51 protein-coding genes (1 of these 51 running past the window's edge) are annotated in these 57,671 nt (G+C 65.0%); 19 read left to right on the forward strand and 32 right to left on the reverse strand.

All coding sequences use genetic code 11. The annotated features are described in order from the left end of the window. Positions 1-52: 52 nt before the first annotated feature. The 7 genes from HT136_RS21695 to HT136_RS21725 all read right to left on the reverse strand — a co-directional run bounded on the left by HT136_RS21695 (position 53) and on the right by HT136_RS21725 (position 8,440). Complete coding sequence (locus HT136_RS21695; RefSeq protein ID WP_214201955.1) at positions 53-1,120, reverse strand: LLM class flavin-dependent oxidoreductase; 1,068 nt, start codon at positions 1,118-1,120, stop codon at positions 53-55. A 2-nt stretch (positions 1,121-1,122) separates the two neighbouring features. Further along, positions 1,123-2,589: an MFS transporter gene (locus tag HT136_RS21700; RefSeq protein WP_343222279.1), complete on the reverse strand. Its 1,467-nt coding sequence runs from the start codon at positions 2,587-2,589 to the stop codon at positions 1,123-1,125. A gap of 225 nt (positions 2,590-2,814) precedes the next feature. Continuing rightward, positions 2,815-4,023, reverse strand: coding sequence for an FAD-dependent oxidoreductase (locus HT136_RS21705; RefSeq protein ID WP_214201956.1), 1,209 nt, complete (start codon positions 4,021-4,023; stop codon positions 2,815-2,817). Positions 4,024-4,135: 112 nt separating this feature from the next. Beyond that, positions 4,136-5,134 (reverse strand): alpha/beta fold hydrolase, encoded by a 999-nt coding sequence (locus HT136_RS21710; protein ID WP_214201957.1) that lies wholly within the window; start codon positions 5,132-5,134, stop codon positions 4,136-4,138. Beyond that, positions 5,131-6,360 carry an LLM class flavin-dependent oxidoreductase gene (locus HT136_RS21715; RefSeq protein ID WP_214201958.1) on the reverse strand — a complete coding sequence of 410 codons (1,230 nt, stop codon included), beginning with the start codon at positions 6,358-6,360 and terminating at the stop codon, positions 5,131-5,133. The genes HT136_RS21710 and HT136_RS21715 overlap by 4 nt, the downstream gene beginning before the upstream one ends. Beyond that, positions 6,357-7,205 carry an LLM class flavin-dependent oxidoreductase gene (locus tag HT136_RS21720; RefSeq protein ID WP_214201959.1) on the reverse strand — a complete coding sequence of 283 codons (849 nt, stop codon included), beginning with the start codon at positions 7,203-7,205 and terminating at the stop codon, positions 6,357-6,359. Before HT136_RS21720 ends, HT136_RS21715 begins: the two co-directional genes overlap by 4 nt. Continuing rightward, positions 7,202-8,440, reverse strand: a complete 1,239-nt coding sequence (locus HT136_RS21725; RefSeq protein WP_246544104.1) for a M24 family metallopeptidase — start codon at positions 8,438-8,440, stop codon at positions 7,202-7,204. Before HT136_RS21725 ends, HT136_RS21720 begins: the two co-directional genes overlap by 4 nt. Positions 8,441-8,620: 180 nt before the next feature. Here HT136_RS21725 and HT136_RS21730 point away from each other — a divergent pair, with 180 nt between their 5' ends. From HT136_RS21730 to HT136_RS21765, 8 genes are all read left to right on the forward strand, one after another. Next, positions 8,621-9,517: an alpha/beta hydrolase gene (locus tag HT136_RS21730; RefSeq protein WP_246544106.1), complete on the forward strand. Its 897-nt coding sequence runs from the start codon at positions 8,621-8,623 to the stop codon at positions 9,515-9,517. Continuing rightward, positions 9,514-10,920: an MFS transporter gene (locus HT136_RS21735; RefSeq protein WP_214201961.1), complete on the forward strand. Its 1,407-nt coding sequence runs from the start codon at positions 9,514-9,516 to the stop codon at positions 10,918-10,920. Before HT136_RS21730 ends, HT136_RS21735 begins: the two co-directional genes overlap by 4 nt. A 155-nt stretch (positions 10,921-11,075) precedes the next feature. Next, a complete protein-coding gene (locus HT136_RS21740; RefSeq protein WP_214201962.1) occupies positions 11,076-11,924 on the forward strand; it encodes an alpha/beta fold hydrolase in 849 nt (282 codons plus the stop codon). Continuing rightward, positions 11,878-12,894, forward strand: a complete 1,017-nt coding sequence (locus tag HT136_RS21745; protein ID WP_214201963.1) for a phosphotransferase enzyme family protein — start codon at positions 11,878-11,880, stop codon at positions 12,892-12,894. The genes HT136_RS21740 and HT136_RS21745 overlap by 47 nt, the downstream gene beginning before the upstream one ends. A gap of 2 nt (positions 12,895-12,896) precedes the next feature. Then, positions 12,897-14,300, forward strand: a complete 1,404-nt coding sequence (locus HT136_RS21750; protein WP_343222280.1) for an MFS transporter — start codon at positions 12,897-12,899, stop codon at positions 14,298-14,300. 78 nt (positions 14,301-14,378) lie between these two features. Beyond that, positions 14,379-15,383, forward strand: coding sequence for an alpha/beta fold hydrolase (locus tag HT136_RS21755; RefSeq protein WP_214201964.1), 1,005 nt, complete (start codon positions 14,379-14,381; stop codon positions 15,381-15,383). 6 nt (positions 15,384-15,389) lie between these two features. Next, positions 15,390-16,364, forward strand: a complete 975-nt coding sequence (locus HT136_RS21760) for an alpha/beta fold hydrolase (protein ID WP_214201965.1) — start codon at positions 15,390-15,392, stop codon at positions 16,362-16,364. A gap of 103 nt (positions 16,365-16,467) precedes the next feature. Next, positions 16,468-17,421, forward strand: coding sequence for an amidohydrolase family protein (locus HT136_RS21765; protein WP_214201966.1), 954 nt, complete (start codon positions 16,468-16,470; stop codon positions 17,419-17,421). Between the two features lie 21 nt (positions 17,422-17,442). Here HT136_RS21765 and HT136_RS21770 read toward each other — a convergent pair whose 3' ends face one another. The 13 genes from HT136_RS21770 to HT136_RS21830 form a co-directional block, all read right to left on the reverse strand. Next, a complete protein-coding gene (locus HT136_RS21770) occupies positions 17,443-18,627 on the reverse strand; it encodes a class I SAM-dependent methyltransferase (protein WP_214201967.1) in 1,185 nt (394 codons plus the stop codon). A gap of 40 nt (positions 18,628-18,667) precedes the next feature. Beyond that, positions 18,668-19,027 carry a hypothetical protein gene (locus HT136_RS21775; RefSeq protein WP_214201968.1) on the reverse strand — a complete coding sequence of 120 codons (360 nt, stop codon included), beginning with the start codon at positions 19,025-19,027 and terminating at the stop codon, positions 18,668-18,670. A gap of 5 nt (positions 19,028-19,032) precedes the next feature. After that, on the reverse strand, positions 19,033-19,599 hold the full coding sequence (locus tag HT136_RS21780) for an ureidoglycolate lyase (RefSeq protein ID WP_214201969.1): 567 nt from the start codon (positions 19,597-19,599) through the stop codon (positions 19,033-19,035). Positions 19,600-19,783: 184 nt separating this feature from the next. Next, positions 19,784-20,689, reverse strand: coding sequence for an alpha/beta hydrolase (locus tag HT136_RS21785; protein WP_214201970.1), 906 nt, complete (start codon positions 20,687-20,689; stop codon positions 19,784-19,786). A gap of 4 nt (positions 20,690-20,693) precedes the next feature. Then, complete coding sequence (locus tag HT136_RS21790; protein WP_246544108.1) at positions 20,694-21,080, reverse strand: c-type cytochrome; 387 nt, start codon at positions 21,078-21,080, stop codon at positions 20,694-20,696. A 179-nt stretch (positions 21,081-21,259) separates the two neighbouring features. Continuing rightward, entirely contained in the window at positions 21,260-22,387 is a 1,128-nt protein-coding gene (locus HT136_RS21795; RefSeq protein ID WP_214201971.1) for a DUF3089 domain-containing protein, read from the reverse strand. A gap of 37 nt (positions 22,388-22,424) precedes the next feature. Continuing rightward, positions 22,425-23,909 (reverse strand): flavin monoamine oxidase family protein, encoded by a 1,485-nt coding sequence (locus tag HT136_RS21800; RefSeq protein ID WP_214201972.1) that lies wholly within the window; start codon positions 23,907-23,909, stop codon positions 22,425-22,427. A 108-nt stretch (positions 23,910-24,017) separates the two neighbouring features. Continuing rightward, a complete protein-coding gene (locus tag HT136_RS21805) occupies positions 24,018-24,848 on the reverse strand; it encodes an alpha/beta fold hydrolase (protein WP_214201973.1) in 831 nt (276 codons plus the stop codon). Positions 24,849-24,856: 8 nt separating this feature from the next. Continuing rightward, positions 24,857-26,284, reverse strand: a complete 1,428-nt coding sequence (locus tag HT136_RS21810) for an MFS transporter (protein WP_214201974.1) — start codon at positions 26,282-26,284, stop codon at positions 24,857-24,859. Positions 26,285-26,435: 151 nt separating this feature from the next. After that, complete coding sequence (locus HT136_RS21815; RefSeq protein ID WP_214201975.1) at positions 26,436-27,152, reverse strand: SDR family oxidoreductase; 717 nt, start codon at positions 27,150-27,152, stop codon at positions 26,436-26,438. 31 nt (positions 27,153-27,183) lie between these two features. Continuing rightward, positions 27,184-28,203: a DUF1838 family protein gene (locus tag HT136_RS21820; protein WP_214201976.1), complete on the reverse strand. Its 1,020-nt coding sequence runs from the start codon at positions 28,201-28,203 to the stop codon at positions 27,184-27,186. 36 nt (positions 28,204-28,239) lie between these two features. Next, positions 28,240-29,256, reverse strand: coding sequence for an alpha/beta hydrolase (locus tag HT136_RS21825; RefSeq protein WP_214201977.1), 1,017 nt, complete (start codon positions 29,254-29,256; stop codon positions 28,240-28,242). A 19-nt stretch (positions 29,257-29,275) separates the two neighbouring features. Next, positions 29,276-30,517 carry an alpha/beta hydrolase-fold protein gene (locus HT136_RS21830; protein WP_214201978.1) on the reverse strand — a complete coding sequence of 414 codons (1,242 nt, stop codon included), beginning with the start codon at positions 30,515-30,517 and terminating at the stop codon, positions 29,276-29,278. Positions 30,518-30,868: 351 nt separating this feature from the next. On the opposite strand from HT136_RS21830, the gene HT136_RS21835 reads away from it, so the two are divergent. Both HT136_RS21835 and HT136_RS21840 read left to right on the forward strand, forming a co-directional pair. Continuing rightward, positions 30,869-32,131, forward strand: a complete 1,263-nt coding sequence (locus tag HT136_RS21835) for a serine hydrolase domain-containing protein (protein WP_214201979.1) — start codon at positions 30,869-30,871, stop codon at positions 32,129-32,131. A gap of 71 nt (positions 32,132-32,202) precedes the next feature. Further along, positions 32,203-33,126 (forward strand): DUF1838 family protein, encoded by a 924-nt coding sequence (locus HT136_RS21840; RefSeq protein WP_214201980.1) that lies wholly within the window; start codon positions 32,203-32,205, stop codon positions 33,124-33,126. Between the two features lie 75 nt (positions 33,127-33,201). Here the strand turns inward: HT136_RS21840 and HT136_RS21845 are convergent, their stop codons facing one another. Then, entirely contained in the window at positions 33,202-33,915 is a 714-nt protein-coding gene (locus HT136_RS21845; protein WP_214201981.1) for a DUF1838 family protein, read from the reverse strand. Between the two features lie 385 nt (positions 33,916-34,300). Between HT136_RS21845 and HT136_RS21850 the strand changes: the two genes are divergently transcribed. Then, on the forward strand, positions 34,301-36,049 hold the full coding sequence (locus HT136_RS21850) for an acyl-CoA dehydrogenase C-terminal domain-containing protein (protein ID WP_214201982.1): 1,749 nt from the start codon (positions 34,301-34,303) through the stop codon (positions 36,047-36,049). A gap of 56 nt (positions 36,050-36,105) precedes the next feature. Further along, positions 36,106-36,900 (forward strand): nucleoside triphosphate pyrophosphohydrolase, encoded by a 795-nt coding sequence (mazG, locus tag HT136_RS21855; protein ID WP_214201983.1) that lies wholly within the window; start codon positions 36,106-36,108, stop codon positions 36,898-36,900. On the opposite strand, the gene hflX is transcribed toward mazG, so the two are convergent. The 7 genes from hflX to dusB all read right to left on the reverse strand — a co-directional run bounded on the left by hflX (position 36,877) and on the right by dusB (position 46,313). Then, positions 36,877-38,226 carry a GTPase HflX gene (hflX, locus tag HT136_RS21860; protein ID WP_214201984.1) on the reverse strand — a complete coding sequence of 450 codons (1,350 nt, stop codon included), beginning with the start codon at positions 38,224-38,226 and terminating at the stop codon, positions 36,877-36,879. The genes mazG and hflX overlap by 24 nt on opposite strands. Before the next feature lie 7 nt (positions 38,227-38,233). Beyond that, a complete protein-coding gene (gene hfq / locus HT136_RS21865) occupies positions 38,234-38,809 on the reverse strand; it encodes an RNA chaperone Hfq (protein WP_214201985.1) in 576 nt (191 codons plus the stop codon). A gap of 133 nt (positions 38,810-38,942) precedes the next feature. Then, a complete protein-coding gene (ntrX, locus tag HT136_RS21870; protein ID WP_214201986.1) occupies positions 38,943-40,340 on the reverse strand; it encodes a nitrogen assimilation response regulator NtrX in 1,398 nt (465 codons plus the stop codon). 79 nt (positions 40,341-40,419) lie between these two features. Continuing rightward, on the reverse strand, positions 40,420-42,636 hold the full coding sequence (locus HT136_RS21875; RefSeq protein ID WP_214201987.1) for a sensor histidine kinase: 2,217 nt from the start codon (positions 42,634-42,636) through the stop codon (positions 40,420-40,422). Between the two features lie 109 nt (positions 42,637-42,745). Then, complete coding sequence (locus tag HT136_RS21880) at positions 42,746-44,164, reverse strand: sigma-54-dependent transcriptional regulator (RefSeq protein WP_214202033.1); 1,419 nt, start codon at positions 44,162-44,164, stop codon at positions 42,746-42,748. Beyond that, positions 44,164-45,288 carry a two-component system sensor histidine kinase NtrB gene (locus HT136_RS21885; RefSeq protein ID WP_214201988.1) on the reverse strand — a complete coding sequence of 375 codons (1,125 nt, stop codon included), beginning with the start codon at positions 45,286-45,288 and terminating at the stop codon, positions 44,164-44,166. The genes HT136_RS21880 and HT136_RS21885 overlap by 1 nt, the downstream gene beginning before the upstream one ends. Beyond that, positions 45,285-46,313: a tRNA dihydrouridine synthase DusB gene (gene dusB / locus HT136_RS21890; protein ID WP_246544110.1), complete on the reverse strand. Its 1,029-nt coding sequence runs from the start codon at positions 46,311-46,313 to the stop codon at positions 45,285-45,287. Before dusB ends, HT136_RS21885 begins: the two co-directional genes overlap by 4 nt. 82 nt (positions 46,314-46,395) lie before the next feature. Here dusB and HT136_RS21895 point away from each other — a divergent pair, with 82 nt between their 5' ends. From HT136_RS21895 to HT136_RS21905, 3 genes are read left to right on the forward strand one after another with little or no spacing between them, the layout of a single operon-like run. Continuing rightward, complete coding sequence (locus HT136_RS21895) at positions 46,396-47,595, forward strand: bifunctional 2-C-methyl-D-erythritol 4-phosphate cytidylyltransferase/2-C-methyl-D-erythritol 2,4-cyclodiphosphate synthase (protein WP_214201989.1); 1,200 nt, start codon at positions 46,396-46,398, stop codon at positions 47,593-47,595. A gap of 14 nt (positions 47,596-47,609) precedes the next feature. Then, positions 47,610-48,191: a hypothetical protein gene (locus HT136_RS21900; protein WP_214201990.1), complete on the forward strand. Its 582-nt coding sequence runs from the start codon at positions 47,610-47,612 to the stop codon at positions 48,189-48,191. A 1-nt stretch (position 48,192) separates the two neighbouring features. Further along, positions 48,193-48,693, forward strand: coding sequence for a CinA family protein (locus tag HT136_RS21905; RefSeq protein WP_214201991.1), 501 nt, complete (start codon positions 48,193-48,195; stop codon positions 48,691-48,693). A gap of 132 nt (positions 48,694-48,825) precedes the next feature. Here HT136_RS21905 and HT136_RS21910 read toward each other — a convergent pair whose 3' ends face one another. Next, positions 48,826-49,272: a type II toxin-antitoxin system RatA family toxin gene (locus HT136_RS21910; protein ID WP_214201992.1), complete on the reverse strand. Its 447-nt coding sequence runs from the start codon at positions 49,270-49,272 to the stop codon at positions 48,826-48,828. An 80-nt stretch (positions 49,273-49,352) separates the two neighbouring features. Further along, complete coding sequence (gene lipA / locus HT136_RS21915) at positions 49,353-50,279, reverse strand: lipoyl synthase (protein ID WP_214201993.1); 927 nt, start codon at positions 50,277-50,279, stop codon at positions 49,353-49,355. A 157-nt stretch (positions 50,280-50,436) separates the two neighbouring features. Here lipA and HT136_RS21920 point away from each other — a divergent pair, with 157 nt between their 5' ends. Continuing rightward, positions 50,437-51,090, forward strand: coding sequence for a carbonic anhydrase (locus HT136_RS21920; protein ID WP_214201994.1), 654 nt, complete (start codon positions 50,437-50,439; stop codon positions 51,088-51,090). Between the two features lie 154 nt (positions 51,091-51,244). On the opposite strand, the gene HT136_RS21925 is transcribed toward HT136_RS21920, so the two are convergent. Further along, a complete protein-coding gene (locus HT136_RS21925) occupies positions 51,245-52,564 on the reverse strand; it encodes a hypothetical protein (protein ID WP_214201995.1) in 1,320 nt (439 codons plus the stop codon). Between the two features lie 372 nt (positions 52,565-52,936). Here HT136_RS21925 and gyrA point away from each other — a divergent pair, with 372 nt between their 5' ends. Both gyrA and HT136_RS21935 read left to right on the forward strand, forming a co-directional pair. Further along, positions 52,937-55,741: a DNA gyrase subunit A gene (gene gyrA / locus HT136_RS21930; RefSeq protein ID WP_214201996.1), complete on the forward strand. Its 2,805-nt coding sequence runs from the start codon at positions 52,937-52,939 to the stop codon at positions 55,739-55,741. Continuing rightward, positions 55,738-56,103, forward strand: a complete 366-nt coding sequence (locus tag HT136_RS21935; RefSeq protein ID WP_214201997.1) for a DUF952 domain-containing protein — start codon at positions 55,738-55,740, stop codon at positions 56,101-56,103. The genes gyrA and HT136_RS21935 overlap by 4 nt, the downstream gene beginning before the upstream one ends. A gap of 27 nt (positions 56,104-56,130) precedes the next feature. Here HT136_RS21935 and HT136_RS21940 read toward each other — a convergent pair whose 3' ends face one another. Next, positions 56,131-56,820, reverse strand: coding sequence for a hypothetical protein (locus tag HT136_RS21940; protein ID WP_214201998.1), 690 nt, complete (start codon positions 56,818-56,820; stop codon positions 56,131-56,133). A 168-nt stretch (positions 56,821-56,988) separates the two neighbouring features. Here HT136_RS21940 and trmFO point away from each other — a divergent pair, with 168 nt between their 5' ends. Beyond that, positions 56,989-57,671, forward strand: partial view of a methylenetetrahydrofolate--tRNA-(uracil(54)-C(5))-methyltransferase (FADH(2)-oxidizing) TrmFO gene (gene trmFO / locus HT136_RS21945; RefSeq protein WP_214201999.1) — the 5' portion only. Its footprint extends 682 nt past the window's final position; the window shows 683 of its 1,365 coding nt (coding positions 1-683); it begins with the start codon at positions 56,989-56,991; its stop codon lies off the right edge, out of view.

The raw sequence follows: 57,671 nt of genomic DNA on the forward strand, positions 1-57,671 counted from the left end.
AACCCCGGCGGAGATCCTCCGCCGGGGTTTTTCGTATCTGCGATCGAAGAGCTTACAATGCGTTGCCGCGCCGCCTCAATTCGGGCCCGATCTCGGTGCCGATCCGCTGCGCGTCGCCCAGCCAGTCGAAGCCGGTAAGCAGGAAGTTGTCGATCCCCGCCGCGCGGTAGCGCAGCAACGCCTCGACCAGCGTTTCGGGCGAACCCACGAGGCACATGACCTGAAGCCGACCCTGCGTGGCCTGGGTGAGGCCGGTCCACAGGCAGGGATCGTCCGAGGCGGCATCGGCCTGCGCGGCCTCGCGCGTCAACTGTTCGGCGGCCTTGCCAAGGTCGCGGCCAAGCATGCCATGCGCGGCCTGGCGCGCCTCGACGCCTTCGAGAATGGTGTTGGCGCGCGCCCAGGCTGCCTCGTCGGTGTCCGCGACGATCACGCGCATCGACATCGAGCAGCGCGGGTTGCGTCCGTGCTTCGCGGCCTCGGCGCGGACGCGGGCGACGTTCGCGCCTACGTGCGCGACACTTCCAGGCCCAAACGCGTAGACGTCGGCCAGCTCGCTGCCGTACTTCACGGCGAGGTCGGAGTTGCCCGCCCAGAACACCGGGACGCTGCCGTTGACCGGGTGCACCTCGCTCCCCGCCTCGTCGAAGCGGTACCAGTCACCCGAATGGTTGCAGGGAGATTCTCCCGCCCAGATCCGGCGCAAGATTCGCACGTATTCGTTCGAGCGGTGGTAGCGCTCGTCCTTGGTCAGGTAGTCGCCGTCGCAGCGCGTTTCGATGTCGGAGAACGCGGTGATGATGTGCACGCCCGCGCGCCCGCCCGAGACCTGGTCGAGCGTCGCGAAGGCGCGCGCGGCCATGGTCGGTGCGATGAAGCCGGGACGATGCGCGACCATCAGTTTCAAGCGGGTAGTCGCAGCGGCCACCCAGGTCGCGGTGACAAGACTGTCGGCCGAACGGGCGTTCTGCCCGATCAGCACCCGGTCGTAGCCGGCGGCTTCATAGGCCCTTGCGGCCTCGGCGAGGAAGCCGGGCTCGTAGTGTGCGGGCTCCACGCTTGCTTCCGAACCGCGATACGGAGCAACCAGCCCGACAAGTTCGATCTCATGTTTGGACACGTTCAACTCTCTCCATCTTGCCGGTCGGCCTCGAGACGCTCGAGTACCGCCGGGTCCAACTTGTAGAAAAACATGGCGACGATGGCGGCCAGCATCGAGATGGCGGGGATCGCGGATTCGCACAGCATGATCGCCAGGCGCGCGCTGTCGCTCTGCACCGCCGCTTGCCCGCTCGACGACGAGACATAGCCCATCACACTCAGGAAACCGCCCATAGCGGCAAGCGCAGCCGCCGAGGAAAGCTTGTCGAACAGCGTGGTGAAGCCGGCAAAGGAACCCTCGCGGCGCTCGCCACTGGTGATGAAGTCGTAGCGCACCGCATCGGACAGCAGCGAATAGGCGCACAGAATCATGCCGCCACCGGCAAAGCCGCTAAGCAACCCGCGCGCGCTGACCAGGGTCATGCTTTCGCCGGTTCCGGCCAGGAGCCATGACAGCTGGATAATCGCAAAAAGTGCGAGCGCGGACATGTAGCTCTCGCGCTTGCCGATACGGTTGGACAGCCAGACCCAGGGCGTCATGCCCACCAGCATGGCGGCCGTCGCCATCGCGAAATAGGTCCCCAGCGCGCTGTCGGGAAGTTGCAGGACCGTGCGCGTGAAATAGGCCAGCGCCGCCGAACCGATCGCGGTCCCGAACAGCAGGAAGACATGCGCGATCGCAAGGATCCGAAACGGCACGTTGCGCCAGGCGAGAACGATCTGGCGCCCGAGACTGCGCAACGGATGAGCGCGCTCGGCAAGGTCGCTCGCCCGCGGCTTCGTACGCGGCGCATCGCGCAGCAGCCAGACCGCCACGAGGGTCGCCCCGAAGACGACGACGCTGACCGCGAGCGCGACGACGAGGTGGCCCTGGCGCGAGGGGCCAAGCGCGCCCAGGATCCAGGCTGGAACGGTAGAGCCGAGCAAGGTTCCCACGGCGTTGCCATACGTGCGCCAGGCCATGAGGCGCGTGCGCTCCTTGGGGTCGGTCGAACTTTCGACCAGCATCGCAAAGCCCGGGATGGTGAGCAGCGTGTAGCCGGTCGCGTGGATCATCAGGGCGACGAGCACGAAGGCCTGCGCCAGCAGCACCGAATGCAGGTCGGGCGCGCCGAACAGGAGCATGAGGCCGAGCGGCATCGCCAGACCGCCGGCGAAAAGAAACGGCAGGCGCCGCCCCCAACGGCTCTGTGCCCGGTCGCTCCAGGCGCCCACCGCCGGGTCGGCGAATCCGTCGTAGATCTTCATGATCGCGAACATGAGTCCCGCCGCACCCGCCGATATGGCGAGGCTGTCGGTCATGAAACGCAGGCCAAGCACCGTCACGACGTTCTGCCCGGCGGCATGCGCCAACGGGATCATCGCCGAACCGAACCGGATCTTCCAGGTGGCTCCGGCCGGGACCTGGCCCGGAACCCCGGAGCGCGCCGCCGTGCCCTGCCCTAGCGGCAGGACCTCGTCCGCGCTCATCTGCGTTTCACTTGTCACAAGCTTCTCCTCGCCCGTCTTGCAAATGCGGGTTCGAGCGGAATGTGCAGTGGTCACGGATCGAACGGCCGTTGAAGGCGCGACTGTCCGCAGGGCGATCACGAAATGAGGGATCGTGACCTGTTGGAGACGCCCCCGATCCGGCCCAAACACGAAACGGGCCAGCGAAGCCACCTCGGCAACGCTGGCCCGCACGAATTTCCGGGGCCGGAATCGGGGTGCAGATCAGACGATCTGTGCGGCCTGCTGAAGGCTCTGGAACATTGCCTGGCGCAGCATGTAGGCCCGGCGTTTCTCGTCGTTATCGCGGATTTCCTGGAGGTTGCGGCGACGTTCCTCGTGGCCGTCCTCCTTGGCACCGTTGATCAGAGACATGTTCGCCTTGGTCTGCGTCTGCGTGAAGGTGTGGGTCACCTCGCGGCGCTGGCGATCGAAGAGCGAGAGGTTCACATCGGCCGCCGCCTTACCCTTCAGGACCGGTTCGAGCTTTTCGAACAAGTTGAAGGCGTCGTGGATACCCGAGTTCATCCCGAAGCCGCCGAGCGGATTGTTGAGGTGCGCGGCATCACCGATCAGCATGACGCGGCCCTCGCGGAACGACTTCGCCACGCGCTGGTGGACGCGGTAGAGCGTGCGGTGCTCGGTTTCGACGTCGGCGCCGCGGCCGATCAGGCGCTCGAAGATCGCGTTCTTGTTCTCATCGGAACGCAACTGCTCCTCGTCGACGAGGCCGTTGACGGGGACCAGCACGCGCCACACCGAAGGCACGCGCAGCAGGACCAGCCATTCCTTCGGATCGCTAACGTAGTTCACGTAAGCAAGGTTGGGCAGGTAGTCGGCCAGTTCCACCTTGGTCGAGAGCGTGAAGAAGCGCTCGGGATAGGTGAAGCCGTCGAATTCGATGCCCAGCCACTTGCGCACTACCGAATTGGCGCCATCGGCTCCGATCAGGTAATCGGCCCGGATGCGATCGATGCCGGTCAGCGTCTCGACCGAGATATCGACGCCGGTGTCGTCCTGGCCGACATGCAGGATGCGGCTGTTGAAGCGCACGTCGGCGTTCGTGTAGGCGTCGAGCCCATCAGCCAGGGCGCGCGAGAGGTGATACTGCTCGCACTGGATGCGGAAGGGATAGCGCGTGACGTCCGAGATTTCCGCGAGGTCGAACTCGATCGGTTCACCCGAGGCGCGGTCACGCCAGTGGAACAGCGGCGCTTTGAGGCCGCGTTCGAGCAGCATTGGGGTGATGCCGATTTCGTCGAGCATCTCGAGCGTCGGGGGATGGAAGGTGGAAGCGCGCAAGTCCTGCGCGCAGTCGGATCCGGCCTCGATCAGGACGACGGAAACGCCGGCCTTGGCCAGAAGGGTCGCCATGACGGTGCCGACAGGGCCGGCACCCGCGATGGCGACTTCGCAACGCTCAACAGCAGACATTTTTCGTGAAATCTCCAGGTAATCTTGGCAGCGTACCTATGGCGCTATTGCGCGCCATACTGGACCAGTGCGCGGTGTATCCGGTGCTCGGTCATTGCCGCGCACCGGCGCTTCAGGGGGTCTGCGGCTCCCCGGCGGCAGCAGGTTCAACCGTTTGCAGCCAGGCCTTCAGATCGCGCGTGAATTTCTGCGGCTTCTCCCACATCGGGAAGTGTCCGAGGTCGGGATACATGATCAGCTTCACGCGGGTGTTGGTGAAGCGCTTGACCGAGGCCTGCGCGCCTTGCGAGATCACGTCGTCGTAGTTGCACCACTGCAAGAGCACCGGCACCTTCACGCTCTCCGCCACCGATCCTACGTCGCTGGTCTTGAAGAGCTTGACGTTGGCCTGGATGTACTGGGCCTGGCGGTCGAGAGCGCCTGGCAAGTTGTCCATGTCGTAGATCTGGTCGACCATCCGCTCGGTCGGATCGAAACCTGGCGGCGTCGTGTCTTCCAGCATCAGGCGCCAGAAGGTGTGCGAACGCCAGTTGGGAAGCACCGCGTTGTGGAAGTTCAGCAGCCACTTGAGGCGCCAGTCGACCTTTCGTGTCTGGCTCGGTCGCTCGAGCGGAAGCATCGAGAAGGCCATTGCCGTCGCGTGGCCGGGATAGGCCCGGTTGTATTCCAGCGCGACGTTGGCGCCGTTCGACGTTGCGACGACCGCGAACTTGTCATAGCCGAGCTTGGTAAGAAGCTTGTCCATGAGCTCGGCCGAACGCGGGGTCGAATAGACCCCGCTCGGGTCCGGCCCGGTCAGGCCATAGGGCGACCAGTCGAAGCGAACGACGCGGTACTTGTCGGTCAGCAGCGGGACGACATCGTCCCATTCGTGCAAGTTGACGATCGAGCCGTGGAGCAGAACGATGGCGGGCGCCCCCTTGGGACCCTCCTCGCGCACGTGCATGCGAACGCCGTCAACCTCGACGAAGTGCGAGGGGCCATCGGCCCACTTTTTCTCCAGCTCGGCCCGGTCGGTGGCACCGGCGCCCAGGCGCAGCGCCACGACGCCGCCGGCGCAAGCCAGAGCGAGGACACCAACGGTGCCCAGGATCACGCGGCCCAGCTTCATGCATCAGCCCTTGCGAACGCGGGCAGGCCCAGCGTCTCGCGCAAGGAATTACCGGGGTATTCGGTGCGGTATCGCCCCTTCTTCTGAAGGATCGGAACCACTTCTCCTACGAAGTCCTCAAGCCCTCCGGGCATGTAGCTCGGCTGCAGGGTGAAGCCGTCGCAGGCCCCCGCATCGCGCCAGGAAATCATCATGTCGGCCATCTGTTCGGGCGTCCCGATGAAGACGTTGTGCCCGCGCGGGTGCAGCATGAAGTTCATCGCGTAGTCGCGCAGGCTCGTGCCCTTTTCAGCGGCGGAGGCCACCATGCGTTCGACGTCGGACTTGGGAAGAAGCGTATTGGCGATGATCGCGGCAACCGGCAGCGGTGCCTCGGGATCGAACGGGGTCAGATCGCAGCACAGGGATTCGGAAAGGTACTCGATCGCGAGAGCCACGTCCGCGAGGTCCATGATGGCCTTGTGGTTGGCCTTGGCCTCTTCCTCGCTGCCGCCCAGCACACAGGACAGGCCGGGCATGATGCGCGTGCCGTCGGGATTGCGCCCAAGGCCCGCGATCCGGCTGCGCAGGTCGTTGCGGAAGTCGATGCCCGCCTCGATCGAGGCCGCCGGGCAGAAGATCGCCTCGGCCGTGCGCGCGGCGAAGTCGCGGCCCGCAGGCGACTGTCCGGCCTGGACCAGCACGGGGCGACCCTGCGGCAGCCGGGGGCCAGCCCGATCCATCGCCGCCCACAGTTCACAGGCCTTGTCCACCACTTCGGCGGCGTGGCTGTACCGGGTGTCCTTGGGCGGAAGTTCAGCCTCGCCGAAGTTGGGCGCGGTATCGGGATGCGCCGAGGTAACGATGTTCCAACCCGAACGTCCGCCGGTGATGCGCTCCATCGCCGCAAAGCGCTCGGCCAGCATCTCGGGCGTGTTGTAGGTCGTCGAGATCGTCGCGACGAGGCCGACATGCTCGGTCACAGCCGACATCGCGGTGAGCAGCGAGACCGGGTCGAGCGTGGGCATCGCCATGCGCTCGGGGGTGCGTCCCCCGGCACCACGCGACTGGAGCTGGTCACCAAAGACGATGGCGTCGAAACGACCCTTCTCGACCAGCTTGGCGACCGAGCGGTAATAATCCATCGAAAACACGCCTTCGGGGCGCGCACGCGGATGCTTCCATCCGGTGGGGTAGAAGCCGATGCCCTGCAGGAAGGCCCAGAGGTGGATTTGCTTGGTCATCATGCGATCTCCGGAATCTTCGCGCCGTCGGGCTGGTTGGAAGCCGTCGCGGGCAAGGGCAGGCCGAGACGCTCGCGCAGGTTCCCCGCGCCGCCGGGGTTCGCGGCGACGAGCGCTGCAAAGCGCTGCGCAAGCGCGGGAAGCTCGGCCAGAGGATCGGTGAGGCTGAGGTGAACGCCGTCGATCACACCTTCCGCGAAGTGCTGCGCGATTTCCTCGAGCGGCGTCTCGAACGTGATCTTGAGCAGGGTCTTGGTGGCACCGGCGGCCTTTTGGGGGCTCGCCACCAGCGCGATGTCGGCATCCGTGATCGCCAGCGGCGCGGCTTCGTAGGTCACCAGCAGCGGCTGCCCGACGAGCGGGCGCATCGCGTTGACGGGCCCTGCCACCTTGAAGAAAGGTCCTTCGTAGTTCGACGCCTTGACCTTGGCGGCATCGAGATAGCGGCCACCAGTCTTGTCGAGGATCAGCGTGTCGCTGCCCCAGCCGTCCCACAGCGCGCGGGCGGCACCGATCATGTCTTCGGCCATCCCCTCGCTGGCCCCTTCGGGCACGACAGACCAGGCGGTGCGCCCGGAGCAGAGGAAATCGACCGCGGAAAGTGCGCGGGCGACGTGGAAGGGGTGTGCGTTCGAGGCCGGCACGCAGGCGACCAGGCCGACGCGCTTCGTCAACGGTGCGGCCCAGGCGACGAGAACTTGCGCATCGAACGGACGCGCACCGGCCTCGCCGAAGTGGAGCAGGTCAAGCCCCGCCGCTTCGGCCGCATCGAGCCAGGCGGCGGCGGTTGCGGGCACCGCCAGTTGCGGATCCGCAATCGCGGCGGAGAGGATAAAGGGTCTGGTCATACGACAATCACCGGTTCGTGAAGAGGATGGATGGGTTCGCAACCGTCAGCGGTAATCAGCACGAGGTCTTCGCAATGCGCCGATCCACCGATGCCGGTGTCGAGAGTGGGGCAGTCGACCGACAGGATCATGCCGGGCTGCAGAACGATGTCGGGCTTGCGCCAGAAGCCGCCGTGGACTTCACCCGGCTCGTCGGTATGGGCGAGGCCCACGCTGTGCGGGCCAAAGCCGATGAGCGCGGAGAACCCGGCAGCGCGCACGGCCTTTTCGCCGGTCGCGACAATCTCGGAAAAGCGCATTCCGGGCCTCAGCGTCTCGCGTACCGCCTGCCACCCGAAGGCGGCCGCCTTGGCCGCCTGCTCGGCCTCGCGTGTCGGCTCGCCAACGAACACGGTGCGTGCGAAATCTCCGTGGTAGCCGCGGAACTGGCTGACCCCGTCGATCATCAGCGTCTGGCCATCGACGATGCGTGCGCTCGAAAGATCGGACGAGACGCGATCGACGTTGAGGAAGACCGCGCCGTTCCCGCGCTTGGCGGTTTCGATCTGGAACAGCGCCATGAGTTCGTGGTGCACCGCGCCGGCACGGACCGCATGGCCCACGGCGTTGAGTGCATCGACGTTCGCGCGCGCGGCGCGCGCCATCAGCGCCTGCTCGAGCGGAGACTTGATGATGCGGATCTCACGCAGGATGTTGTCCGCCTGGACCAGCGTTCCGGGGTGATCATGGCGCGCGGCGACTTCGGCGACAACGCCGTGGTCGAAGCCGACCCGGCCTTTCCAGAGGCCCATGGAACGCATCGCTGCGACGATTGCCGCACCCGCATCCCCGGTCGCGACCGAGGCACCGGCCTGCCGCGCGGACGTGGCTGCACGATGTGCTTCAACAGGCGTCTGGAGTTCGGGATCGCGCAAGGGGAGCACAGGGGCGTCGGCCACCGGCGAAACGCTCTCGTCTCCCTCGTCGCCCAGCGCGGTGTAGAGCCAGCACGCCACATCGTCGCGCGCGCGTCCGTCGGCCCAGGTGTAGTGGTGCAGGAACCGACTGGTGACGAGCCCCCACTGCCCCGGCCGTTCCCGCGCGATCAGCGCAAAGGTGCCAGGCGGCTGCGCCATGCGCGTACGGCCGATCTGCGGCCAATGCCCGAGGGCATGGAACACGTTCACCGGCTCGCCGAGCACCAGGCCTTCGAGATCATGACGCTCCATGATCTCGATCGCCCGAGCCAGGTCCATCGGACCGCTCCTTTCAAGCCACGCGAACAGCTCGCCATCACTGTATTGAGGTAGCACCATGGGTCCAGTCATGACGCCAGTGCCCCTGGAATGTGTCCCGTTCGGACAATCTTGTCCACCTGACGGTCATTCACCCGCTCGCATGGGTTGGGTGCGAACCACCCACGGTAGGCTCGCGTCATGACACGGATGCCCCCTGCCCCCGCCCATGCTTCCGCCCCGGCCCCGCACGACGAGATCGAGCGCGCCTTCGTCCGCCTCGAGGAAGGTCAGTTGCACTTGCGCCGCCTGCCCGCCGCGCGCGAGGGCGAAGTGCCGGTGCTCCTGCTGCACGCCTCGCCGGCGTCTTCCTGGTTCATGCAGGACCTGATGTTCGCGCTGCGGGCGGCCGGATGCCTGGGCGAAATCATCGCGCCTGACACGCTGGGCAACGGCGATTCGGTGCCGCCCACGCCCGAAGAACCCGACATCGCCTATTTCGCCGGATCGATGGATCGCCTCTGCGCCGCGCTCGGCTACGACCGGGTCGATGCCTACGGCACCCATACCGGCGCGCGCATCGCCTGCGAACTGGCGGCCGGCTTTCCGCATCGCGTGCGCAAGCTCGTCCTCGATGGCATAACCGAATACGACGAGGAACTGCGCGATGCGGTGATCGCCAACTATGCCCCGGTGGTCGAGCCCGACGAGTATGGCCGCCACCTGATCTGGGCCTTCAATTTCTGCCGCGACCAGGCGCTGTTCTTCCCGCACTTCATGAAGTCGCCCGAGCGGCGCCTCGCAGTCGGCATGCCGCCGCCGCAGATCCTGCATCGCATCACGCTCGACGTCCTCAAGACGCTCGACACCTACCCCAAGCCCTATATCGCCGCGTTCCGGTACAAGACCTTCGAACGCATGGGCCGGATCACGGCCCCTACCCTCTTGCTCAAGCCCGAGACCGAACTCGCTCTCCTGAACGAATCGGTCGCCCGCGCGCTCGAGCTGCTCGACAATGCCCGTGAGGCATCGACGGCGGGATCAGCCGCCGCAAAGGCCGAGGTCATCGGCCAGTTCCTTGGAGAAGCGGATACATGACAGCCTCAGCACCTGCACAGCAGGGCGAGACCGGCCACCAGCGTCTGACCGTCAAATTGTGCCTCGGCTTCAGCGTCGGCACGGTTGGCGTCTCGATCATGCTCAACGCCGTCTCGACCTATTTTCCCCTGATGATGTCGACGGTGCTGGGCCAGTCCCCGCAGATCGCGGGCTATCTGCTCATGATCTCGAAGCTCGCCGACGCGGTGATCGACGTCGGCGTGGGTTCGCTTTCGGATCGCGCACGCACCCGCTGGGGCCGCCGCAAGCCGTTCATGATGGCCGGCGCCTTGCTTTCGCTCGCCGCCTTCCTGATGCTGTTCGCGCCGCCTGTGATGACGCAGACCTGGCTGGTGATCTGGATGAGCGCAGGGCTGCTGATCTACTCGCTCGCCTACTCGCTGTTCAACGTGCCCTACATGGCGCTTCCCGCCGAGCTTACCCAGGGCTTCCACGAGCGCACGCGCCTGATTGGTTTTCGCACGGTGTTTGTTTCGATCGGCCAGCTGCTCGCGCTTGCCGGGACCGGATGGCTGATCGAACACGGCGGCGGCGGTCGCTCGGGCTTCGCCACGATGGGGCTCGTCATGGCGCTCATCATCGGCGGCGCGATGACCGCGACCGCGCTCTCGGTCCCCTCGCAGCGTGAGCTGGCGCCCTCGGGCGGCACACACCTGCCGGGCTGGGCGCAGATCCGCGCGATCGCGCGCAACCGTCCGTTCATGATGCTGATCGGCGCGAAGGTCTTCCAGTTCCTCTCGTTCGCTTCGGTCGCCTCGACCATGGCGCTCTACATGCTCAACGTGCTCGGCGTGGGCTACAATGGACTGATCGTCTTCGCGGTGACGCAGAACGTCATCACCGCACTGGTGATGCCACTGTGGGTCTGGACCGGCAAGACATACGGCAAGCGCCAGACTTACCTCATCGGCGTGGTCATCTTCTGCGCGACAACGCTAAGCTGGCTCTTCGCCGACCATTCGATCACGAACCTGGGCATTATCGTGCGCGGCATCGTGGGCGGGGCCGGTTCGGGCGCGATCATCCTGATGGCGATCTCGATGCTGGGGGACACCCAGTCCTACGACCGCGTGATCACCGGCGAGGCGCGCGAAGGCCTGCTGGCCAGCGCCATCGCGGTGATCGAGAAGGTGAGCTATGCACTGGGCGTTGCGGTCCTGGGCATCTTCCTCGAGGCCTTGCACTACATCCCCACCACCGGCGGACAGATCGTCGAGCAGCCCGCGAGCGCCGTGCTGGCACTCAAGCTCGGCTTCGCGGTAATCCCCGCGGTGATGTTCGCAATCAACGGACTGTTCCTGTGGGCCTACGACCTCGACGAGGACAAGCTGGCCACCGCGCGGCTCGCGACGCCCGAAGGCGTGGGCGCAACGCTGGTGTAGGACCTTCGCGAATTGACCTTGCGACAGCATGGAAGGGGTGTGGACAGCGGTTCGCACCCCTTCTTTTTGAAGCTCGGTGCGAACGCGTCTCACCGCTGGTCGGACATATCGCGCGCGACTGGCAACGCGCACGCGCAATCGCGCAGAGTGCGTCCATGCACAAGTCCTCCAGAGTACGTCGTGGATACACCTCCTGTCGTTTCGGGCATCTCCATTACCGTGCCTGCGGTGCGCCGCAGCCCGGCCGCGCCCCGGTCGTACTCCTCCACCAGAACCCGTCCTCCTCGTACGAATACGAGGCGCTGATCGAGGCCCTGGGCGAGGACCGCCTTGTCTACGCCTTCGACACACCCGGTTACGGGATGTCGGATGCACCTCCGGCGCCGCCGGGAATGGCAGGGTACGCGCAGGCCTTTTCCGACGGGCTCGATGCCCTGGAAAAGACCGGCGAACTGACCGGGTCGGTCGACCTCTACGGATTCCACACCGGAACCCTGCTCGCCTGCGAACTCGCGATGGCCCGGCCCGACCGGGTACGCTCGCTGGCGCTGACGGGAATTCCGATGTTCGATGCGGACACGCTGGCTGAAAAGCTGGCTTATGCGGAGAACTTCCCGACGCCGGATGCGGAAGGCAAGGTCGTGATCGACCTGCTCTCCAACCTCTGGAACTACGTCGTGGGAAGCCGGGATCCGAGGCTGCCGCTCGAAAAAGCCGTATTCAATTTTGCCGACAAGGCGAAGGTCCTCGACCGTTTCACCTGGGCGTACAAGGGCGTGTGGTCCTACGATTACGCCCGGCTCGAAATGGTGGACCAGCCCGCCTTTCTCCTGCAGCCTGCCGAACAGATCCAGGCGGTATCCCTGGACGCCGCCAAACGCATGCAGCGCTGCACCGTGAAGGAAATGCCCGATCTCGACCGGGACATTTTCGACATAGCACCGGAACGAATAGCCAATGAACTCCGTATCTACTTCGATCAACTCGGACCTGCCGACCGCTGAAGTCTCGCACTCGGTACTCCATCCCGAATTCATCGCCCGCGAAGTCGCGCGCCGCTACGCCGTTGATGGCGAGGTTAGCTGCTTCCTGCTCTATCGCGGCATGAACGACGTCTACCTCGTGCAGGATGCCTCCACGAAGTACGCCCTGCGCGTCTGGCGCAAGACCTACCGCGACGTCGACGACGTTGCCTACGAACTGAACTTCCTCGACTATTTGCGCGAAGCGGGTTTCCCGGCCTCGGTCGCGGTGCCCCAGCATGACGGCGCTCTCTACTTCAAGGTGAACTCGCCCGAAGGCGAGCGCGCGCTCGCGCTCTACGACTGGGCCCCGGGCGTGAAGTTCGGCGATCGCCTGTCCGAGGAAACCGCGTTCCGCATCGGCGCGGCGATGGCGCAGATGCACCTGCATGGCGATGCATGGGCCGGCAAGGACCACGTGTTCTCGACCGAGACCGCCAAGGACTACAACATCTGCATGCCCGCGCTGATCGACTTCGTCTACGACCGACCCGAGGACCTGCACGACTATCCGATCATCGCGGCCAACCTCGACAAGCGCTTCGACGAACTCGCGGCACAGGGCGACGTTCCGCTCGGCGTGTGCCACCGCGATTTCCACCCGAGCAACGTCCACGTCGACGAGGACGGCAAGATCACCCTCCTCGACTTCGACGCGGCGGGTGAGGACTTCCTCATGCAGGACGTGCAGAACTTCGTGTGGGGCAACCTCTTCTACGGCTTCGATCCCCGCATCGGCGAGGCCTTCGAGGAAGGCTACGAGAGCGTGCGTCCCTTCACCCAGGCGGAGAAGGACAACAAGGAACTGTTCCTGATGGCCAAGTGCCTGCGCCTTGTCGCCGGGATGGCCGACAGCTCCAAGTCGGTCGGACGCGGTACGCTGCGCTTCCGCAACCTCGACTGGCTGGGCGACTACATCAAGCCGCGCGCCCGCGCCTGCGGACTGCTCTGATCGTGGCCACGCCCCCCCTTGCTTCCAACCCCGGTGCCGCTGATGCGGCACCGGGCATCACCCCGCCCGGCGCCCGCCCTTCGCCCGCCCGTGGGTGGGTCATGGTCGGCATGCTGTTCCTGGCTGGCATCCTGTCGGTGATCGACCGCGCCGCGCTCAACATCCTGGTCGACCCGGTGCGCGCAGACCTTGGCATCAGCGACGAACAGATCGGCCTTCTCCAGGGGCTGGCCTTCGGGCTCTTCTACGCCTTCATGGGCCTTCCGATGGGCCTGCTTGCCGACCGTATCTCGCGGCGCAACCTGATCGCGGGTGGCATCGCCCTGTGGAGCCTCGCGACGATCGGCAGCGGCCTTGCCCAGAGTTTCGGCTGGCTATTCGCCGCCCGCCTGCTGGTCGGGCTTGGCGAGGCGGCGCTGGGACCTGCGGCGATCTCGCTCATCGCCGACCTCTTCGCGCCCGAGCGGCGCGGCCGCCCGATCTCGGTCTACATGATGGGACAGGGGCTCGCCAACGGCATCGCCATCTCGGTGACCGGCATCCTCATTGCGGCGGCGGGCACGGGAGCCTTCGCGCACCTGCCGCTGATCGCACAGCTCGCGCCTTGGCGTTCGGTCTTCGTCATCTTCGGCTCGCTCGGCCTCGTCGCGGCCGCAGCGCTTCTTCTGCTGACCCGCGAGCCTGCCCGGCAGGACGCCTCCACGGGTGGCCGCGCACGGGCACCAGGCGCCGCCGAAGCGGCCTATCTCTGGCGTAACCGGGCGATCCTCGTTCCGCTCTACCTTGCCTTCGCGCTCGTCTTCACCGTCGGTTACGGCTCTATGTCGTGGGCACCCACGATGCTGATCCGCAGCTACGGCGCCGAACCGGGGTTCCTCGCCAGCTTCCTGGGGCCGGTCTCGATGGCCTTTTCCGCGATCGGCCCGCTGATCGGAGGCACGCTGCTCGACCGCTCGATGCGTTCGGGCAAGACGATGGCCCGCTTCGCCATCCTCTCGATCGCGCCGCTCTTCGCGCTACCCTCGATCTTCGCGGTGCTCTCGCACGACCTGCACCTGGCCTCGGTCCTCGTCGCCTCGTCGAATGCGGTCTTCTCGGTGATCGGCACAGTCATGTTCGCGACGCTCCAGTCGGTCGTGCCGCCGCGCATGCGGGGTAGCTCGATCTCGCTCACGCTCGTGCTCAATACGATCCTGGGCGCCTCGCTCGGCCCCCTTCTGGTCGCGATGTTCACCCAGCGCGTGCTGCACGACGAGACCATGGTGGGCTGGTCCATCGCCTGGGTCTGCCTGCCCTTCCTGCTGGTAGCGGCGAGCCTCTACGCCCTTGCCTGGCGCGCGATGCGCCGTGCGCGCGCTTCAGGCACCAGCGAATGCGCCACCTTGCTCGACAACGAAATCGAATGAACAAGCTGGAGGAGCGGGCCGAGAGAGCCTCGCTCCTTCCGGCCCAGACACCAACTTCATCCGGGGGAATTTGCGCTGATGATCGGTTTTCTCAAGTGGGCGGGGGCTGCCGTCGTGGCCGTGTTCGTCCTCTTCGCCCTTGCCTTACTGACGATGCGACTTGGCTGGTGGAATCCCTCCTACGAGGCGGTCAAGACGGCGCAGGCCACCGGACCCTCTACCTTCGAGACTTACGGCAGCGCCACCATCCATATCCGTGACGAGGGACCACGCGATGGCCCGGTCGTGATCATGCTGCACAGTTCGATGACGAACTTGCGCGAATGGGACGTGTGGACCGACAAGCTCAAGGACAAGTACCGCGTCATCCGCTTCGACTGGCCGCCCTATGGTCTTTCGAAGGATGCCCAACCCTCGATCGGCATGCCCGGCATCGTCACTCTGCTCGAGACCATCGTGAAGGCGAAGAAGCTCAGCCGCTTCACGCTCGTGGGCACTTCCAGCGGTTCGACGATCTGCACGCTTTTCGCGGCCAAGCATCCCGAGCAGGTGTCGGCGCTCGCGCTTTCCACCCTTCCGCTCAAGGCCCCGCCGCCCTCCGACTTCAGTCCGCTGCTGATGTCGATGGTCTGGCTCCACGAGAACCTGGTGCCCAACTACTACCCCCGGTTCTACTACAAGGTCTCGCTCTCCGAGCTCTACGGCCGTCCCGAGCGCCTCAAGGACGAGACAATCGACTGGTACTACCAGACCAACAACATCCCCGGTGGCTTCGCCAACGTGCGCGCCTATTACGAAGCCAACAAGAAGGCGGTCTGGGCCAAGGGAGCGGGCGACGAGGCCGCGCAGATCACCGCTCCGATCCTGCTCCAGTGGGGCGATGCCGACCCGGTCCTGCCCAAGTACCTCGCGGCCGATGCGGTCAAGGAATTCTCCAGCACGCACGTCGACGTGATCCACTACCCCGACGTCAGCCATTACCCGATGTTGGAGCTGCCCGAGAAGACCGGCGACGACCTGCGCCACTGGCTCGACAAGACCGCGGCGCCTGCTGCAACCACGCCCGCACCGACGAAAGGCTGAGCCGTGATGAAGCGAGCCTTTCATGCCCTGCTGCTCTCCGGGTTGGCCCTGGGCGCGAGCCTTGCCGGATCGGCCCTCATCGCCGATCCGCAGGACCCGCCGGCGTTTCCCAGCGATGCGCAGCTTCGCGCCCGTTATGCGCTACCCACTTCGCACTTCGTTACGATCGGTGGCGAAACCGTCCACTATTCCGATGAGGGCACGGGACCTGCAATCCTGCTGCTGCACGGCTCCTATGCGAGCCTGCGCCAGTGGGACGATTGGGCGAAGGAACTGCGCAAGTCCTATCGTGTGATCCGCTTCGACAAGTCCCCGGCGGGTCTCTCAGGTCCGAGCCCCACGGGCGACTACACCGTCGCGCACCAGATCGCGGAGATCGACGCGCTGATGGACAAGCTCGGCATCGATCGCTTCGTCATCGTCGGCACGTCGAGCGCGGGACTTCCCGCCGCCGCCTACGCCGCCGCGCGTCCGCAGCGGACCAAGGCCGTGATCCTCGCCAACATCGCGGCGGGCAAGATTTCCTTCGATCTATCGACCATGCCGCAGGCCCTGCGCGACGCGGTGGCCGACGATGCCAAGCATCCCTCGTGGCACAGCGAGGAGTTCTGGAAACAGATCATGCTTGCCAACGTCGTCGACAAGACGGTGGTGACCCCTGCACTGGTGACCCGTTGGACCGATCTCAACCAGCGCGCCTTGCGTGACCCCGACATCGGCACGAAGGCCGCTGCCGCCTCCGACTTCAGCCGCACGCCCGACGATCTCGCGAAGATCACCGCGCCAACGCTGCTGCTTTGGTCGGATCAGGACCACGAAACTTCGTTTGAAACGCATGGGGTGAAGGCGTTCAACCTGCTCGCCACGAAGGACAAGACGCTGACCGTGGTGCCCGATTGCGGGCACATGATGCCGCTGGACTGTCCGGCCCGTTCGCTCGAACGCGTGTTGCCGTTCCTCAAGAGGATCAGCGCGCGCTAGAATGGCGTGGGACCGGCGATCCGCACTCGGAGCCATGGCCGGTATGGTCATGGCTCCGGCCCTCGGAAACACCGCGGATGCGGCGGCTGGCGCGGAACGCGGAATGGCTGAAGAACCCGCGCTCCAGCCCGAATTCGCCATCGTCGACCCCCACTTTCATCTGCGCGATCAGCGCGCGCCGGAGGCTCCGGGCGAGCGCTATCGTGCAGCCGATTTCCAATCCGAAATCGCCCGCAGCGGCCACCGTGTGGTCGCGAGCGTCTTCGTCGAATGCGGCATCATGTACGATGCAAAGGCCCCCGCCGACGAACGGTCGCTCGGCGAAACGGCCTATGTTGGAGCGCTCGCGCGAGAGGCCGCCTCGGGTATCGTTGCCCGCGTCGATCTCACTTTGGGTTCGCGAAGCGAGGACTTGCTCGAGAAACATGCGCAAGCCGCACAAGGTCGCCTTCGCGGCGTGCGCAATTCGATCGCCCATGCCGCAAGTGGCCCCTTCGCCGGTCTGAGCAACGATCCGGCCCTGCTGCGAGATCCCGCTTTGCGCGAGGGCGTGCGCCTGCTTGGTCGCAAGGGCCTCGCCTTCGAATCCTGGTTGTTCCATCCCCAGATAGGCGAACTCACCGCGCTTGCCCGGGCCTGTCCCGACACGAGCATTGTCCTCGAGCATCTCGGCTGCCCGCTCGGGCTGGGTGACTATGCGGGAGATATGGGCCGCGTCTTTAGCGAGTGGCGCCGCGCACTCGCCGAGCTGGCGAAGTGCCCGAACGTCCATGCCAAGATCGGCGGCCTAGGCCCCTTCTGGGAACCGGCCCCCAAGGACATCCCGGTGACTTCGGGACGACTGGCCAGTGAATGGAAGCCCTGGATCGAGACGGCCATCGAGCTCTTCGGATGCGAACGGTGCATGTTCGAGAGCAACTGGCCCGCCAATCGCGGCGTATCGAGCTATGGTCAGATCTGGAACGCCTTCAAGCTGGTGACACTCAGCTCCTCGAACGACGAACGGGCCGCCCTGTTCGCCAGGACGGCCCGTTCGGTCTATCGGATCGAGGGCTGAGCGCCCTCCCCGCGGCTCGTCTCAACGGGTGGCCGAACAGGCGTACCAGCTGCCGATCATGGCACGGCCCTCGGGGTGTCCCTCGGTGAAGAAGTCGTCGCGGTCGGGCTTGAGCGCGGTCGTCCCCTTGCGATAGCCGACATGGACCTGCTCCGTCGCAAAACCGGCCTCGCTCGCCACTTTCACCCAGTCGGTGCGCGCGAGCGAGGTCATGAACGGCTCATTGTTGTAGTGGCTCTCGAAATCGCAGCGCATCTGGTCCCAGAGCGAGAGATGCTCATGGCGCGGCGGCACGTCGACATGGCACATCACGCCGCCCGGGCGCAGCAGGCGATGGCATTCGCGGAAAACACCGCGCATGCCCTTGGCCGAGGTTTCGTGAAGCACGGCGGAAGAGCAGACGAGATCGAAGCTGCCTTCCTCGAAATCGGTGTGCTCGGCGTCCTGCTGGCTGAAATGGATCGGCACGCCCATCGCCTCGGCGCGCGCGTGGGCGTAGCGCAGCATAGGCGCCCCGACGTCGAGCGCGAAGACCTCGGCATCCGGGAACGCTTGCGCGATGGCGATCGTCGAGTGTCCGACCGAGCAGCCCAGATCGAGGATGCGCAGCGGCTTGAGCTCGGGGTGGAAGTCCTGCACGTGGCTGGCCAGCGTGTGTCCGCGCCCGTCGTTCTTCCAGCCCCCGTTGAGATTGCGCAAGTAGGTCGAAGCGAACCGGTCGTAGAGCGCACCGGCGCGGAAATCGAACTCGGCCGTATCGACGACGTAGCTTCCGGGCATGCGATGATGGTCGAAGGCCGCGATGTAACGGGGAATTTCCAATGCCGGGTCGAGGCGCAGCGTCCCTTTGGGGCTGGCGACTTGCGCCGCGACTTTCTCCGAGAGCTCATCGAACTGGCGGTCGATCGCGGCATCGAGGCCATACCAGATGCGATCCTGGTAATGGAGCGAGAGGGTCAGCCAGTACTGGTGAAGCGGATGCTCTTCCAGCTTCTGGCGTACCTGGCGGCTGCTCGTCGGCCTGGCGCCCGTCTCTCGCTCGATTTCGGGCACGATCACCTCGTCGAGGAGGCGCCGGTCGAGAGGATCGAGGTTGCGGTTGGTCCAGGCACGCATCGCAAGGAAGTGATCCTCCAGCGCCTGTTCGTCGTGGTTGGCCTGCGGCATCACCGCGTGGCCGAAGTGTTCCTGTCGGTACTGTTCCATGGCCGTTCTCCCGCCGATGTTCTGGTGTCTGTCCGCCGGCTCAGTCGCGCGTGACCGCGTCGAGCACGCCTTCGTAATCCTTCTGGTCCGCCAGCGCCTGCGGCATCAGCTTGTCGCGCCCCGCGCCCAGCACCCGGTCATAGATGCCCTCGCGATTGGCCGAGCGCCGCGCCTTTGCCTCGGCATCGGGTGCGAAGGCATCGACATCGGCCGGCCCGTGCAGCCCGGCGGCGGCAAGCAGCCGCTCGTTGGCATCGAGACGATCCTTGAGGACGACCACTTCGCCCATCAGCGAAAGCACCATGCTGGCCAGCGCATCGAGGGTCTCGTTTTCGAAGACGACCGGCTGACTGCCCTTCGAGCGCGCCGTGCGTTCGCGGTTCTTGCGTTCCACCGTCATCGCTCTCACTCCGTCAGTTCGAAACGAAAGACATGGCCCGTACGCGCGACGATGTCCTTCTTGTCGAGATCGGGGCCGTGGGCCTCCTCGGTCGTGGGGTCCTTGCCCTTGAGATCGTAGCCGGTCTGGCTCGACAGAACGACGACGATATCGGTGTCGTCCTCGATCGCAAAGGGGAATTCGTGCCAGGTGCCCAGGTGCAGCGCGAAGCCGGCGCTACCGTCGAAGCGGAAGGCGCGCACTTGCTCGAGGTCGGGCAATTCCCCCTCGCTCGGTGGAGCCATGACCGCGACGAAGGGCTTGCCACCCAGCGGCAGGAAGGCCTGGGTATGCTGGAAATGGCGCTCGAGATAGCGCACTTCGCCCGGCCGACGCGTCATCTGCGCCAGCGTCATTTCGACGGGATGCTCGGACGTGAAGCGGGTGGGATAGCTCATCCGCACCGCACCCTTGTAGAAGTCCACCGACACCGGCTCGACGGGTGCATCGCGACCGATGATGTCGCCGAAGGCGGCGGTATTCTCAGCCGTCGCCGCCTCGATCTCAAGTTTGATGATTGTCTGCTCGCGCACGTCCTCAAATCCCTCAGGTTCAAGGCCTCCACCGGGCCTTGTATCCAGGATACTGCCGCAGTCCCGACGAGAATATCGAAATTGCCCTCAGGATGTCCGGCTGTCGGAAAAGATTCCGACCATTCCCACGCGAAAGGCCCGGATCCAGCGGACCCGGGCCTTTCGCGTGGGAAGGGTAGCAGGCTTATTTGCGCATGAGGCGCGCGGGCAAATCGTCGGTTACGCGCGCCTCGAGCGCGGCAAGCGCTGGGGCATCGCCCTCTCCGTAAGCCTGCAGGAAGAGGCCGGCATAGCGGTTCGCCAGGTCGATCTGCGCCAATTGCGGCGGCCCGGGCTGCGAGGCGTCGCAGATGACCCCGCCGAAGTAGTGGTTCGCGCCTTGGAGAACGAGACTGTAGAGATCGTCGTTGCCGGGGGCGGCGTCGAAAGCCGCAAGGTGGCCTTTCCAGCCATCGGGGTCGGTGGTGCCGGGCGGATTGTCGATCGTGCCGGTCTCGATCAGGGCTGGCACCGACAGCTTGCCATAGCCCTCGGCGGTTACCAGCACCGGAACCGGTGCGGGCGGCGAAAACGACAGCACCGCCTTGGCAAGGCGCGGGTAGAACGGACCACTCATCCCCTCGGGCATGACACCTTGCGAACCGCCAAGCGTCAGCGCGACGAGGCCGCCATAGGAATGACCGGCCGCAACGAAGGGCGCATCCCCGATGTGCGCGATGAGGACGCGCATGTCCTCGATACGGCACTTCCAGCTGGCAAGTCCGGGGTAGTCCTTGGTGTTCGGGTGCTCCTTGGAATCGACGTGGAGCGGCGCGAGCACGCGGTATCCGGCGGCGATCCAGGGCGCCATGATGGCGTCGTAGTGCCAAGGCGCGGAAAGCGCGCCGTGCGAAAAGAGAATGGTTCCGCGCACCTTGCCTTGCGGCTTCCACTCGCTGACCGAAACCGCCCGGTTGCCCGGGGCGGTCAGGGTCAGGCTCGTGCGCGACGCGGCCGCGAGGGACAAGGCCGGCGTCGCCGTAATGGCGGCAGCCAGCGCAAGCGATCCGCCGAGAATCGTACGACGCGAATGCGCGGAACCAATCGTCATGTGCTTATTTGCCTGCGGTCTTGAGGTATTCGATCAGCGACTTGCGATCGTCGGGATTGGTGAGGCCTGCGAAGACCATCGAGGTGCCGGGCACGAGCGTGGCGGGACGGGTCAGCCACTTGTCGAGAGTCGCCTGGTCCCAGGTCAGGTTGGCCTTCTTCATCGCTGCCGAGTAGTTGAAGCCCTTGACCGATGCCGACTTGCGGCCGACGACGCCGGCGAGGTTCGGACCGACCTTGTTGGCCCCGCCCTTGTTGACGGTGTGGCAGGCCATGCAGCGCATGAACAATGTCTTGCCGCGCGCGGCGTCAGCCGAAGCAACCGAAGGGGTCATTGCGACAGCCGCAGCAGCGGCCATCGAAAGCGTCGAAAGTGCGAAAGTCTTCCTCATGAATTTCCTGTGTCCTTGATTTTGCGCAATGCGGTGAGCAGCCAGCAAGGCATAGCAAAAAAATCCTGTCTGAAACCTGCACCAAGGACCTAAGTCGCTTGTTTTGCGCAATTGTGCAAAAGCGATGCCGAGAAACCCGGGCCACCTGGACAGCTTTCGCGATTTTATCCGTGCTGTGGTCAGCGTTGGGCCGGATGCGCCTTGACCCAGGTCGCCGCGCGCAGCGCCGCGTTGGCGCGAAGGTCCGCCCAGAAAAGGCCGATATCGTGGTAATGCATCACGCCTGTCCCCGGCAGTGGCTCCAGCCCGAGGCCAAGCGCGGGATAGACCACGAGCATGCCGCGCACGCAGCGCGCGGCGACCGCACCGGGCCGCAAGGGCTCCATCGGCCCGAAACCGGGCGCCCCCGGAACCGCGCCCTTGGCTTGGGATGAAAGGCTATCGGGCTTGCGCTCGTCGAACGTCACGGGATTGATGCAGACCATCTGCTTGCCGGGCTTGTCGCCATAGACCTCGGTGAAGCTCTGCTCGTAGCGGGCCACGATCGGGTCGAGATCTGTACCGCCCAGGATCGAGTTCCACTGCGCCAGGCATCCGGTCTGTGCCGGACGGTCGCATACGGGAACGTCCTTGAAACGCAGCGGCACTTCGCCCTGCGCGATGTTGATGCCGATGATGTAGGCGGCCACCATCTGCTTTTGCAGTGCGGTGCCCGCGATCTTCTTCTCGAGCAGATCGCCGATATGTTTGGCGCCCTGGCTGTGCCCGGCAATGATGAAGGGGCGGCCCTTGCTGACGTTGGCGAGGAACCAGTCGAAGGCGCGCGCGATGTCGGTATAGGCAAGCGCATAGGCCGGATCGCGGTGGGCGCCGGACATCAGTGCGTTGGAGCTTGCGGCCCGGTAGCGCGGCGACCAGATCTCGCAGCAGGCGCTGAAGGCACTCGCCTGGCGCTGTACGACGCTTTCGTCGGTCCACTTGTTGGCCGCCGGGTCGGCCGGATCTTGCGTCCATTCATCCTTGCTGGAGCGAAATGTCGTGGGATGGACGTAGAACACGAAGACCTTGGGATGCGCCGCGGCGGGGGTAGCGCCCTCGGGCAGAGCTCCGGCAAGGCCCGGACCATCGGGCCCAGCGGCCCAGTTCGCCGGATCGGCGTAGTCAGGCGGCGTCACCGCCTGGGCTGCGACCTCGCGCGCTCCGGTATCATCGGCTTGCGCTGCGCCGGCCGTCAGACCCAGCGCCATCGCGCTTGCCCCTGCCGCGACGACCGCTGCCCGCAGCGAGCGGACCAGTCCATTCCTCATAGTCTATACGTCCTTCCTTGAACCTTGTCGCTGCCCGTCACGCACGCTCGCCGATCTCGACCGCCACGCGTTCGCCGCTTTCCATCGCCGCCTCCATCCCGAAGTCGAGACGGCGGGTGTGCTCGCCGGCAAAATGCAGGACCTGCCAGGGGTCCGTCATGGTCCGCCCGAATGCGTTGACCTGCCCCGGCGCGAGACTGAAGCCGCAGCCGAGCTGGAGCGGGTCACGCGCCCAGTCCTTGTAGGTCTGGTAGCGCAACAAACCCTTGGCAGCCGGGCGCAGGCGCACGAGTTCGCGTTGGACGAAAGCCTCGGCATCCTCGTGATCCATGCGCGAGATGGCCTCTGCCACCTTGCCCACCATCACCACCATTGCCCGGTGGACGCCTTCGCCGCTGTGGTTGTCTATCCCCCAGAACATGCCGATGGGCCCGTCGGTGGAGAACGAGGCGGGCAGCCCGTCCTCCTTCCAGAATGGACGCTCGACATGGAGGTAGAGCCGCGCGGTATTGGCGTAAGGCATCGACGTGATGGCCTGGCGCTGGATGGGGTTGTCGCGGGTCGCCTCGATCGCGATGCCGCGCAGCACCGAGAACGGCACCGCCGAGATGACGAACCGCGCCGTGTAGCTCGAACCATCACGGCACGAGACGGTCGCTCCCGTGTCCGACATTGCGATGCGCACCACTTGCTGGTTGAGGCGAACCGCATCGCCAAGCCGGGCCGCCATGGCCAGCGGCAATTGCTGGCAACCACCGGCGATATTGTTGATCGAGGCAAGGCCGTCGACGAGATTGCGGTCGTTGGTCTCGCCAAAAGGCTGGTTGCGCTTGGCCGCTGTCGGCGCCTGCTCCGTGCGGTGGTCGATGCCGCCCCGGGTCGCCTCCTGCCACATGCGCAGCATCGAGGTCTCATCGATCCCGATACCGGGAACCGAGATCTTCGCCAGCTCGATGGCAGCCGGGCTGTAGCCTTCGCGCTCCATCAATTGCCGGAGCGAGATGTCGTCGCGCGCGAAGCGCGGGTCGAGCCAGTCGTCCACTTCCTTGAGCGGATTGTGCCGGGCACTGACGACCTGGCCCAGGAGGATCGGGTTGATGGTCCGCTCCTCGCCCACCGTCTTGTTGAGCGGATTGTTCGCCCAGTCGGCCGGATCGAACCAGGTATCCTGGAAGTGCGCGGCGAATGGCAGGAGGTCCCGATCCTCGGGCACGAGCCTCAGATCGTGGCGGCGTACCGCGTCGAGGACCCGGGCATAGCTGCGGCCGATCTGGCTGGCGCCCACGTCGATCGGCCCCTCTGCCGTCTCGACGGTGTGGACACGCCCGCCAACCCGGCCACCCGCCTCGAGCACCACCACCCGCATGCCCAGCCCGCTCAGGAGCTGGGCAGAGTGAAGCCCGGAAAGCCCGGCGCCGATGATCACGACGTCGGCCTGTTCAGCGGCAAACGCCATGCGGGGCAGTCCCAGCGCGGCCGCGCCGAGTGTCCCGGTTGCCATCAGCGTGCGACGGGTAATCACGATGCCACCTCACTTGCCCTGCGGATCTCGGCAATGTTCACGCGAAGGCTGCGGCGGCGCGACAGATCGCCGCGCAGTCTTCGCTCAGCGGATAAGCAGGCCGCGCGCTCAGGTGGCGGATGCATCGAGGAAGGTGCGGATGTCCTGTACGAAAGCCGCGTCGACGAGAGCGAGATATCCATGGCCCCAACCCGCCAATTCGCGATACCCGGCATTCCCAAGCAATTCCACGCCCTGGCGGGTCGGTTCGGCAAGGTCGTCATCGCAGTTGAGTACGAGTGCATGTTGGCCGAGTGCCAGCAAACTGGCGGCGAAGTCGTAAGCAAAAACGCCGCGATAAGCCCAGTCCATGCGCGCGCCCAGGCGCAGGCATTCGGCCATCGCAATCTGGCGCTGTTCACCGTCGAGGCGCGGGTCGGCGAAGCGCGACTGGAAGGCAAGAAGTTGTTCGGCGCGCGCCAGGCTGCCGTCAATGGGCGCGAACATGGAGTCCACGCCGTCCAGCAGGCCTTGCCGCGTAGGTAGATCGAAGACCGGCAGACTGCACAGGACAAGCCGGTTCACGCGCTTGTCGTGCAGGGCAAGTTCGGTGGCCAGGACCGAGCCGGTGTGATGTCCGATCACATCGTAGGCCTCGAGGTCGATGGCCTCCTTGGCCGCGAAGTGCTCGATACCCTCGCGGATCGCCGCGGCCAGTTCGGGGATCGTCGCGGGCATCTCAGGCCCGTCACTCTGTCCATATCCGGGTGTGTCGGGAGCCAGGACCACCCGGTCGGTTCCCATCAGTCCGCTCAGCCTTGTCCAATCGGCCCCGTTGCTGGGTGTCTGGTGCAGGCAAAGCAGTGGTCGGCCGCGCACCTGACCTTCGGGCCGGGAGATGCGCAGATGGAGCTGGCCATAGCGGCACGGGACGTAGTCACGCCGGATCCGTGCCACCATGATCCACCTCAGTCCTTCGCGACGCGGTAGCGCGAGAAGACGACGAGGCTCACCACCTGCAACGCGGCCGGGATGAGACTGTAGAGCAGCAGGATGCCGGTGATCGCGTGGGGCGTTTGCGCCACCGCGCCGCCCTTGGACGAAACGAACCCGAAGGCGCTCATGACGAGGCCGGCGATGACCGGTCCCAGCGCGAAGGAGAGCTTCTCGACCGCGGAAAAGAGCCCCGCGAACACGCCCTCGTTGGCGCTGCCCATGCGGCGGCGCTGGTAATCGATGGTGTCGGTCAGCATCGAGAGCGCGAGCATCACGAACGCGGCGTTGGTGACGCCGATGATCGCCCCGCGCAGGAGGACCAGCAGATGCTGGATGCCCAGCGCGCCCACGCCCGGAAGGGTCACCAGGACCTCGCTCGCCGGACGCATCCAGAACCACGAGACTGTTACCAGCGCCCATAGCGCGGAAGCGAAGACATAAGTCTTTTCCTTGCCCCACCGGCGCGAGAGCGCGAACCACAGCGGCTGCGCGGCGATGCCCGTAATCGACATCACGAGGATGAACACCGGGATGATCCAGACCGCCTCTAGCGCGTAGAGGAACACGAATCCGATCACGGTGTAGCCAGAGGCCTGACCGATGTTCTGGATGAGGCAGGTCAGGACAAGAATGAGATAGGGCTTGTTGCCCGCGATGACCTTGAGCTGGCTGAACAGACTGCCATGCTCGGCGTTGTCCTCGATCATCGGGACACGCGCCAGGCCGATGGCCGTCACCAGCATCGTGACAAGGCAAACCGCGCCCAGCGTGAAGGCCATGACCGTCCAGCCATGCTCACCGCCGCCCAGCCAGTAGATCATCGGCTGCGCGACGCCCACGCCGACCAGAACGCCGAACGTCGCGAAGATCATGCGGAAAATCATGATCCGCGTGCGCTCGTGCGGGTCGGGCGACAGCGCGGCGGCGATTGCCAGATAGGGCACCGAGAACATCGAGAAGGCGGTCGAGGCAAGGAAGAAGAGGAAGCAGGTGAGCGCGGCCGACAGCGTCGGGCTGGAGCTTTCGGTCATCGTGAAGAGCGCCACGAAGCCCAGGCTCGTCAGAACCGCACCGCCAGCCAAGAATGGCGTGCGGCCATGAACCTTGCGCACCCGGTCGGACCAGGCCCCGACCAGCGGGTCGCAAGCGATCAGCCAGAGCTTGGGAATCAGCACGACGAGCCCGGCCAGCCAGGCCGGGACGCCGAGCATCGTGGTCATGAACAAGGGCAGCAGAACCGCGGGCGTGTCGCGGAAGATCTGCGCGCCGAGTTGTCCGGTCCCGTAACGCAGCAGCACCGAAGTGCCGATCTTGCCACCCATCGCGCCGCCGGATGAAACCGAAAGCGGCGCATCGGCCGGGAAAGCGGCCGGGTTTTCGGCCAGGGACAGGTCGGTCATTATCGTGGAATGCTCCGCAGGAAGGCGTCTGTTCCCGTTTGCGCTCGATCAAGGATCGCAGACAAGAAGGGTCTATCTGTGTTGGTCATCGTCTTTCGATCGTCGCGCGCACCGTCAAACGGAGGCGTTATCCGACTGTCGGAAGATTCTCCTACCAGGCAACGTCTTCACCCAGCAGATTAACGAAGCGACCGTTGTCCTTCGAGCCCAGCCCCGCAATCACCTTGAGCTGGTTTTCCACGCTGCTCTCGACCGGCCAGGTCGCCGCGCTTCCTCCCAGGTCCGTCTGCGTCCAGCCCGGCGCCATCGAGACCACGGTGATGCCCTGGGCCCCCAGTTCAACCGACAATCCCTTCATAACCATGTTGAGGGCGGCCTTGCTGGACCGATAGGCGTAACTCTGGCCAATAGCATTGGCCGCGATCGAACCCAGGTCCGACCCCATCATGACGACGAGGGGATGCGCGGCGCGCAGCAGGTTCGCGCGCAGGGCCACGGTCAGGCGGAACGGCGCGATCGTGTTCACCCGCAGGATATCTTCCCACAAGGCATAGTCCATCGCCTCGAGCGACTGGCGCCCGGCATCGCTTGCCCAGCTCCCGCCAAAGAGGCCCGCGTTGTTGACGAGAACATCGAGGGTTTCACCTTCGAGGTCGTCGACAAGGTGGTCGATCGACGCGGGATCGGCCACGTCGAGTGCCTTGACGTCGACGCAGCCCGGATGGCGCGCGGCAAGCTCCTGCAGCGCCGCAGAACTCGCGGGATCGCGCGTGGTGGCAATAACGCGCACTTGCTCCCTGCCCGCCAACTGGCGCACATATTCGAGCCCGATGCCCCGGTTGGCGCCCGTGATCAGCCAAGTCTTCATCCTGCGTTCCTTCGCAATTCGGCCCAGCCCATCAGGCCTGGCGCACATATCCCGCAACTTCGGGAGGTACGTCCTTGGCGTAGCGCCCCCAGGTATCGACCACGCCCAGATCGGGCCCGTCGGTCGGCTCTTCGAAGAGATCGGGGCGATCACGCTCGACCCGCTCGCGCACCGCTGGAAGAATGTCCTCGACGGTACCGGTGATCTTGTAGCTGTGCATGCGCCCCATGAGTACGCCGTCGACCCCGCTTTCACCCATCATCATCCACGGCCACCAGGGGCCCTGGCGCATGAAACCGGCGTGGTAACGCGCCGAAGCAACCGAACGGTCGTCGATCTCGGCTATCGGGGTGTAGATCGTGAAGTGCTCGGACGGGTTGACCCAACGCCCCGTGCTCGCCTTGGGCCATCCAGCCTTGGTCACCGGGTTCTCGTATTCGTGCGCATAGTCCCAGCTCAGCAGATACTGGTCGCCGAACTTCTGCCACGGCAGGCGAAACGGCTCTGCCCCGGTGCTGGCGGCTCCGTCTCCGGTGGCATTGTTCACCGTCTTGCTGCCATTCACTTCGTAGACCTTGCGGGTAAGGCCCAGGCTACCCCGGAAGGCATCGTTGTAGAAGGGATAGACCTTCACGCGCTCACCGATCCAGGGGTTATCCCAGGTGTCGAGCACCTCGCCGGTGTGCAGGTCGGTGAAGACGCTGCACTCCTTGCCCATGACCTTCACCGAGCCGTCGGGCTGGATCACATTGCGGATGTTGCCGAAACCGCAGAAGTTGAACAGCGGCTGCGCGCGCGTCTTGCCGACGATGGCGTACTGGGTGCCGTGGTAGGCGGAGATCACCGCCTTGTCCCCGATCGTGCCCCACATCTTGGCGAAACCGTAAAGGTTGTCGCGCGCGTCCGTCACGTCCAGCGGGCGCATTGAGGCACGCGGAGTCGGCGAAGCCGCGGCGAACCCGGGTGCAGCCGCAAGGCCCGCCCCGATCCCGGCAAGCCCGCCGAGCGCGGCACGGCGCGAAACCGCGCCCGTCATCGTTTCAAACAGCATCCCTGCGTCGTCCCCCAGCTCGTCTCATCGCGCGCGTCAGCGCGGCTTGGTGAAGCCCTCGGCCTCGATCCACCAGGCGAATTCCTCGATCCAGTGGTCGGCCGTCCCACCACTCTTCTTCATCCCGAAACCATGCTTGCCCCGCTCGTAGAGATGCGTTTCGGGCGCGTAGCCAGCCTCGCTCAAGGCCTGCTGGAATCCATGGAAGCCCGAACCGACAAGCAGATCGTCCTGGGCCATGGCGAGGAACAGTGGGGGCAATCGTCCCGGCGCGGGCGTCGGCGCGGGGCGAAGCCAGGGCTCTTTGGGCGTCCCCTCGGGATAGGGAAGATTGGCAGGTGGAAGCGCGGGCATGGGCTGGCCGAACGGAAAGCCGTAGATCAGCCCTGCGAAGTCGGGACGAGCTGCCTTGTCCGCCAGGGCCATCATGCCCGCGACGTGGCCCCCGGCTGAAAAGCCGACGACCCCGATCCGCGCGGGATCGATCGCGTAGTCCCTGGCGTGCTCACGAATCCGCCGCAGCGCTTCCAGTCCGTCGGTCACACCCGGTTCGCCGCCGACACCGGGTTTCAGCGTGGAATTCGCCCGCTGACGCATAGCCTCGTTGCTCTCGCCCGAAGGCGTCTGGATCAGGCGGTACTTGAGCACGAAGGCGGCAATCCCATGTTCGGCCAGCCACTGCGCCACCTGCGTACCTTCATGGTGGATCGCCAGCAGCCGGAATCCCCCGCCCGGGGCCACGATGACCGCCGCCCCTGTCGCCTTCCCCGCCGCAGGCAAGAAGGCCTGGTAGGCGGGCTCGGTCACGTTCCAGAGGCTTTCACCGTTGTCGCGCAGTTCCTCGTGGACCGGTTGGTCGATCAGCCCGGGCCAATTCCTGTCCAGCGGTGCACCTGCGGGCCACACCGCTTCGGGCGCAAGTACGCGCACACCCGATGCCGTGGTGCCGACCGGGTCGAGACCCAGCATGGAAGGTGCCGTCTTCCCAAGGGCACTGGGCACGGGACCCGACACGAGGCAGCCGAGCGCCAAGAGTGCGATTAGCTTTCGCATGAGATGTCGCCTCCTCGCCTTACTTAGACTGGAACAGGCGCGGGGCGAAATCTTCCAGATAACGCCGCCAGTTGATCCATTCGTGTCCACCGGTGGACTCGTTGTAAACGTACTTTATGCCATACTTGTCGAAGAGGCCCCGCGTCGGCGCCGAAGTCGGATAGAGGAAATCGTCCTTTCCGATGGCAAAGTAGAGCAGCTTGAGCGCCTGCGCATCCTGGCGCAGCGGCGCGTCGTACTTCGCGGCATAGGTCTCGACGCCGTTGAAATCACTCCCGGCCGACAGGCCCATCGAGAAGACGCCGATCCAGTGGAACAGGTCGGGATGCGTCAGGCCATTGCGCAAAGTGTGCGAACCGCCCATCGAAAGACCTGCCATCGCGCGCATATCGGGCTTCGCCACGGTGCGGTAATGGCCATCGATGTAAGGGATCAGGTCCTTGATGAGATCGTTGCCGAAATCCGGATTGTCGAGCGTCATCACCCCGTCGCGCATCGGGGTATGACCGTCGGGCATGACCACGATCATCGGCACGGCCTTGCCCGCCGCAATCAGGTTGTCGAGAATATTCTGCGCGTGTCCGACGCTGGTCCAGCTGTCGTCGCTGTCGCCAGCACCGTGCACGAGATAGAGCACCGGATAAGTCCTGCCATCCTTCATGTAGCCAGGCGGCGTGTAGACGTGCGCGCGGCGCTGGATCCCGAGCGAAGAGGACCAATAGTCCAGCGTTGCCACCGTGCCATGCGGCACATCCTTGCTCCAGCTCTGGAACGCGCCTTCGCGGCCCTTGACCTCGAAGGTCGAATTGGTGCCCTTCAGTTCCTCGGAGAAGGTCTTGCCGAGGGGATCGGGGGTCTTCACTCCGTCGACCTGGAATGCGAAGCGATAGACGTCCGCAGCCACCGGCTTGGGCGTCGTGACCGACCAGAGACCGGTCGCATCCTTGGTCATTTTCAGGCCTCGGGGCGTGCCGGGCGGGAAGCCCATGGGAATGACCGTCATGATGTCGCTGCTCGTGAGCAGAACCTCGTGCGCGTCGGGCGCACATACCCGGAAGGTCACGCGTTGGTCGGGCAACGTTTCGACCGACTTGAACGGTGCGGGACCGGAATAGAACGGCGGCGTCACGCACGTCGAAGGGTCGAGCTTGGGGGCCTGCATTTGCGCGGCTGCCGGATGTGCGAGAACGCCTCCCAGCGAGGCCAGGATCGGTGTGGCCGCCAAGATGCGCAAGGACGTCGTTCGGAAAAGTCGCCGCATTTTCATCACCCCTTGATATATTTCTTGGAGCCACTCTACTCGGCTCTCGATTGCATGCAAGATCGACAATAATGCCGCACTTGCGCGAGCCTGTGCCGTACCCTGCCCGCCTGTCGGACAACCCTCGGCAAAGATGGCTTAAACAGACCGATTTCAGCCGTCGTTGAATTTTGATCCAACGCTGGACAGGTACTAGCCTGCAGTACAAGCGCGGGATGATCCGCATCCAGCTATCCGACTGTCGATCATGAAAAAATGCACGTCGCAGCATTTACCGCAAGGCATGGCAGAAATTGTATGCAATTCCAGCTTCCAGCTTGGAACATTACACATTGCGAGGGGGAATCCGCGATGAAGATCGTGAAATCCGAAGTCGTCGCCAGGATCGCCATGGTCATGGCCTTGCTGGCCCTGCCCGGCGCGGTCCGCGCACAAACTACACCGACAGTAACCGGCACCGACGACCCCGTCTATCGCGAGCGTCTCTCCGTCTACGCCAGCGACTACAGCAAGTTCGTCTATGACCCGATGGAACGCGTCGCCGGAGCTGCGGATTGGCGACCTCTGGCCGCAACGGCGAAACCCGCGTTCTCGCCATCCAGCCTCCAGGCCGTTCAAGACTATGCCCGCCGAATGAACAGTTCGGCGCTGATCGTCTGGCACAAGGGGAAGATCGCGCTCGAGTGGTATGGTGACGGAACCGGGCGGACCAGCGAACTGGTTTCCAAATCACTCTCCAAGCCGCTTTCCGCCATCGCGGTCGGGCGTGCGATCGCGCTCGGCAAGATCGCGTCGCTGGATCAGCCGATCTCGGACTTCATTCCCGAGCTCAAGGGAACGCAGAAGGGACGGATCCATGTCCGCCACTTGCTCGACATGCGTTCGGGCATGCAGCAGCAGACCTTCACGACCGAGGCGGATAGCCCGCTGAACCTGGGCTTCCTCTCGCCCGATTTCGGGCACCATATCATCGCCGACTATCCGATGGTCGCCGAACCGGGCAGCGTCTACGCCTACGCCAATGCCCCGGCCGACCTCGTAGCCGAAGTGATCGAACGTGCCACCGGAAGGCGCTATGCGCAGTTCGTTTCGGACGAGGTGTTCAAGCCGATCGGTGCCCTTGGTGGTGCCTTCTGGGACGGCCGTGAGGGCGGCCTTGCGCATTCGGGATGTTGCATGACGCTGCCTGCCGAGACCTTCCTGCGCCTGGGCGTGCTGCTCCTACACGATGGCGCGTGGCACGGCAAGCGCCTTCTTCCCGAAGGCTATGTCACGCAGATGCACACGGGAACGCCGCAGAACCCGCACTTCGGCCTCGGCGTCTGGGTCGGCTCACCCTACCAGAAGCGCCGCGGGTTTGGAGCACCGGGGGCGCCCGGTCCCCAGGTCCTCCACAGCGAACCCTACCTCGATCCCGACCTCTACCTGTTCGACGGAAATTCCGACCAGATCGTCGACATCTCGCCCGCCAACGACCTCATCGTGCTGCGCATGGGCGAAAATCCCCCCCGCCCCACGGCCGAGAGCCCGCAGGAGTGGGACAACAGCTACCTAGTCAACACGCTGATCCGAGGCCTCGCCGCTGCGGGCAAGCCGGTGCCGAGCGGCAAGTGACGTCAGGGAAAGGCCGTGGACTGAGGGAGTACGGGGCTCCCCCGCCAGGCTCCATACGGGAGGATGACAAGATGGATCTCGATATCTCGCGCCGCAAACTGATCGCGGCAGCCCCGCTCGCCGCCTCGCTCCTGGCATCGGCTCCGGCCTTTGCCGCACCGGCACCCCGGCCCCGCACGGTCCTCTCGCCCGAGGAAGTCGCCGAACGCCTGCGCGATCCCGCCATTCGCGCGCGGGTACAGGCGCGCGTGCGTGGCTCGTGCGCAGCCGAGACCGTGCCGGTGTTCTATCGCCTGCACATCTACGGCTTCCTGGGAGACGGCAATCTCGTGCCCTTCTTCACGATGAACCATCTCAGCGTGAACGAATGGCGCCCACTGGCGAACAACGAGTACGAGGCCCGTACTTTCGAATGCGGTGCCTATTGCAAGTTCGGCACCGACGAACCGCTCGAGGTCTGGACCAATCCCGTCACCGGTGAACAGCGCAAGGTCTGGCAATTCCTCGGCGGCCCGTTCACGGTGACCACCGGCCCCGACGGGATCAAGGCGAGCGGCGCCGAGCTTACGCCCAAGCCGGCCGTCATGGAGGCGGTGGGCGACACGTTCTTCCTGAACGCCTCGGCCGACATGGCGATCCCCAACCCGATCCCTAAGGACAAGTACCCCAAGCTCTGGGCCGGGCCGATGTCGTACTGGGACACGATGTCGAGCGTGATGTGCACCACCGCCGACGCCTTCGACGACAGTTTGAGCCAGGCCCCCGCGGTAACCCAGTTCCAGAACATGGCCGCCTGGCACCCCTGGCTGGGCATGGGGAGCCATCCCGGGCGCACCGTCGGGCGGGCCATCGGCGCCAAGCTTGCGTCGTTCGACGAGATCCCGGCTCCCGCGCGGGCCTCGCTCGAGAAGCTGACGCCCCAGATCTTCGATCGCGAGGGCTGGACCAAGCCGCGCATGGACATTCCCGAGTACTTGCGCTCGCTGTCCGGTTGAGACCCTAACCATGACGAAAGGGGCGCCCGCAAGATCCTGCGCGCGCCCCTTTCGTTCATCCGATCCTGTCTAAGATCAGGCGTTCCACAAGGGCGCGATCAGCGCCTCGGGGTGCTTGAGGATTTCCGGGCGCCGCTCGCGGGTCGCCTCGATCCAGGCCGGCGGCATCTCGTCCCAGCTCGCGTTGTGGCCACCCACGCCCGTCGCGGTGAGGTGCCCCGGTCGATCGCCCATCTTCATCCAGGGCCGCCACGAACACACGTTGGTAAAGCTGACCTGGACGGGTACGCGCGTCGCCCCGCGCGCTTCCATGGCTTTGCGACTGGCGTGGAAGGTATTGCTTTCCGAATAGCGGAACGGCTTGTCCACCCCCGGGATCGTGGCCTCTGTCCGCGTGCGCTCGGTGATCCACAGGTCATCACCGCGCACGTCGAAGGGAAGCACTTCGTGTTCCATCCTCAGTCCGGGCACGGGCTTGGCCAGGTGCAGTTCCATGTCCGACCCGAAGCGCAGTTTCGACGGTGCGTAGCCGCCGATCGGCACTGTGACATCCTCACCGGTATAGGGATTGCGATAGGTCTCGAGGGCCTTGCCGGTCACCGGATCGGTGAACCAGGCGACTTCGGCGTTGACCACCTCGTATGTCCCGTCCGCGAGCCGACGGCAGCGCGAGAACACGGCCGAAACCACTGCGAAGAGTGGATCCATGCGCGCTTCGACGACACCGTAATAGCGCGCTGAAACCCAGCTCATCGTGAGCTTGTCGTCGAGCGCGGCGCGTAGCATCATGAATGCGCGCAACCTGCCTTCGGGCGATGCCAGATCGAGCCCACCTGCCCGATCCGCAGCCCGGACCTGCGAATTTGCATGCAAAAATGCCGCAGTAGACGCACCAATCCCAGCAAAAATTGCGGACCTTCGATCAAATTGCATGCATATTACTCCCCTTGCTATGCCTGGTGTGATCCGTTGGGCCTGCGGCGAAAGACATCAGGCCGCGATGGGTTATCCGACCAGCGATCATAACGGGACGCAATTTGCTTCAGGTGATGAAGCGCAAGTGGCCTTGCGCCTCGATTTCGAACATGCGAACCTTGATTGTAACAACTGTTTGATACATAGAACCCGCAATGACGGGAGGTTGAGGCCTTCCCCGGGAAAAGGATCTTGCCTGATGACTTCGTTCACCCCCCCAGTCGACGACATGCGCTTCCTGCTGACGCAGGTCCTTGATTTCGACGCCCACATCGCCACGCTTCCGGGCTGCGAGGACGTGACCGCCGAATTCGCGGGCGAAGTGCTCACCGAAGCCGGCCGCTTCGCCGCCGACAAGCTCGCCCCGCTCAACCTCTCCGGCGACGAGCAGGGCGCGAGCCTCGCCGATGGAAAGGTCACCACGCCCGAAGGTTTCCCGCAGGCCTACAAGGACTTCGTCGAAGCGGGATGGGTCGGCCTTTCGGGCAATCCCGATTTCGGCGGCCAGGGCCTGCCGCGCACGCTGCAGATCCTGCTCGACGAGATGGTCTGCGCGGCCAACGTCTCCTTCGGGCTGTTTCCTGGCCTCACCAGCGGCGCGGCCGAAGCGCTCGAGCACCACGGGAGCGAGGAACTCAAGGCCAGGTGGCTGCCCGGTCTCATCACCGGCGAGAGCTGCGGCGCGATGGCGCTCACCGAATCGAACGCGGGCACCGACCTTGGCCTGCTGCGTGCGCGCGCCGAACCGGTCGGAGACGGCTCGTTCAAGGTCAGCGGCACCAAGATCTTCATTTCCTCGGGCGACCAGGACTTCGGCAACAACATCGTCCACCTCGTCCTGGCGCGCCTTCCCGACGCACCGGCCGGCGTGAAGGGGATCTCGATGTTCCTCGTCCCCAAGTTCCTGCCGGGCGAGGACGGGGGCCTCGGCGCGCGCAACACGATGTCGGTCGGCGCGCTCGAGCACAAGATGGGCATCCACGCACAGCCGACTTGCGTGATGAACTACGACGAGGCCATCGGCTGGCTAGTGGGCGAGCCCGGCCGCGGGCTCAACGCGATGTTCACGATGATGAACAACGAACGCCTCTTCGTCGGCATCCAGGGCCTGGGCATCGCCGAGGCCGCGCACCAGAAGGCCGCGACGTACGCGCGCGAGCGCTTGCAGGGCCGCTCGGCCGACAACACCCGTGCCCCCGTACCGATCATCGAGCATGCCGACGTGCGCAAGATGTTGCTCCAGGGCCGCGCCTTCATCGACGCTGCGCGTGCGCTGGCGGTCTGGACCGCGATGCAGATGGACATCGCCGCGCGCCACCCCGATCCCGCCGCGCAGGCCGAGGCGAACGGCATGGTCCTGCTGATGACACCCGTCATCAAGGCGGCCTTCACCGACATGGGCTTCGAGACCGCCGTGCTTTCACAGCAGGTCTTCGGCGGTCACGGCTACATCCACGAATGGGGCATGGAACAGTTCGTGCGCGATGCGCGCATCACCCAGATCTACGAGGGAACCAACGGTGTCCAGGCGATGGACCTCGTTGCACGCAAGTTGCCGATGGAAGGCGGCGCACTGCTGGACCGCTTCCTCGCGCTCGTCGAGGCCGATATCGCCAAAGGCGCGGCCAGTCCGTTGGCGGCCCAGCTCGCCGACGCGCTCGTTCCACTGCGCCGGATCGCGACCGACCTGCTCGCACGCAAGAACGATGTCGAGGCGCTCGGCGCTGCCGCCACCGACACGCTGCGTATGCTGGCTCTCGTCGCGCTGGGCTGGATGTGGCTGCGCATGGTGCTCGCGACACAAGGCGAAGAAAGCCCGCTCGCCATCCGCAAGCACGCCGTGGCCAGGTTCTTCTTCGCGCGCATGTTGCCCCAGGTCCACGCCCTTGCCGCGCAAGTCGAGGCCGGGCCCCAGACCATCATGGCGATGGACGCCGAACTGTTCTGACGGCTAAAGGGGGAGCGACACCGCTCCCCCAAATTCCTGTCTAGCGAAGGACAGCCATGCACGCTCCCGCCCCGCATTCCCAGCTCGACCGCCTGCTCGCGATCATGGCCACCTTGCGCGATCCGGTGAACGGGTGCGAATGGGATCGCGCTCAGGACTTCGCCTCGATCGCGCCCTACACGATCGAGGAGGCCTACGAAGTCGCCGACGCGATCGAACGCGAGGACCTCAAGGCCCTGCGCGAGGAACTGGGCGACCTGCTGCTGCAAGTCGTCTTCCACGCCCGCATGGCGCAGGAGCAGGGCGCCTTCGCCTTTGCCGACGTGGCCGCGGCGATCAGTGACAAGCTGGAGGCGCGCCATCCGCATATCTTCGGCGAAGGCGACGGGGAAAGCGGGCAGACCGAGCGCTGGGAGAAGCTCAAGGCCAAGGAACGTGCGGCCAAGGGCGAAACGAGCGCCGTCGATGGCGTCGCCGCCGCCCTGCCCGCGCTTATGCGCGCCGAAAAGCTCCAGAAGCGCGCCTCGCGCGTCGGCTTCGACTGGGCCGACCCGCGCGGAGCCGAAGCCAAGGTGCGTGAGGAACTCGCCGAGCTCGACGAAGCCGAAACGACGCAGCACAAACTCGAGGAAGCGGGCGACCTGCTCTTCGCCACGGTCAACCTCGTGCGCCTCAACGGCATTGCCCCCGAGGACGCCCTGCGCGCGGCCAATGCCAAGTTCGAGCGGCGTTTTCGCGGCATGGAAGCGCTCGCAACCGAGCGCGGCGACGTTTTCGCCACGCTCGATCTCGATGCGCAGGAAGCGCTCTGGCAGGCGGTCAAAGTCTCAGAGCGCGCGAAAACGGCCTAGTTCGCGCTCGGCAAGCCGGACCTCGATCCGGATCATCGGGCCCTGTTCGCCTTCGCCCGCGTCCTCCTCCTTCAGGACTTCGCCGCGCGCGTGCAGGAAAGCAAGGCGCTGTCCGTCGGCGGCCGGGATCACGAAACTGTAGACCTTGGCATCGGCGTTAAGGCCGTGGCCAACGATTTCGAGCAGTTCGTCACACCCTTCCCCGGTGATGGCCGAAAGCGGGATGATCGTCTCGTCGGAGCGGTGCGCAATGACTTCGCGCAAGTCCTCGACCTGGCGCGGCGATAGCAGGTCCCACTTGTTCCAGACCTCGATGATCGGGATCGGGGCCTCCTCGGGCGGTTCCTCGCCCGCATCGTCATCGCGCGGGATCACGCCAAGATCGGCAAGAACGGCCAGCACCTGCTTCTTTTGCGTCTCGGTGTCGGGATTGGCGATGTCGCGCACGTGAAGGATCACGTCGGCCGCGTTGACTTCTTCCAGCGTGGCGCGGAAGGCCGCGACAAGCTGGGTCGGGAGGTCCGAGATGAAGCCCACGGTGTCGGACAGGATCGCCTTCTCGACGCCGGGCAGGCGCACCGCGCGCATCGTCGGGTCGAGCGTGGCGAAGAGCAGGTCCTCGGCCATCACGTCGGCACCGGTCAAGCGGTTGAACAGGGTCGACTTGCCCGCGTTGGTGTAGCCCACCAGCGCGATGACCGGCCAGGGCGCCTTTTCGCGGCGATCGCGGTGAAGGCCGCGTGTGCGGCGAACCTGTTCGAGCTCGCGGCGGATGCGGCTCATCCGGTCGCGGATCATGCGCCGGTCGGCCTCGATCTGGGTCTCGCCCGGACCACCAAGGAAGCCGAAGCCGCCGCGCTGGCGCTCGAGGTGGGTCCAGCTGCGCACGAGCCGGCCGGCCTGGTAATCGAGGTGGGCCAGTTCGACCTGCAGGCGCCCTTCGGCGGTCGCCGCGCGCTCGCCGAAGATTTCGAGGATCAGGCCCGTGCGGTCGATGACCTTGCGCTTGAGCTTTTCCTCGAGGTTGCGCTGCTGGATCGCGGTGAGCGATCCGTCCACGACCACGAGTTCGGCCTCGTTGAGCGTACAGGCGACCGAGATGTTCTCGATCTGCCCTTCGCCCAGCAAGGTAGCCGCGCGTGGCTCTCGGACCGGAATGATCAGGCCATCGACGATCTCGAGCCCGATCGCGAGTGCGAGGCCCTTGGCTTCTTCGAGACGGGCTTCCGGGTCCAGCTCGGCGCTGCCCCGGTTACCGCGCATGTGCGGATAAACGACGAGGGCACGCGCGCCGCGCGTGACCTCTCCCTTCAGATCGTCGTCCAAGCTGGAATCAGTCTTCTGCTTCTTCGTGGCTCTGCAGATCAACCGGGGTCACCGGCTGGATCGTCGAAACCGCGTGCTTGTAGGCAAGCTGCACGTAGCCTTCGCGCTCGAGCAGCATGCAGAACAGGTCGTAGGCGGCAACGCGGCCCTGGAGCATGACGCCGTTGATCAGGAACATCGTCACCTGCACACCGGCGCTGCGGATGCTGGAAAGGAAAACGTCCTGCAGGGCGCGGGTCTTCTTCGAGCCCTCACCGCTGTTGAACTGCGCGGCATCGACCGGGGTCGAAGGCATGATCGTGGAGATCGCGTGCTTGTAGACCAGCTGCGACTGGCCGTCGCGGCGCAACAGAATCGAGAAGTTGTCGAACCAGGTCACGATGCCCTGCAGCTTGACGCCCTTGACCAGGAACATGGTCACCGGGGTCTTGTTCTTGCGCAACAGGTTGAGGAACTGGTCCTGAAGATTTTGCCCCTTACCGGCCGCTGCCACGGCTTGCGCCGGTGCCGCTGCGGGCTTGGATTCTGCGGGCTCCGCAGGAGCACTCGCCTTGGGTCGCGCAGTGAGCGTTCGACCTGCCATTGTATTCTCCTTCTTTTTGGCGGCCGCTGATGCGGTCCGCGATCTGGCATGCCGATCCCCGGATCATGCCGTAAGCGAATCGAAATTACCCGCTTGCTGCAATGCAGTAAATCCGAAAGTTGTGTCAGGCCGGTTACGTATCGCCTTCGCCGGTGCCATCGTCCTCCTTGCGCTCGGACATGCCGAGCAGCTTGAGCTTGCGGTGGAGCGCCGAACGCTCCATGCCGATGAACGAGGCGGTCTTGGAAATATTGCCGGAAAACCGCCGTATCTGGACCCGCAGATACTCGCGCTCGAAGCTCTCACGGGCTTCGCGCAAAGGCGCGCTCATCATCACGGCGACGCCGCCTTCAGCGCCCGCACGGCTATTGAAGATTTCCGGGGGCAACATGTCCGGCTCGATCCGGCCGAGCTTTTCGCGCGGAGCCATGATCACGGTGCGCTCAACCACGTTGCGCAACTGGCGCACGTTGCCGGGCCATTCGTACGCCTGGAGCGCGGTCATCGCTTCGCTGGCGACCTGGGGCGGTGCGACACCCTGCTCGTTGGCGTAGCGGGCGAAGAAATGATCGACCAGCGCGGGAATGTCGTCGCGCCGCTCGCGCAAGGCCGGGATTGCGACCGGCACCACGTTGAGGCGGTAGAACAAGTCCTCCCGGAAGCGGCGCTCGGCGATTTCCTTTTCGAGATCGCGCGAGGTCGACGACACCACACGGACATCGACGCGAATCTGGCGCGTGCCACCCACGCGCACGAACGCCTGGTCGGTCAGGACGCGAAGGATGCGGGCCTGGGTCGAGAGCGGCATGTCGGCCACTTCGTCAAGGTAGAGCGTGCCACCATCGGCCGATTCGAGAAGGCCCGGGCGCACCAGCGCGCCTTCCGCTTCCTCGCCGAACAGCTCCTGCTCGAAGCGCTCGGGTGTGATACGTGCCGAATTGACGCTGACGAAAGCCTTGTCGGCGCGCGGGCTCCAGGCGTGGAGCAGTCTTGCGGCGACTTCCTTGCCCGAGCCGGCAGGCCCCGTGATCAGCAGGCGGCTGCCGGTGTTGGCGACGCGCTTGAGTGTCGCGCGCACCTGGTTGATCGAGCCGCTCGAGCCGGTGAACTCCTCCCCGGTCGAGAAGTCCTGGCGCAATTGCGCGTTCTCGCGGCGCAGCCGCTCGGTCTCGGTCGCCTTGCCGACGAGATGGATCAGACGCTCGGCCTCGAAGGGCTTCTCGATGAAGTCGACCGCGCCGCGCCCGATCGCCGCCACCGCGGTATCGATGTTGCCGTGGCCCGAAAAGATGATGACCGGAAGCTCGGGTTCGCGCGCCTTGATCGCATCGAGCACCTCGAGCCCGTCGAGACGGCTGCCGTGCAGCCAGACGTCGAGCAGCACCAGCGAGGGACGGCGCTTGTCGATTTCCTCGAGCGCGGCGGTGCTGTCGCCCGCCGTGCGGCATTCGTAGCCTTCGTCGCTCAGGACCCCGGCGACGAGCTCGCGGATATCGCGCTCATCATCGACGATCAGGATTTCGAGTGCCATGGCCTTGTCTTCTTCTTGTTCTTGTCTTGAAATTCACGGGGCGGGTTTACGGCAACGTTGCGGTCGGGAGGGCGGGCCATCATTCGGCCGCCTCCGACTTGCGTTGCCGCAGCAGCGGATCGGTCGCGAAACGCATCGTCACACTCGTCCCGCCACCTTCCGCTGGAGAAAAGGTCATGTCGCCGCCGTGTTCCTCGACGATCTTGTTGACGATGGCGAGCCCGAGCCCAGTCCCCTTCTCGCGCGTCGTCACGTAAGGCTCGATGATCCGCTCACGCGTCTGCGAAAGGCCTATGCCATTATCGCTGATGCGCACCTGAACCGAATCCTCGAGCGAACGGACTTCCACCGAGATACGCCCCTTGTAACTTTCGTCGGCATCACGGGCCTTGGTCTCGATCGCTTCCACCGCGTTCTTGAGAACATTGGTCATGGCCTGGCCGAACTGGTGGCGATCGCAATCGATGGTGCCGATTTCGTCTTCGGCCGAGAACGCAAAGGCCACGTCGGGCCGGGCGACTTCCTGGAGGAACAGCGCCTGGCGCGTAAGTGCGACGGGATCCTCGACCCGGAAAACGGGCTTGGGCAGGCGGGCAAAAGAGGAAAATTCATCGACCATACGACGCAGGTCGCCGACCTGGCGGATGATCGTGGCGGTCAGATCCTCGAACAGTTCGGGATTGTCGATGATCTGCTTGCGGTACCGCCGGCTCAGGCGCTCAGTGGCAAGCTGGATCGGCGTCAGGGGGTTCTTGATCTCGTGCGCGATGCGCCGCGCGACGTCCGACCAGGCCGCCGTGCGCTGGTCGACGAGCTGGCGGGTAATGTCCTCGAAGGTGATGACGTGCCCGGTTGCATCGCGCGAGGTCTTGACCGCAAGCGTGAGCAGTTCGCCGGCACGACTGAACTGGACGATGCCGCTGCGTTCATCGCTCTCGATCAGATCGGCAATCGCCGGCGCGAGTTCGCCGATCGGCATGCCCTCGGGAACTTCGACCTGATTGGTGAGCTTGAGCGCGGAACTGTTCATCAGCAGGATGCAACCGCGCTCGTCGAGCGAGATGATGCCCGAGGTGACCGATTCAAGGACCGTCTCTATGAACAGGCGGCGCTCGTGGAGCTGGCGGTTCGCGCCGAGCAAGGCCTGCGTCTGCTTGTCGATCTGCGCCGTCATCCGGTTGAAGGCACGGTTGAGCAGACCGATCTCGTCGGCACCGGTCCGTCCTTCGAGCTGGAGAGCATAATTGCCCGCCCCCACCCGGCGCGCCGCCTCGACGAGTTCGTAGAGCGGCTGCACCTGCCTGTCGGCGAAACGAAGGCCGAACCAGACCGAGAGGCCCACGAGGACCAGGGCCACCACGAACAGCGCGACGTTGAAGCGCAGCTGCATGACACGCGCACGGCTTGTCAGCATCTCGTAGGCGCGCACGATATTCTCGGCACGCTGGCCCTGGCTCAGCGAAACGAGGTCGGAGGTACGGGCCACCAAAAGGTAGATGCCGGCCTTGCGCTCGATCGGTGCCGCCGCAACGATCCGGTTGTCCTTGGATTCGGCGACATAGGGTTCGCCCTTGTCGAGCCGTTCGAGCATGTCGGAGCTGAGCCGGTTGTTCTCAGACTTGTTGTCTGGATCGACGATGATCGGGGTGCGCTGCTCGCCGCTCGAGTCGATCTGGATGATGGCCGCAACGTGCAGGTTCCGGCGCAGGACCTGGGCCGCAAGGAATTTCTGGAACGTTGGGCTGACGACCGGATACTGCTCGAGCGTGGTGCGCGAATCCTGCGCCATGGCCACCGATTCGTAGCCCACGTCGCGCACGGTCTGTTCGTAGTAGCCGCGTGCGAGCTTGTTGGCGTTCTCAAGAAGGCCGCGCGAGTTGTCCGAGAACCAGAATTCGACACCCGATTGGAACAGCCAGGACGCGAAGATCACCACCAGCAGCGTGGGGATGGCCGAAATGAGCGAGAAGATGAACACGAGGCGCACATGCATCTGCCCGGTGCCACCGATGCTTTCCGCCGCCTTCTGCAAGGCGATGTAGCGCCCGAGCAGGACTATGAGAGCCATCGCCGGAACCAGCATGCCAACCAGCAGCGTGGCGGTCAGGTTGGCGGGCAAGGGCATCCGGGTGTCACCGCCCGAATTGACACTGATCCAGGTGATCGAGCTCATCACCACGAAGGCCAGCACGCAAAGTGCGGCAATCACAGCGAAGATGTTGGCACGACGGGCGGCGATCTGGAATCGCCGCCACCATCGGGGCCAAGTGTTTCTCTTCGCAGGTGTCGCAGTCATCGTTGCACCTATACAACACTACTGTTGCTTCGGCGCAAGGCCGAATTGCAAGGTTAAGCGTCTAACGCTGGGACGCTTGCAGTATGGCGGATGTTCCTACCACCGATCTTTAACGCCGCGCGAACTCCTCCGGATCCAGGGCCAGTTCGCTCAAACGTTTGCGCAAGGTATTGCGATTGATGCCAAGTGCCTGGGCCGCACGCAACTGGTTACCGGCGGTCTCGCGAAGGATCGTCGCGAAAAGCGGACGTTCGAGCGCAGCCAGCGCCGACGCGTAGATCGTGCCCGTAGCCGGCTGCTCGCGCGCCAACCAGTCCGCCACGGCCGATTCGATATCTCCGCCCCCGGCCGAACCTTCCGCCGGAGCCGGACCTTCCGGCTTGAGCATGGGGAGGATGGTCTGGACGTCGATCATGTCCTCGCGGGCCAGGAGCGCGAGGCGGTACATGAAATTCTTGAGTTCGCGCACATTGCCGGGCCACGCCTGGCGCGCCAGCAACTGCGAGGCCTGCTCGGTCAGCTGGCGTCGCGGTAGTCCCTCGCTCGTGGCCTGCTGGAGGAAGTGCCGGGCCAACACTTCAACGTCATCGCAGCGCTCCCGCAAGGGCGGCATGTGGATAGGCACGACGTTGAGGCGGTAGTAGAGGTCTTCGCGGAAGCGGCCGGCGGCGATCTCGGGTTCAAGCGCCTTGTTGGTTGCCGCCACGATCCGCACGTCGAGACGCACTTCCTCCTGCCCGCCCACGCGCCGGATCGTGCCCAATTGAAGCGCGCGCAACAGGCGCGTCTGCGCCTGCATGGGCATGTCACCGATCTCGTCGAGGAAGAGTGTCCCTCCGGCCGCCTGTTCGAACTTGCCGACATGGCGGGCAACGGCCCCGGTGAACGCGCCCTTCTCGTGACCGAACAGCTCGCTCTCGATGAGCTCGGCCGGAATGGCGGCCGTGTTGACCGCGATGAACGGACCGCCGCGACGGTTGCCGAGCTGGTGGATGGCCTCGGCGACCAGCTCCTTGCCGGTCCCGGATTCACCCAGGATCAGCACGGTCAGGTCATTGCGCAAAACCCGGGTGATCATCCGGAAAACCGACTGCATGGCCAGGCTGCGTCCCACGAGCGGAAGACCGTCGCCAACGACCTCTTCCTCCTCGTTCGCATTCAGGCCCGAGCCCTTGCCTCCGGCCGCCTTGCACACCGTGCGCGCCAGTTCGTCGATGTCGAAGGGCTTGGGAAAATACTCGAAGGCGCCCGTTTCCGTCGCGCGCACCGCCGTATCGAGCGTGTTCTGGGCCGACAGAATAACGATGGGCATGGCCGGATAACGCGCGCGCACTTGCTCGAGCGTCTCGATCCCGTCGCCATCCGGAAGCATCACGTCGGTAACGAGCGCGTCGAAGGTCTGGTTGCCCAGGAGGCGGTCGCGCTCCGTCAGCGAATGGACGTGCGTGACGCGCGCGCCTTCCGCCTCGAGCGCGGCGTTGATGACGATGGCGATCGATGCATCGTCCTCGACCAACAGTACTTCGATCACCTTGGCTTCTCTCCCCGCGCCATCTTCTGGGTGTCGGACGCGAGCGGAAGATGGACGCGGAAATGCGTCAATCCTTGGTCTTCGTCGCGCTCGTGCGTCACGCGCCCGTTCATCTCGCGCACCAGCTTGCGCACCAGTGGCAGGCCGAGCCCCTGCCCCGTCTTCTTGCTGGTGACGAAGGGCTCGAAGATGTGCTCGCGCAAGTTGGGAGCGACGCCCTCCCCGTTGTCGGTGACGCGCAGCTCAACCGGAAGCCGCAAGGGCGCGCCGTCCTCGGTGGTGAACAATTGCAGGCCGCTGGCAAAGCGCGTGCGCACCATCACGCGCGGGCTGGCCTGGACACTGCTCGCCTCCATCGCGTTGGACAGCAGATTGATGATGACCTGCACGAGCGCATCGGGACTGCCCAAAACGGGCGGGAGCGAGGGGTCGAATTCCTCGCGGATCGTGAAAGCCCCCTGACAGTTCGCCTTGGCCGCCAGAAGGACGTCGATCGCCCGGCGTGCGGCTTCGTGCAAGTTGCAGGGCACCAGCGCAGGTGCCGTTCGGCGGCTGAGGTCCTGCATCCGGCCGATCAGCGCGGCCACACGGTCGACTTCGCCCGTGATCAGGTCGGTCAGCGCCCGGTCCTTGTCGTCGACCTTGCGCGCGAGCAGTTGCGCCGCGCCGCGAATGCCCGCAAGCGGGTTCTTTATCTCGTGCGCCATGATTTCCGGCCCACGCAAGGCCGCCGCATCAACACCTCCCGAATCGTCGCCGAGGGCATCAGTCGTCGTGTGGTCATGGATCGTCAGGATCTGCCAGCCCGGCGTATCCGCGACCGGCGCCACGTTGAGATCGACCCTGCGCGCGCCCATACCCTTCACGTTCACGGCCAGTTCGCGCACCGAAACCGGTGTCTCGTGGTCGCCGAAGCGCTCGAGCACATGGGGACTGATCACGTCGAGGACCGAGGTGAGATCGACGCCCGTGAGACGCCGCAGGGACTGTCCGAAGAACTGCTCAGCCGCAGGATTGACCGAGGCGATGCGCTGGCCCGGTTCGAGCAGGACCACGGCCTGCGGAAGGCTCGCCAGCACCCGGATGGCGTCGGGAGAGGCCAGCTTCGCGAAGGGGTTCATGCCGCCTGGGTGATGCGAAACGGCGCATAGAATTCGGCCAGCGCGCTCAGCACTTCCTTGGGATCGTCGATGAAGTTGGCGCGGTTGCGGAACTCGGCCGAGCCCTTGATGCCCTTCACGTACCAGCCCAGGTGCTTGCGCGCCATCTTCACGCCGGTATCGTCGCCATAGTGCGAGAGCATCGCCTCGTAGTGCTCACGAATGATTTCGTATTGCGCACCGAAATCGGGATCGGCCGCCACCTCGTCGCCGCGCCACCACTGCATGATCTGCGAGAGCACCCAGGGCTTGCCGTAAGCGCCGCGCCCAACCATCAGGCCATCCGCGCCCGACTGCTCGAGCGCCTGCGCAGCGTCCCCGATCCCGCAGATGTCGCCATTGACGATGACCGGGATCGAGACCGCGTCCTTGACCTTGCGCACGAACCCCCAGTCGGCTTCGCCCTTGTACATCTGGTTACGCGTCCGCCCATGGACGGTGATCATCTGCGCGCCGAGATCCTGCGCGATGCGCGCCAGTTCAGGCGCGTTCAGGCTGTCATGGCACCAGCCCATGCGCATCTTGACGGTGACCGGAACCTTGACCGCCTTGACGGTGGCCTCGATCAACCGCGTGGCGAGCGGCAGGTCACGCATCAGCGCCGATCCCGCATCGCCATTGACGACCTTGCGCACCGGGCAGCCCATGTTGATGTCGATGATCGCGGCACCACGGTCTTCGACCAGCTTGGCGGCCTCGCCCATCTGCTCGGGCTCGCAGCCCACGAGCTGCATCGAGACCGGGTCCTCGCACGGGTCCCACATCGCCTTCTGCACCGACACGCGGGTCTCGCGGATCGCGGCGGGGCTGGCGATCATCTCGGTCACGTTGAGTCCGGAGCCGAAGCCGCGCACCATCTTGCGGAACGGCAGGTCCGAGACCCCCGTCATCGGCGCGAGCACGACGGGGCAGTCGATCCGCACCGGACCGACCTGGATCGGCTTCAATTCCGGTCGGGCCGGGAGCGAGGATATGTCACGAGTCATTATGGTGTGCACTACTGCCTAAAAAACAGGCAGCCGCATAGTGGATTGCCCTCGTCGCAGCAAGCGATTACGCGCAAGGGCAATGTCATCCGGTTCCACCTCCCCATCCAAGACGCCCCCCCGCGCTCCGAAGACCGCCGCCGTCGTCGTTGCCGCCGGCAAGGGATTGCGCGCCGGACAGCCGGTTCCCAAGCAGTTCGCGAAATGGCGTGGCAAGCCCGTCCTGCGTCACAGCGTCGAGGCGCTGGCGGCTGCGGGAATCGCTCCGATCGCCGTCGTCATTCCCGCCAACGCGGAGGCTGTCGCGCGCGAAGCCCTCGCCGGGATCGACGATCTGTTCTTCACCATCGGCGGCAATACGCGCCAGGAATCGGTCCGACTGGGCCTCGAGGTCCTCGCGGGTGCTGAGCCGGATCGCGTGCTGATCCATGACGCGGCGCGCCCTGGCCTGCCTCTCGGTGTGATCGAGCGCCTGAACGCCGCGCTTGAAGCTTCGCCCGGTGCAATACCGGTCCTGCCAGTCGTCGACAGCCTCGCACATAGCGAGCGCAGCGGCGATCGCGAGGTGATGGGCTCCAGCGCCCGGCGCGAGGACTTGCGGCGCGTCCAAACGCCCCAGGCTTTCCACTTCGCCGCGATTCTCGCGGCGCACCGCGAATGGGACGGCCCCTTCACCGCCGGAGACGACGCGCAAGTGGCGCAGAGCTCCGGCCACGAGATCGCCCTCGTCGATGGAGACGAAGCCTTGCACAAGCTGACCTTCAGCCATGATTTCGATTCTGCCCGCCCACCCTTCCGGGTCGGGACCGGCTACGACGTGCATCAGCTGGCCGAAGGCGAGGAGCTGTGGCTCTGCGGCGTACGGATCGAGCACACCCACGGCCTTGCCGGGCATAGCGACGCCGATGTCGCAATCCATGCTCTCGTCGACGCGCTTCTCGGCGCGATCGGAGCTGGCGACATCGGCCAGCATTTCCCGCCCAGCGACATGCGCTGGAAGGGAGCATCGTCAGACCGCTTCCTTGCCCACGCCGCCTCGCTCGTCGCGCAGGCAGGTTATGCCTTGGGCAACGCCGATCTCACGATCATCTGCGAGGCGCCCAAGATCGGTCCGCACCGCGAGGCCATGCGCCTGCGCCTGGCCGAGATTCTCGGCGTCGATGTCGACCTCGTCAGCGTCAAGGCAACAACGAGCGAGAAGCTTGGCTTTACCGGGCGGCGCGAGGGCATCGCCACTCAGGCGGCAGTCAGCCTGATGCGGTTAGACGGTCCGGGAACCTGAGGAGTAATTCGCTGATGCCTTCCCGCCTGCCCACCTCGCTTCGCTCGGCTGCACGCACTTGCGCGCTGGCCCTGGCTCTTTGTCCGGCGCTGGCCAGTGCGGCTGCGCCCGCCTGCCTGTCGCGAGCCGAGGCGCGCTCGGTGCTCACCTACTCGCTGCCCCAGGTGATCGACGGCACCGCCAAGCGCTGCCGTCAGGCGCTGCCTGCAAACGCCTACCTGACCACCCATGGACAGGAAATTGTCCAACGCTACTCAGGACAGCGCGAAACCTACTGGCCACAGGCCCGTTCGGCCTTTCTCAAGCTCAGCAACAGCCGCGACCAGAACATGGGCGCGATTGCCGCGCAATTGCCCGACGAGACACTCAAGCCCCTCGTCGACGCCACCGTCTCGGGGCTTGTCGCGCAATCGATCCATCTGGAATCCTGCGAGGAAATCGATCTTGCGATCAATCTGCTCGCCCCCCTTCCGCCGCAGAACACCGCAGGCCTCATCGCGCTCTTCATCGAAGTCGCCGCCCACTCCGACCTGGCTTCGGGACGCGGGGGCCAGCAGCCTTCCACTCTCCGTGGCCTGAGCATTTGCAAGGACTGACATGCCCAAACAGCTTCTTTTCCCGAGCGATCTCTATGAACTCGCCGAACGCGTGATCACCGAGAACAAGGCGCTCGGCCGAATGATCGCGGTTGCCGAAAGCTGCACCGGTGGCCTCGTTTGCGCCGCGCTCACCGAAGTACCCGGCTCCTCGGCGGTGCTCGAGCGCGGCTTCGTCACGTATTCGAACGAATCGAAGCAGGAGATGCTTGGCGTTCAGGCCGATCTTATCGAGGCCTTCGGAGCGGTTTCGCCAGCCACCGCCTGGGCCATGGCCCAGGGCGCGCTCAAGCAGAGCCGCGCCAATGTCGCGGTGGCGATCAGCGGGATCGCCGGCCCCGATGGTGGAACCGAGCTCAAACCCGTCGGAACGGTCGTCTTTGCCCGCGCTTTTCGCGGTGACGAGGAGGTCAATGCCGAGCAGCAGCTCATCGAAGGCCACGATCGCGCAACGATCCGGCACAAGGCAGCGCTGACCGCCCTTGAACTACTACTTCCCTAAAGCGCCACAAAACAACGGCTTGCACACCAGCGGTCACCAAAGGTTACCTTGGTGCCCGGCATCCCGGTTACATTAGGTTAGCAAAATCGAGGGGCACCCCATGCCGGTTACGCTTCGTAACCGGCACCGAGATCAATCGGTTTCGGGCGCGCCGTAAAGCTCGTTGGCCCGCGTCTCGAAGGCTGCCACCATCTTGCGGAACGCCTTGTCGAAATACTGCCCCGCCAGCTTTTCGAACAATGCGTTGCGGAACGAGAAGCGCACGTCGAACTCGACGTCGCAGCTGCTGGCATCGACCGGGTGGAAGCGCCAGACATTGTCGAGGTCCTTCATCGGGCCATCGACGTAGTGCACGCGGATTTCCTCGGGACGCGTCTTCTCGACCCGGGAGGTGAACTTCTCACGCAGGGCCTTGAAGCCGACCAGCATGTCGGCGACCATCTCGGTCCCACTGTCCGATCGCACGCGGGTAGCCACGACCCAGGGCAGGAACTCCTGGTAACGGCCAACGTCGGCAACAAGATCGAACATCTGCTCCGCGCTATAGGGGAGCCGGTAGGTTTCGTGAATTCCGGGCATCTTCTTCTATCGGGCTTTCGGCTGGTCCAGGTCGACGCGCGCGAACCCACGGCGGGGGCCGCGCGGTCGTACGCTGGACATCAGCGCTTTTCTTTGGCCAGGCGCTCTTCGCGCTTCGCGCGCATCTGCGCGAAATCGTCGCCGGCGTGGTAGCTCGAACGCGTCAGCGGCGAGGAGGCAACCTGCAGGAAACCCTTTGCGCGCGCAATCGCGCCGTAGGAATTGAAGGCCTGCGGGGTAACGAATTCGGCCACCTCCGCGTGCTTGGGCGTAGGCTGGAGGTACTGTCCCATGGTCAGGAAATCGATGTCCGCGCAGCGCATGTCGTCCATCACCTGGTGAACTTCGAGGCGCTCTTCGCCCAGCCCCAGCATGATGCCCGACTTGGTGAAGATCGAGGGGTCGTGCACCTTGACCTCTTCGAGCAGCCGCAGCGAAGCGTAATAGCGCGCGCCAGGGCGGATCGTGGGATAGAGACGCGGGACAGTCTCGAGGTTGTGGTTGAACACGTCGGGGCGGGCCGCGACGATGGCCTCGATCGCGGCGCGCATCTTGCCCCGGAAGTCGGGCGTCAGAATTTCGATCGTGGTCTTGGGCGTCGCCGCACGCAGGGCCTGGATCACCTTCACGAACTGGCTGGCGCCGCCGTCAGGGAGGTCGTCGCGGTCGACCGACGTGATCACGATGTGCTCAAGTCCGGTTTTGAGCGCGAGCTCGGCGACATGCTCGGGCTCGGCCGGATCGACGCGTCCGGGCATGCCGGTCTTCACATTGCAAAAAGCGCACGCACGCGTGCAGGTATCGCCCAGGATCATCACCGTGGCGTGCTTCTTGGTCCAGCACTCGCCGATGTTGGGGCAGGCCGCTTCCTCGCAAACGGTGTTCAGGCTGAGGTCGCGCATAAGCTGGCGAGTCTCGCCATAACCCTTGCTGGTCGGGGCTTTGACGCGAATCCAGTCGGGCTTGCGCTTGCGTTCAGGCTTGGGTGCGGAGGACAGATCGTTCATGCGCCCCAGATAGTCCGTCCGACGCAGGCTTGCCACCCCCAATCTTCAGGCTAAGGATCACGAGCATGCGCTTTATCGCAATGGCGAAACGTCCAGAAACAATCGCGAGTCTATCGATTGCAGCGGTTTGCCAGATAATTCAAAGGAGCCCCTCTCGATGAGCGAAGCCAAGTCCCCCGTCCTCGATGACCTGCTGAACGGGTATCGCCGCTTCCGGTCGACCGGCTGGACCCCGCACCGTGAGCGCTGGGCGCAGCTGAAGGACGGCCAGGAGCCCCAGGTCATGGTCATTTCCTGCTCGGACAGCCGTGTCGATCCCAGCCAGATCTTCGACGTCGATCCCGGCGAGATCTTCGTCGTGCGCAACGTTGCCGCGCTCGTACCGCCCTATGAGACCACGCCCGGCCATCACGGTGTCTCGGCCGCGCTCGAATTCGCGGTGCAGGTTCTGAAGGTCAAGGAAATCGTGGTCATGGGCCACGGCATGTGCGGTGGCTGCAAGGCCGCGCTCAGCCAGAGCCTGCACGGCAACGAGCCGGGTGCCGGCGGTTTCGTCGCCGACTGGATCTCGCTTCTCGACGAGGCGCGCGAAGTGGTCGTCGCGGAGCACGGTTCGAGTGGCCGCCCTGCCGAAATCGAAATGGAACACGCCGGCGTGCGCGTCAGCCTCGCCAACCTGATGACCTTCCCCTGGGTCAAGGACAAGGTCGAGAGCGGCGAACTCACCTTGCGCGGTTCGTTCTTCGCGATCTCGGACGGGATCCTGCACCTGCTCGATCCCGAGACGGGCGCCTTCGCTCCCGTCGCCTGATCGGGAGGCTGCGACTTTTTTGGCCAGCGCAGGACAGCCAAATGTTCGGCGCTGGTCACCAACCCGACGGAAAAGGGCGCCGGACTTCGTGTCCGGCGCCCTTTTTGCTACCTTGCCGGTACAGGGACCGGCGAACCGGCCCCGTACCTGGCGATCAGGACTTGCTGTCGGCGTAGGCGGCCCAGAGCTCGGCGACGGGCTTGCGCGAACCGGTGACCTTGGCGAAGCTCGCCTTGGCTTCCGCATTCTTGTTCTGGCGCACTTGCGCGATGCCCAGGCGCAGCGCCGCGGCGTTGGCATCGACACCCGGCATTCCGAGCGCCTTGCTGTAGAAGGTTTCGGCCTTCGCGTTCTCGTCGTAGCTGAGGAACACGTCGCCCGCTGCCATCACCGTCTTGACGGTTGCGCCGGACTTGCTCGCGTCGGCTTCCTGCGAGGGCAGCGAAGCCTTGTCGGACTTCACGCGCGCCTCGGTGTCCGCCTTTTCGGTGCCGAGATCGGCCGACGTCAGTGCGCCCTTGGCGATACCCTCGTTCATGACCTTGAGCGCTTCGCCCGGATAGGCGCGCGGATCGGCGTTCTCGAGGTACTCGAGGTAGTCACGCTTGTCCTTGAGCGCCTTGGTCTCGAACATCAAACGCATGAGATCGAGGTTCTCGGCAGTCGGCAGCGCGGCAAGCTGGCGAACGATCGAGGCCGAAATGTACCACACTTCGGGCGAGGGATAGTTGGCCGCGAGCATCGAGGCGTATTCCGTCGAAGAAGCGAGGTCTTTGGCGTCGTAAGCGGCCTGAAGAGCCGAACGCAGCGCCGTTTCTGACGGCGCCTGGCCCGAGGCTTTCGCGGCTTCGATGTCGGCCTTGACCATCGCCAGAGCGGCTTCGCCGTTACCCGAACGCTTGTAGCTGTCGGCCAGGATCAGGTCGAGCTGGTTGTTCGGATCCTGATAGCCAGCATCCTTGGCCGCCTTGATGTAGGTCGCGGCCGAAGCGAAGTCCTGCTCCTGATAGTAGGTCACGCCGAGGTCGTAGTTGACCGCGCCGATCTGCGCCTGTTCCACCTTGCCGCTGTCGAGACGCAGCTTGAGCGCGTGAATCTTGAGCGCGTTGTCCTTCGAGATGATCGCGAAGAAGCGCATGAAATCGCCCAGGACGTTCTTGTCGTCGGGGGTCGTGGCGACCGCTTCGGCCTTGGCAAAGGCGGCCTTGGCGTCACCGCCGAGGGCTGCGTTCTCCGCCGCTACGGCAGCGGTCATGGTCTGGTCGTTGGGCGTGGTGCCCAGCGCCGCACGAGCGGCCTTGTCGGCCTCCTGGATCGGCAGGAACGCGGCGACGAATTCCTTCGAATAGTTGCCGGCGCCTTCCTTCTCGTTCTTCTTGGCCGCGAAGGCGGCGTTGGGTGCAACCGTGACGGCAAGGCCACTCGACAGTGCAACGGCAAGCGCAACGCGGGAAATCAGAAACTTGCGAGCCATAGACAGGCTAACTCCTCTGGTACGGCAGGAGCACGCGTGTCTTCGCGAGTCTCCCGTGATGAATTCGAAACTGCGCCGCGTGATGACGGCGAAATCCATGCTTGGCAACCTTGGCCGGGCAATAGAAACTTACGGCTTAACCCGGATTGAATGCAATTCGGCGCACCATGTTCCCCTCCTTCACGCCGCGCGGCGACGACATTTCATGTGATCGGCACCATTTGCGCCGATGAAATCCGGCCCAGTCCTTGAATTTGTGGAAAAGAGCGCAGGAAACATTCGCTTCGACGAGGTAGCGGTGGCATTCGTCAAAACCATGCCCTAGGGCTCACTATCCGTTCCTGGAAGCTTAGCAGAAGACGACGATAGCGCGTGAGCGAAGACACCCAAAACATCGAACCGACCGGCCCCGACGGGGAATACACCCGCATCGATATCGTCGATGAGATGAAGTCGAGCTACCTCGATTACGCGATGAGCGTGATCGTGAGCCGAGCTCTCCCCGACGTGCGCGACGGCCTCAAGCCCGTCCATCGCCGCATTCTCTATGCCTGCCAGGAAGCCGGTTACGTCGCCGGCAAGCCCTACCGCAAGTCGAGCCGCATCGTCGGTGACGTCATGGGTAAATACCACCCCCATGGCGACAGCGCGATCTACGACGCCCTCGCCCGCCTGACGCAGCCCTGGTCGATGCGCCTGCCGCTCGTCGATGGCCAGGGCAACTTCGGCTCGATGGACCCCGATCCGCCGGCTGCCATGCGTTATACCGAGGCACGCCTCGACAAGAGCGCCAACGAACTCCTGTCCGACATCGACAAGAACACCGTCGATTTCGCGGACAACTACGACGGTTCGGAAAGCGAACCCACGGTCCTTCCCGCCCGCTTCCCCAACCTTCTGGTCAATGGCGCGGGCGGCATCGCGGTCGGCATGGCGACCAACATCCCGCCGCACAACCTGGGTGAGGTGATCGACGGCTGCTTCGCGCTGATGGACGATCCGTCCACCACCAACGAACAGCTGTGCGAGATCATCCCCGGGCCCGACTTCCCGACCGCCCCGCTGATCCTGGGCAAGAGCGGCGCGCGCAACGCCTACACCACGGGCCGTGGCTCGATCATGATGCGCTGCCGCCACGAGATCGAGGAAGGCCGGGGCGATCGCCGCTCGATCGTGCTCACCTCGATCCCTTACCAGGTCGGCAAGAACAACCTCGTCGAGAAGATCGCCGAGGCTGCCAAGGACAAGCGCATCGAGGGCGTCTCGGACATCCGTGACGAATCCAACCGCGAAGGCGTGCGCGTGGTGATCGACCTCAAGCGCGACGCCTCGCCCGAAGTCGTGCTCAATCAGGTCTGGCGCAACACGCCGGCGCAGTCGAACTTTGCGGCCAACATGCTCGCGATCCGCGGCGGCCGCCCCGAGACGATGAGCCTGCGCGACATCCTGCAGGCCTTCATCCAGTTCCGCGAAGAAGTCATCACGCGGCGCACCAAGTTCGAACTGAACAAGGCGCGCGACCGCGCGCACATCTTGCTCGGCCTCGTCGTTGCGGTGTCGAACCTCGACGAAGTGGTGCGCATCATCCGCGGTGCCTCCAACCCGGCCGACGCCCGCGCCAAGCTGCTGGCGCGCGAGTGGCCGATCGGCGACATCGCGCCCTACATTCGCCTCGTCGAGGCGATCGAGCCCAACGCCGAGGAATCGGGCGGCGTCTACAAGCTGTCGGAAATCCAGGTCCGCGCGATCCTCGATCTGCGCCTGCACCGCCTGACCGCGCTTGGCCGCGACGAGATCGGCGACGAGCTCAAGCAATTGGCCGCCGCGATCGAGGAATACCTCTCGATCCTCGCCGACCGCGTGAAGCTCTACGGGGTCATGCGCGACGAATTGAAGGCCGTGCGCGACGCCTATGCGACGCCGCGCCTCTCCGAGATCACCGCCGCCTTCGACGGGATCGACGACGAGGACCTGATCGAGCGCGAGGACATGGTGGTGACCGTCACCATGGACGGCTACATCAAGCGCACCCCCCTCTCGACCTTCCGCGCCCAGGCGCGTGGCGGCAAGGGCCGCGCCGGCATGGCGACCAAGGACGAGGATGCCGTGACGACGATGTTCGTCACCTCCACGCACAACCCGGTGCTGTTCTTCTCGACCGCCGGCAAGGTCTACCGCCTCAAGGTCTACCGCCTGCCCGAAGGCGGCCCGGCCACGCGTGGCCGCCCGATCGTCAACATGCTGCCCGCGCTCGACAAGGACGAGGCGATCCAGACCGTGCTCGCTCTCCCCGAGGACGAGCGGGAATGGGGCAAGCTCTCGGTGGTGTTCGCCACCTCGATGGGTAACGTGCGCCGCAACTCGATGGATTCCTTCGCGAACATTCCTTCGAACGGCAAGTACGCGATGAAGTTCGACCTCAACGCCGACGGCACGCCGAATGACGATTATCTGATTGGCGTCGCGCTGCTCGACCCCAACGACGACGTCCTGCTCGCCACCAAGAAGGGCAAGGCGATCCGCTTCGCCGGCGACCAGGTGCGTGAATTCACGAGCCGCACCTCGACGGGTGTGCGCGGCATGAGCCTCAAGGACGATGACCGCGTCATCTCGCTCTCGATCCTCCACCGCGTCGGTACCGATTCCGAGGAGCGCGACGAGTACCTCAAGTTTGCCCCCTGGAAGGGCGAGCGCGAAGGCACTTGCACGCTTTCGGACGAACGGTTCGCCGAACTGGCCGAGCGTGAGCAGTTCATCCTCACCGTTTGCGCCAACGGCTATGGCAAGATGTCCTCGGCTTACGAGTACCGCCGCACCGGCCGCGGTGGTCAGGGCATCACCAATATCGACAATATCGCCCGCAATGGCGATGTCGTCGCCAGCTTCCCGGCGACACGCGAGCAGCAGCTCATGCTGGTCACCGACCAGGCCAAGATGATCCGCCTGCCGCTCGAGACGATGCGCGTGATCGGTCGCGGTTCGGCCGGCGTGCGCCTTTTCAACGTCGCCAAGGACGAGCACGTCGTCAGCGCCGTTCGCCTCGACGAGGAGAGCGAGGACGAAACGCAGGACGAGGCCGTGATCGAGGATGGCACCGCCATTGCGGGCGAGGCAGCTGGCACGAATGAAACCGGCGCCGGCGAAACCTCCCCTGAGGAAGGGAACGAAGGCGAATGAACGGCCCCTCGACGACCGGTGTCGCCTACAAGATCCTGACCGCGCCGCAGATGGAAACGCTGCTGCACGAAGGAACCTTCGCCGGCGCGCCGATCGACCTCGAGGACGGGTACATCCACATGTCCGACGCCGGACAGGTGAACGAGACCCTCGTGAAGCACTTCGATGGCCAGACCGATCTCCACATCGTGGCGGTCGGTCTGGACGCGCTCGAGGGTGCGATCCGTTGGGAAGTCTCGCGCGGGGGGGCGCTGTTCCCGCACCTCTATGGCGAATTGCCGCTGACGGCCGTGATGGCCCATGGCCTGGTCAAGCGCGATGCCGAGGGCGAGCTGCTCCTGCCTGGATCGACGTCGGAGTAATCCACGTCCCTCTGGTCATGCCCGGACCTAGCCGAAATCGTCCCAGTCGACCCGTTGGACTTCCGCACGCATGCGCAGTTCGCCGGTGACGCCTGTCGCCAGCACGAGGTTGCCGATGTAGAGCGCAGCCCAGGCCAGCACGGCCTGCGGCGCCTCTCCGGCAAGGTAATCCGGAACGGTTATCTGGAGCACGCCGCCAAAGACGATGAGCACGCCGCCCACGCCGACCCGGCTTTGCGCGAAAGTGCTCATCCACGCCGAAGCCGCGAGGCCGCCGAGCGCCAATCCATAGAAAAGCGGCACCGCCGCTCCGATGCGGCTTGCCGCGAAGTAGCACAGCAGCGGCGTCAGCAGGAACAGCCCGGCCGTTCCGATCCGACGGTTCACGTCGGGAGCCTGCGTTCGATGGCTCAGAAACAGCGAAAGGCCGGCGAACCAGCCCAGCATCATGATCGTGCGCGCGAGACCGGGGTAGATCATCGAAAGCGCACCCGCGAGACCTTCAAGCCCGAGCATCAGCGCCAGTAACTGCGTGTCGCGCCCCTTGTGGCGCAACACCGCGTAGGCCGAGAGCAGCCACAACGGCAGCGCCTCGAGCGCCATGAAGTAGACGCCGGGGACTGGTGTTCGCGAGACCAGGAACCAGGCATGCGCCAGAGCCGTAGCCAGGCTCAACAGCAGCCAGGGACGGCGTTCCACGAGTGCGCGGCGGGGCATGTCTGTCTTGCGACCTCCTGCTGGATCCGAATGCCGCGATCCCGTACCGACCACAGGCAAGCCCCTTCCTTGTCCTGTCCGCCGCAACAAGTCATCCCCTCAAATTCGCAGTCTCGCCGGAAATCCCCCCCTTTCCGCTTTGCGCCAGAAGCGCTAGGCGCAAGCCCCATGACACAGACGGTTCACATCATCGGCGGCGGCCTGGCCGGCAGCGAGGCGGCTTGGCAGCTCGCACGGCGTGGTTTTCGCGTACGGATCTCCGAAATGCGGGGCACCGGAGAACGCACGCCCGCGCACCAGGGCGACGGCCTTGCCGAACTCGTCTGCTCGAACTCGTTCCGTTCCGACGACGATGAAAAGAACGCGGTCGGACTGCTCCACTACGAGATGCGCGCCTGCGATTCGCTGATCATGGGCGCGGCCAAGGTCGCCGCAGTGCCCGCCGGATCGGCGCTCGCGGTCGATCGCGAGGTGTTCTCCGCCGAAGTCGAGAAGCGTCTCTCCTCGCTCGAGAACGTCGAGATCGTGCGCGAGCGCATCGACGTCCTGCCGAGCGAGGGCATGACCATCGTCGCCACCGGTCCCCTTACCGCAGAAGCGCTTGCGGGCAGCATCGGCGCGGCGACGGGTTCGGACAGCCTCGCCTTCTTCGACGCCATCGCGCCGATCGTCTACCGCGATTCGGTGGACATGGACGTGTGTTGGATGGCCTCGCGCTGGGACAAGCCCTCCAAAGTCGGCGGCGGCACCAAGGACTACATCAACTGCCCGATGAACAAGGAGCAGTACCTCGCCTTCCACCAGGCCCTGATCGACGGCGAAAAGACCGTGTTCAAGGACTGGGAGGCCGA

The organism is Novosphingobium profundi (assembly GCF_018491765.1).
Lineage (GTDB): Bacteria > Pseudomonadota > Alphaproteobacteria > Sphingomonadales > Sphingomonadaceae > Novosphingobium > Novosphingobium profundi.

Excerpts from the sequence above, each read along its gene's own strand:
- HT136_RS21705 (WP_214201956.1), bottom strand. The coding sequence starts at position 4,023 with ATGTCTGCTGTTGAGCGTTGCGAAGTCGCCATCGCGGGTGCCGGCCCT.
- HT136_RS21710 (WP_214201957.1), bottom strand. The coding sequence starts at position 5,134 with ATGAAGCTGGGCCGCGTGATCCTGGGCACCGTTGGTGTCCTCGCTCTG.
- HT136_RS21715 (WP_214201958.1), bottom strand. The coding sequence starts at position 6,360 with ATGATGACCAAGCAAATCCACCTCTGGGCCTTCCTGCAGGGCATCGGC.
- HT136_RS21720 (WP_214201959.1), bottom strand. The coding sequence starts at position 7,205 with ATGACCAGACCCTTTATCCTCTCCGCCGCGATTGCGGATCCGCAACTG.
- HT136_RS21725 (WP_246544104.1), bottom strand. The coding sequence starts at position 8,440 with ATGGACCTGGCTCGGGCGATCGAGATCATGGAGCGTCATGATCTCGAA.
- HT136_RS21730 (WP_246544106.1), top strand. The coding sequence starts at position 8,621 with ATGACACGGATGCCCCCTGCCCCCGCCCATGCTTCCGCCCCGGCCCCG.
- HT136_RS21735 (WP_214201961.1), top strand. The coding sequence starts at position 9,514 with ATGACAGCCTCAGCACCTGCACAGCAGGGCGAGACCGGCCACCAGCGT.
- HT136_RS21740 (WP_214201962.1), top strand. The coding sequence starts at position 11,076 with ATGCACAAGTCCTCCAGAGTACGTCGTGGATACACCTCCTGTCGTTTC.
- HT136_RS21745 (WP_214201963.1), top strand. The coding sequence starts at position 11,878 with ATGAACTCCGTATCTACTTCGATCAACTCGGACCTGCCGACCGCTGAA.
- HT136_RS21755 (WP_214201964.1), top strand. The coding sequence starts at position 14,379 with ATGATCGGTTTTCTCAAGTGGGCGGGGGCTGCCGTCGTGGCCGTGTTC.
- HT136_RS21760 (WP_214201965.1), top strand. The coding sequence starts at position 15,390 with ATGAAGCGAGCCTTTCATGCCCTGCTGCTCTCCGGGTTGGCCCTGGGC.
- HT136_RS21765 (WP_214201966.1), top strand. The coding sequence starts at position 16,468 with ATGGCTGAAGAACCCGCGCTCCAGCCCGAATTCGCCATCGTCGACCCC.
- HT136_RS21770 (WP_214201967.1), bottom strand. The coding sequence starts at position 18,627 with ATGGAACAGTACCGACAGGAACACTTCGGCCACGCGGTGATGCCGCAG.
- HT136_RS21775 (WP_214201968.1), bottom strand. The coding sequence starts at position 19,027 with ATGACGGTGGAACGCAAGAACCGCGAACGCACGGCGCGCTCGAAGGGC.
- HT136_RS21785 (WP_214201970.1), bottom strand. The coding sequence starts at position 20,689 with ATGACGATTGGTTCCGCGCATTCGCGTCGTACGATTCTCGGCGGATCG.
- HT136_RS21790 (WP_246544108.1), bottom strand. The coding sequence starts at position 21,080 with ATGAGGAAGACTTTCGCACTTTCGACGCTTTCGATGGCCGCTGCTGCG.
- HT136_RS21795 (WP_214201971.1), bottom strand. The coding sequence starts at position 22,387 with ATGAGGAATGGACTGGTCCGCTCGCTGCGGGCAGCGGTCGTCGCGGCA.
- HT136_RS21805 (WP_214201973.1), bottom strand. The coding sequence starts at position 24,848 with ATGGTGGCACGGATCCGGCGTGACTACGTCCCGTGCCGCTATGGCCAG.
- HT136_RS21810 (WP_214201974.1), bottom strand. The coding sequence starts at position 26,284 with ATGACCGACCTGTCCCTGGCCGAAAACCCGGCCGCTTTCCCGGCCGAT.
- HT136_RS21815 (WP_214201975.1), bottom strand. The coding sequence starts at position 27,152 with ATGAAGACTTGGCTGATCACGGGCGCCAACCGGGGCATCGGGCTCGAA.
- HT136_RS21820 (WP_214201976.1), bottom strand. The coding sequence starts at position 28,203 with ATGCTGTTTGAAACGATGACGGGCGCGGTTTCGCGCCGTGCCGCGCTC.
- HT136_RS21825 (WP_214201977.1), bottom strand. The coding sequence starts at position 29,256 with ATGCGAAAGCTAATCGCACTCTTGGCGCTCGGCTGCCTCGTGTCGGGT.
- HT136_RS21830 (WP_214201978.1), bottom strand. The coding sequence starts at position 30,517 with ATGCGGCGACTTTTCCGAACGACGTCCTTGCGCATCTTGGCGGCCACA.
- HT136_RS21835 (WP_214201979.1), top strand. The coding sequence starts at position 30,869 with ATGAAGATCGTGAAATCCGAAGTCGTCGCCAGGATCGCCATGGTCATG.
- HT136_RS21840 (WP_214201980.1), top strand. The coding sequence starts at position 32,203 with ATGGATCTCGATATCTCGCGCCGCAAACTGATCGCGGCAGCCCCGCTC.
- HT136_RS21845 (WP_214201981.1), bottom strand. The coding sequence starts at position 33,915 with ATGATGCTACGCGCCGCGCTCGACGACAAGCTCACGATGAGCTGGGTT.
- HT136_RS21850 (WP_214201982.1), top strand. The coding sequence starts at position 34,301 with ATGACTTCGTTCACCCCCCCAGTCGACGACATGCGCTTCCTGCTGACG.
- mazG (WP_214201983.1), top strand. The coding sequence starts at position 36,106 with ATGCACGCTCCCGCCCCGCATTCCCAGCTCGACCGCCTGCTCGCGATC.
- hfq (WP_214201985.1), bottom strand. The coding sequence starts at position 38,809 with ATGGCAGGTCGAACGCTCACTGCGCGACCCAAGGCGAGTGCTCCTGCG.
- ntrX (WP_214201986.1), bottom strand. The coding sequence starts at position 40,340 with ATGGCACTCGAAATCCTGATCGTCGATGATGAGCGCGATATCCGCGAG.
- HT136_RS21875 (WP_214201987.1), bottom strand. The coding sequence starts at position 42,636 with ATGACTGCGACACCTGCGAAGAGAAACACTTGGCCCCGATGGTGGCGG.
- HT136_RS21885 (WP_214201988.1), bottom strand. The coding sequence starts at position 45,288 with ATGAACCCCTTCGCGAAGCTGGCCTCTCCCGACGCCATCCGGGTGCTG.
- dusB (WP_246544110.1), bottom strand. The coding sequence starts at position 46,313 with ATGACTCGTGACATATCCTCGCTCCCGGCCCGACCGGAATTGAAGCCG.
- HT136_RS21895 (WP_214201989.1), top strand. The coding sequence starts at position 46,396 with ATGTCATCCGGTTCCACCTCCCCATCCAAGACGCCCCCCCGCGCTCCG.
- HT136_RS21900 (WP_214201990.1), top strand. The coding sequence starts at position 47,610 with ATGCCTTCCCGCCTGCCCACCTCGCTTCGCTCGGCTGCACGCACTTGC.
- HT136_RS21905 (WP_214201991.1), top strand. The coding sequence starts at position 48,193 with ATGCCCAAACAGCTTCTTTTCCCGAGCGATCTCTATGAACTCGCCGAA.
- HT136_RS21910 (WP_214201992.1), bottom strand. The coding sequence starts at position 49,272 with ATGCCCGGAATTCACGAAACCTACCGGCTCCCCTATAGCGCGGAGCAG.
- lipA (WP_214201993.1), bottom strand. The coding sequence starts at position 50,279 with ATGAACGATCTGTCCTCCGCACCCAAGCCTGAACGCAAGCGCAAGCCC.
- HT136_RS21920 (WP_214201994.1), top strand. The coding sequence starts at position 50,437 with ATGAGCGAAGCCAAGTCCCCCGTCCTCGATGACCTGCTGAACGGGTAT.
- HT136_RS21925 (WP_214201995.1), bottom strand. The coding sequence starts at position 52,564 with ATGGCTCGCAAGTTTCTGATTTCCCGCGTTGCGCTTGCCGTTGCACTG.
- HT136_RS21935 (WP_214201997.1), top strand. The coding sequence starts at position 55,738 with ATGAACGGCCCCTCGACGACCGGTGTCGCCTACAAGATCCTGACCGCG.
- HT136_RS21940 (WP_214201998.1), bottom strand. The coding sequence starts at position 56,820 with ATGCCCCGCCGCGCACTCGTGGAACGCCGTCCCTGGCTGCTGTTGAGC.